We start from the raw sequence: 57,671 nt of genomic DNA on the forward strand, positions 1-57,671 counted from the left end.
CTGTAAATGCATTTTCTAGCATAATCGTTCTAGCATGGTAACTATCCATTTTGGACGCAACTTTCAGAAAAGCCATATTAAATCTGTTTGAGCCAGGTAGCATTTTCATTGCAAACTGGCGGATTGCATCTTGTGAAAATTCTCCTTTGGCAAAGCGTTGAACAAAGGGATGTAGAGACAAATCCTGTGCTGTTGTGAGTTCTAATAAAACTTGCTGTAATTGGTTGGATATCTTAGCATCTAAAGAAAGAATTGCAGTCATTATTCTAGGGGATAAGTGGATTTTTATCGATCTTAATTGTCTAATTTAGCGTGAATATTTGGACAATTACTCACGCAGCTTGCATTGCAAAAAACGCATACCTTTTGTAACTATAAAATTTTGTTTTTGGTTAACTGAACTGTATACACAGTTGTTTTAACTAATTTGTTACCCTCTTTTGTGAAAAAATCAGTACAAGTTCGTACTTTATCCTAATAAATATCTTAGTCTTTATATTTTTTTATACGCAGATAAAAAAGAATCATTAACTCAATCTTTACTTTTTCCTGCATTTTCTAAAGTTGGTATAAAATGATTATCAAGCGTTTTTATTTGTCATCTGTCAATAGGAATAAAAAAATCCTTTTGAACAAGAATGCAGAATGGGACGTGCAAGATTCACGCCCCACAAGAGTTATTTTGAATTTGGTTATGTAATTTAGATAACTTTCAGCTTATTCATTGCTATTTTTGAATTTACGTTGCAATTGTTTTAGCGATTGATACATATCTGGCAGGCGGCCATAAACAGCAGATACCTTGAGATATAGTTTGTAAGGAAGGGCTGGGGTTCCGCAGACAATTTCTCCTGGTGCAACATCGTTGTGAATTCCAGTTTGAGCAGATGTCATCGACCCATCTCCCATCTTCACTTGATTGACTATTCCTGTTTGTCCAGCTAGAATAACGCGATTTCCCAGTTTAACACCTCCGGCCATGCCAACCTGACCTGCGATCGCACAACCAGAACCGATTTGGCAACCATGACCTATTTGCACTAAGCTATCAATTACTGTATTGCGACCTACCCGTGTTTCTCCGACTGCTGGGCGGTCAATGCCAGTGTTACAGCCAACTTCCACGCCATCTTCTAAGACTGTATAGCCTGATTGTTCCATTTTGAACCAACCAGTCCGGATGGGAACAAAACCAAAGCCTTCTGCACCAATGACAGCACCACTGTGAATGACGCAATCTGCACCGATGCGGGTGCGTTCGTGGATGGTACAGTTAGCGTGTAAGGTGGTGCGATCGCCTATTTTGGCATCTGGATAAATCACTACATTGGGATGAATGATTGCACCATCACCAATTTCTACCCCTTGTTGAATCACAGCATGGGGGCCAATATAAACATCACTACCAACTTTTGCGGTGGAGTGAATCACAGCAGTGGGATGAATTTCTGGCGTAGGACGATATGGTTGATAAAAAAGGGCGATCGCTTTGGCAAACAATAATCGCGGATCTGAGGTTGCTAGCCAGGCAATACCTCTTTCTTGTGCAAGCGCCTGTAATTTTTCGTCCTGGGGCAAAATTAAAGCACTAGCATTAGTAGTGCCGACAAAAGATTTAAATTTTGCACTTTCTACGTAACCGATCGTACCGTTGGTAGCTTCATCAATCGCTGCTACCCCTGTAATTTCTGGGTCTTGGTCTGGGTTGCTAGTCAGGCTATGATTGGTGGCTGCGTCACCAAATTGACGGAGGATTTCGCTGAATTTCATTGTTGGGTGTGTTCAAAATTGATCTACAATCGCAAGATAATTTTCCCTCTTTATGCTCCAATACAATAATTTTGTAGACGCGTAGCGGTGAGGCAATCGGACTGTTCCTAGTTTCGCTTCAGGTTGGATTACTTCACTGACATTCTTCTGTTGATGGCTCTCGTGAGCTTACTTTCACTGAATCTTGTCTCAATAGCGTCTTGAGGCGTTGATTATCTTCGGTAGCGATCGTTTCACCATAGTGATGAAGTTGAAAAAGCTGGCAATACCGGTTTTGTTTAGCGCAAATCAAGCAGCCATAGGCATGATTACCGTTAGTACCGCATAGCCGATGTCCCATCACCGGGCCGAGAGAAATATTTTGCTCGCTAGCAACAGTGCTGAGAATTGAGCGCAGTTTTGACTCAAACTCCAATGACAAGTATTGCTTACGTCCTGGTTGTGTGCGATCCCATTCTGGAACGATTAATTCCTGTTTTAACAGACTCGCTTCAATCTCTTCAGACATCACAAGCCCAGATAAAATAACGTGACGGGAAACATGGGGCAATAGTGTACGTGCTAATTGCCACATTAAGGCTTCATCAAACCACTCTTCAACTAGTGGACGCAGATACCAACAACAGGGAATGCCAAGGTTTACTAAATCTTGCAGCAACTGTACCCGACTCTGAATTGAGGCTTGTTCATAGCCTGGTTTCAAGGGAGGTAGACTAACAAAGACAGTGACTCGAAGTGAATGAGGTCGCTCTAGAGTTTTTTTGAGGCGTTCTAGAAAAGATTGACCAGGATGGACTTTGGTAGTTATGTAGACGATGTTGGCAGCTTTGCGGTCAATCAGTGCATCCAGAATTGATAGTACGCGTTCTCGATGGGCTGGAATAAAAGGGTCAGAGTAATCGCATAATGAAATTGGAAAGCCCTTTTGTCCCTCCTGGGTAGCAAAAATGTGGTCTAGCAAAAGATCGAGTAGGTCAACTGGAGCTGAGACATCCTGAAAGTTTTGTGGATAATGATGCCAGTCACGGTCTTGATGACAGACACAATAGGCACATTCAATCGGGCAACGATTCTGGACATTTGGCAGAAATGGATTGAGACTGAAGTATTTTACAGCACGCTCCTCATCAGGAATACCAAGCACTGGAAAGCCATACAGCATATACTGGCTTCCCTGCAACGTAATTTCAGACGCAGTATTTTTATCAGTACCCATATATTTTTATGAAAAAATAATACACCCAGAAAAATTTGTCTTCTCTAGAGTGGCTGGTGTGAATATAGAGTGGCAAGGTGGGAAATGCTGGAGGATTAATAAGAATTTTGATAAGTAAATATAATTAAGTAGCGATCGCTTGTTCTTAAAGAACTAGTAAATGGGTTCGGGTTAACACGGAGAGGCTCTTGGTAATAAGTTTTAAGATTAGGGATACACTACAATATGTATACAAGTGCTAAAACCTAACTTGATGAGTCTTTTATTGCTGGTTTTAGCCCTCTTTTTGCTCTAATACAGTAATTTTGAATCGTAGCTTTCTTTTTGCCACTTTGTACTAGTCAGATAATTAGTAATTAAAATAGACATTATTTATCTTCTAGGAAGTTCTACTTTTGAAATGATTAATAATATACAAGAATTAAAAGAGCGTTTATTTACTAGTGGAATAGTAAAAAATGAACAAGACCTACAAGGATGTAGCTTAGAGGAAATTGCATACATTGAGAGTAAATATGGAGTTTTACCAAAAACTTACAGGGAAATCTTAGGCTTACTTGGGCATAGTGCCGGAAAGCTTGTTAGAGGATCGGAATTTGAGTTTTACTTCGACCAACTTATCAAAATGAATGAATGGCAGCAAGAGATTATCCTTGAGTCCATTGCTGAGGGAGAAGAATGTACACCTTTACCAGAAAAAGCTTTCTGTATCTGTGCTTTACATGGAGATCCGTGGTTTATTATTGCCAATGGACAAGATGACTGTTGTGTTTATTTTCTAGATGAAAGTGGCACAATTAAAGAGTCCAGTAAATCTGTAATGGATTGGATAGAGGGATTTATAGAACAAGTTGAATATTTGATAAAAAGGGGACTAAGATAAAATTTACAAGTTATCTTTTTGAGAATAAGCTTCAACAATAAACCTTATAGTAGTCTGCTACATTAATTTAAATTAAATAAGTTGTTAGTAAGCACTTTAGTCCTTATTTTCCAAGCACTAAAGTGCTTACTACGAACTCTCTTAAACTGTCATAATCTCTGTGGCGGTACTAATCGCTAGTCGCCATTGCTATCCCTGCTAAATAACCGGTTGTCCAAGCACTTTGGAAGTTAAACCCACCGGTAACGCCATCAATATCTAAGATTTCTCCGGCAAAATAAAGACCAGGAACTAACCGACTTTCCATCGTCTTGAAGTTGACTTCTTTGAGCTTGACACCGCCACAGGTAACAAATTCTTCTTTGAAGGCTCCTTTACCATTGATTAAGTATTGTCCCTGAGTAAGTTCTTGCACCAGTTGATTTAAGGTTTTACTAGATATTTCTGCCCAACGATCTTCTGTGGTAATGCCAACACGAGCAATGATATATTGCCAGAGACGATGAGGTAAATCGACTCCGCGATGCAATGCGATCGCTTTCTTTCCCCATTCATCTTTAACTGCTAAAACTTTTTCTCGCACTTGTTCTTGGTGCAAATTAGGCAGCCAATTAATCAATAATGTGGCTTGATAGCGGCTTTCGTGCAGAACTCTCGCACCCCAAGCAGAAAGCTTCAAAACAGCGGGGCCACTCAAACCCCAGTGGGTAATTAGCAATGGCCCGGTTTGTTGTAATTGGGATTTTCCGCCCGCAGATAACCGCAATTGAACGGGGTTAACGCTAACTCCAGCCAATTCCCGCAACTTTTGATCGATAACGTTGAAGGTAAATAACGAGGGTACTGGCGGTTCAATTTGATGACCTAACTCTCGGACAATTTTATAACCCGCAAGGCTGCTACCGGTCGCTAAAAGTAGGCGATCGCATTTAATTGTCTCTCCCGACTTCAGAAGAATATCAAAACCCCCATCTGCTGCGGTTCTCACTGAAGTTACATGCGTACCGATGCGGAGTTTTACCCCAGATTTCGCCACCGCTTTTACTAGACATTCCACAATGGTTTCTGAAGTATTGGTGACAGGAAACATCCGGCCATCAGCTTCCGTTTTGAGATAGACTCCACCAGCAGCAAACCAAGCTACTGTATCTTGAGGCCCAAACCGAGTCAAAGCACCCCGCAAAGCTTTTGCACCTCTGGGGTAATTTTGGACTAACTCCTCCGGTTCAAAGCAAGCGTGAGTGACGTTGCAGCGTCCGCCACCAGAAATTAGCACTTTCGCTAGGGGTTGGCGACTGGCTTCGAGTAAAGTAACTTGGGCAGCAGGATTAGCTTTAGCACAAGCGATCGCGCCAAAAAATCCTGCTGCCCCACCCCCAATAACTACAATTTGTAACGGTAACAATTTCAAAAATGTCTCTTTTACAGCACCTACTTTCTAGGCTAGCTGTTATTTTCACTCTTCATCAGGTTCAAAGTCGGCTTTTGTTGCGCCACAAGTTGGACATGACCAATCTTCTGGGATATCTTCAAAGGCTGTTCCCGGTGCTATGTCGCTATCTGGATCGCCTTCTGCTGGGTCATATATATAGCCACAAACAGTACATTTATACTTTGCCATGTCCCTTTCCCCTCGTAACTTGTTGGCATTGCTTCCCTATTAAATACTTTTGGCAGTGATTCAAAATAGGCAAGCTACAATTCTTAAACGAGACTACGGTATGAAAATCAAACCCTTTGGCTAGGGAAAAGGTTAAAGGGGAAAGGGAAAAGGGAACCCCATAACTAAAGTCAGGGGCAAGATAACCGGACGCTGTATTTCGAGATACGTAGTATGAGAAATACATCTTTAACTTTGCTCCATGTTTGAAAATAGGGGCTTGTATCCTTTTCCCCTTCCCCTTTAACCTTTTCCCTACCCGAAGGGTTTGACCAATGACTAATGACAAATGACTAAAAACGCCACCATGTCCTTTGAGCGTAACTAATAATTCCGATCGCGATCGCCCCAAATAGCAGCAGCCAAATAATTCCACCTGGGATAAAAGTGAGAATACCAATACCTCTCAGTACCCAAACGGCAACGCTAATGCCGAGAAGTGTACCAAAAATCTGGATTAATCTACGATTTAAAGAAGATTGATTCACCTAATTTTCCTCTCAACTCAACAGACATTACACTTGATATTGATAATTAAAATATGAAGTTACGATGAAGTTATAGTTTCATCAGAAATAACACGTAAAAACCGAGAGATACTATCCAAATTTTAAGGTAAGGCACTTGATGTTAAATCGTGTTTGTGCCATTCTAGCTGTTAACAACGCAGTTTTTCATCTACAAGTATTACTTTCACAAAACTCACTGGAGTATTAATTATGTTAATTGTGATAAGAAACACAGTTTTTACAGTAAAGTAACTGAAATGATGAGCAAAAAATTATCCTTTCCGGAAAAGATAAGTATTAAACTGGAACTAATTTAATAATGGGTTGGATCTAAATCAAGTTTTATGGCTTGTAGTTTCAACTCTATTTAGGTGGATGAGTTGAGGAGTAACTTAATCATTATGTCTGCGTCTTATATATCAGATTCAATTATTGCAGGTTCAGATATGGCTTGGAGTCAAGACAAGCAAAAGTTGCTGGTACAGGGTGAAATTCTGCTAGAAACGCGATCGCACAAGCTATCGGGTGGCGCGGTGACAGCCTGGATGTATTTGCCGATGGTGCGATCGCACGTTTGGCAGCAATTAACTGATTATCCCCGCTGGGTACAATATTTTCCCGATATCACCAAGAGTGAGGTAGTACATAAAGGTGAAGTCAAACGTCTGTATCAAGCAGCACAAAAAGCCTTCTTATTTTTTACGGCTCAAGTGGAAATTTACCTCAATGTTGTAGAAGTGCTAGGGCAGCAAATCCAATTTCGCATGGTAAATGGGACTTTTGAGGACTTTAACGCCAATTTAGAACTACAAGATTGTGGTAATGGCACAATACTTGCTTATACTGTGCAAGCGACACCTCTAATTCCGATTCCATCTATTTTTATTCAACAAGCGATGAATTTAGAGTTGCCTGCAAATATGCGTAAAATGCGACAAGTTATGTGTAAGACTCAATAAAAAATTCAGACGTTGCTGATTGGATTTTCACTTTACCTATATATAGATAATTCAAAAACCCGCTCTCTGTAAGAAAACGGGTTTTTGTTTGTGATTTATCAGGTAGAATTATCCGATAAAAACTTCAACTGGTAAACGGCTAAACGACAACCTTTCATTTTGCACATCTACAAAGATGGTGTTACCGTCGTTGAATTCGCCGCGCAAGATGGATTTGGCAATTTGCGTTTCTAACTCTCGCTGAATCGCCCGCTTCAGTGGACGCGCCCCATAAACTGGGTCATATCCTACTTCTGCTAAAAAGTCAAGGGCAGCATCCGAAAGTTTGAGAGATATTTTGCGATCGCCCAATCTTTGCCGCAATCTTTCCACTTGCAACAGCACGATTTGCCGCAATTCCTTCTTATCTAAACCGTGGAAGATGATAATTTCATCAATCCGGTTTAGGAATTCTGGACGGAAGCTATTTCGCATTGCTTCCATGACTCGACGGCGCATTTCGTCGTAGTGGGTGTTATCCCCAGCGATATCAAGAATGTACTGCGAACCGATGTTGCTAGTCATGATGATAATGGCGTTCTTGAAGTCCACCTTATGACCTTGGGCATCAGTGACGCGACCATCATCGAGAATTTGCAGGAAGATATTGAAGACATCGGGGTGCGCTTTCTCGATTTCGTCGAAGAGAATCACTGAGTAAGGACGGCGGCGAATCGCTTCTGTAAGTTGTCCGCCTTCTTCGTAACCCACGTATCCTGGAGGCGCACCGATTAAACGAGAGACGGCGTGTTTCTCCATATACTCCGACATATCGATTCGCACCAGCGCATCTTCGCTATCGAACATATACGCCGCCAGTGCTTTCGCCAACTCGGTTTTACCTACACCCGTAGGCCCAAGGAAAATAAAGCTAGCAATGGGACGATTGGGATCGGCCAGTCCAGCACGCGATCGCTGAATTGCATCGGCTACTGCTGTGACTGCTTCTTCTTGTCCAACTACCCGACGATGCAGTTCATCTTCTAAATGCAACAGTTTTTCTTTCTCCGATTCCACCAACTTACTGATCGGAATTCCTGTCCATTTAGAAATAATTTCGGCAATATCAGCTTCTGTGACTTCTTCTCGTAATAGTGATTTACCACTTCTTTGAGTGCTTGCCAATTCAGCTTCTACTGCTTCTAATTGACGATGCAAACTAGTTAGATTGCCGTATTTCAATTCCGCAGCGCGGTTAAGGTCATAGTCGCGTTCTGCTTGCTGAATCTCTAAGTTGACCCGTTCAATCTCTTTTTTAACAGACTGAATTTTGTCAATGATATCTTTTTCAGACTGCCATTGAGTATTCAGAGTTTTTTGTTCTTCTTTGAGATCGGCAATTTCTTTTTCCAGTTTTCCTAGACGTTCGCGAGAAGCGGCATCGCTTTCTTTCTGTAGCGAAAGCTTCTCCATTTCCAATTGCAGAATCTTGCGATCGATTTCGTCGAGTTCTTCTGGTTTGGAGGTAATCTCCATTTTTAATCTCGCGGCGGCTTCATCTACCAAGTCAATTGCCTTATCTGGTAAGAAGCGATCGCTAATATATCGACTCGACAATACGGCGGCTGCAACTAAAGCACTATCAGAAATCTTCACCCCGTGGTGGTTTTCATAACGTTCTCTCAACCCGCGCAAAATCGAAATACTATCTTCAACACTAGGCTGATCGACATAAACTTGCTGGAAGCGTCTTTCTAATGCGGCATCTTTTTCGATATATTTGCGGTATTCATCCAGGGTTGTTGCCCCAATACAGCGCAATTCGCCCCGCGCCAACATCGGTTTTAATAAGTTACCCGCATCCATCGCGCCTTGAGTTGCACCAGCGCCGACAACGGTGTGAATTTCATCAATAAATAAAACAATATTGCCGCCAGATTCAGTAACTTCTTTTAATACTGCTTTCAGACGTTCTTCAAATTCACCCCGGAATTTTGCCCCTGCAATCAAAGCACCCATATCTAAAGCGATTAGCTTGCGGTCTTTGAGGGATTGAGGTACATCACCTGCGATAATGCGCTGTGCTAATCCTTCAGCGATCGCAGTTTTACCAACACCTGGTTCACCAATTAGCACAGGATTATTCTTGGTGCGGCGAGAAAGAATTTGCACAGTGCGACGAATCTCATCATCTCGCCCAATTACTGGATCGAGTTGACCTTTACGCGCGGCTTCGGTGAGGTCACGCCCGTATTTTTCCAGTGCTTCATATTTGCCTTCTGGATTTTGGTCGGTCACTTTTTGGCTCCCACGAACTTGTTTAATAGTATTTTTGAGTTTGCCTTCGTCTAAACCAAACTCTTGGAATAAAGCTTTGCCAAAGCGGTCATCTTTAGCGTAAGCCAGCAATAAGTGTTCAATTGAAATATATTCATCTTGAAACTCTTTGCGATATCCGTCTGCTCGATCTAGAAGTGTATCTAAGCTGCGTCCTAAGTATACTGAGGTACTATTACCTGATACTTTCGGCTGACGTTGAAAAAATTGTTCGGTGCGATCGCCCAGTTTTTGGAGGTTAACACCCGCTTTTGTGAGAATACCTGTTGCCAGACCATCTTGTTCTAGCAGCGCTTTCATCAGGTGTTCGCTTTCAATTTGCTGTTGTTGATATTGTTTCACAATATCCGGGGTATGGGCGATCGCTTCCCAGGCTTTTTCTGTAAATTGGTTAGGATTAGTAGGTTGCATAGGCTTTTTCAGGAACAAACCATATTAGACATAGTAAAAGCGCAAAGCACTGCCGACCTTAGACCACGGCGGTTTTCCGTAGGTTAGACTCCAAGGAAAGGAAAATTTTTGTTCTCATATCGTTATTGTAAGAAGATGAGCGCGATCGCCTAGATCGGTGTTCACGTCTTGTAAAAGTGGTATTTTCCCGTAGTTCCTATTTCTTATTTGTTATTTTCACTCATTAGACTTCTTGCAATCGGGGTAAAGGGGTAAAGAAACTCAAAATCCTTTCCCTTTAACATGCACCCTTTTCCTTAATATCATGTGCGGATAAATAGTTATGATTCCGACAGTCATTGCACCTTACCCCCTCCCCACTCTTCGGGCTAAGGATTTATTCAAAACATGAGTCCCTTTCCCCTTTCCCCTTTAACCGAACCGTATTGGGTCTGGTTACAAGTCTCAAAAACCTCCTGGTATTACTACGTTGAGTCGCGGACTTGAGCAGTTTGAATCCACTTTTTTTGGCTGGAAACTCGTTCTGGGAATACTTGTGTGTACACCGTAGGCTCCTCTGCCCCCCTGCTCCTCTGCCCCCCTGCTCCTCTGCCCCCCTGCTCCTCTGCCCCCCTGCTCCTCTGCCCCCCTGCTCCTCTGCCCCCCTGCCCCTCGTACCCAATGCTCAATGCCCTTTCATTTCACTGCAATAACTCTAGCTACAGAGATTTCTGGTTGTTCAGTGGAAACTTGTCCGGGTGTAGATGAGCCTTTCAACCACAGCAGCACTGCGGGAGTTACACCCAGCAATAAGCCTAGCAACACGGGTACAAAGAATCCAGCTGTTAAACTCATGACTGTAGCGAAAGCAAAGTTACTTAAATAAACTGCTAAAGGTATATTAAGTTGCGTTGGCAAAGCCCACCGCAGGTATCGATCCCAGTTAATTGGATTATTTCTCCACAAGAGTGCAGTCACAGTCATAAATACCGAGCTAGTACCCAGCCACCCCGCAAAGTTTTGGTAAGGCATTCCAAAGAAGGGGCCTGGTTGTTGCCAATACCAAAAGGGCAGGGAAGTTTGACTCATTGCGGGATCGAGAACAAAATCCCAGGAGGTTAGTAATAAAGCACCCAAAGCGATCGCACTTATATGACGCCACAAGTTGGGTTTTTTGTCCACTTCTAAACCTGCACGTGCTAGTAGGTAAGAAACAAATCCCAAATAAAACCACGACAAGGGAATTGTAAATGGGACTAAACCTGCAATCTTATAACCTAAACCGCTTAGGTAACTATAATGGCCGAATGGAAAACCAGTGCTGGTTCCTAGTAATTCACTTCCTAGAGAAATAAATACAGATGGCAACAGAAATGCCAAAGCGCGACCTAAACCCAAAGTCCGCATGGCATACAAGAAAACACCTACAGCGCCTAAAATCATATAAACTACACCGCCTCCTGCCATACTCCATTGCATGGCAGTTTGTCCAACCTCGGATAAGTTCAAAATTACTTGGGCATTAGGTACAACCAGTAGTATCCCTACCAATCCAAATACCATTGACACGATATGACCAATGAGGCTTACGCGTTCAGCAATAACAAGTTGTCTCATGATAATTCCTTAACAAGATATGACACGCGGCTACTCGGCTGCTAAAAGTTCCAAATCTTTAAGAAGATATTTAGAAAGTCATTAAATACAATCGAGCCTCAGTTGAGATTCGCAGGAGGCATTACCACTTTTTTGGCTAACCCCAGTGTCTTCAGTGTTTGAATTGCCCACCACGTTACATCTACCTGCCACCACTGCCAGCCAGCCTTTGCCACATTCGGGTAAGCATGGTGATTGTTGTGCCAGCCTTCCCCAAAGGTTAGGAGTGCTGCCCACCAGAGATTACGAGATCCATCTTTAGTCTCAAATGTTCGATTCCCAATCAAATGCGTCGCTGAGTTAATTAACCAAGTTGTGTGCCAGAGGAAAACTATTCTGACAAATGTCCCATAAACTACAAACGACCAGCCACCTAGTAAATACAGTAGAACTGCTAACGGCAGTTGCAGCAGTAAGAAATAGCGATCGAGCCACGAGTAAAACGCATCGCGTGCCAAGTCGGGAGCATATTTACGATAAGTGTCCGTAGCAAAAAATTCAGGGCGGGGGTAGAGAATCCAAAGAATATGGCTCCACCAGAAACCACGACGGGCCGAATAAGGATCTTTGTCTACATCTTCGGTAAAAGCATGGTGCAAACGATGTCCCGCTACCCAAAAGATCGGGCCGCCTTGCATGGCTAATGCGCCTAAAAACGTAAAGGCATACTCCAACGCTTTCGGGACTTGAAGACTGCGGTGTGTCAGTAAGCGATGATAGCCTAAACAAATACCGATACTACCAAATAACCAATAAAGTGCGATCGCCACACCCAGCGCTGACCAGGAAAAATACCAAGGAGCAAGCAGGGCTAGAACATGAATGGTAGCAAAAAAGGCTACATTTCTCTTACTCAATATGAGTGTTTTTCTACCTATTGAAGTAGAGCTAAATGATTGAACTGTCACAAATCTTCCTTAAAAATACTTGGGTGTTTGTATTTATATGAACCCTGTACTAAATATTGCCTTTGATTAATTCGTAGTTAATTAATGAAAGACAATACCTTACAATGCCAATGCATAAAAATGCATTGTTAATGCGTCAACTTTTACGTAAAACTCTACTAAGTCAGCTAACGGATGAGAGGAATACTAGGTTGTAGCCTTGTTAAAAGCCTGATTATGTCGTCCGCAAATCTGACTCGGTGAGGAGTATCATCGTTTCTGCACCAACTCTGCCAAAGTCAGGCTCTAGCCCTAATGCCATCTCAATGAGATAAGTCCATGTGCCAGATTCAGGTGTGTAGCTGCGTACAATCCCTTCTCCACCAATAAAGCTTACCCATTGAGTATTGCGAAACTTAGGCAGCTTCATGAAGGTTGCAGTCATGCGTAAAACTCCTCAATTCATAGTTGATATAGTTGATATCTTTTGTTTTAATACAATAAATCAAATATGTTTTGTATCTTTTTAAGTAAAGATGTTAAACAGTCTCTATAACTTTTGAATGTTTTAGATGCAAATTAAACAATTTATACGTAATTCAAACGTTTATTCAAACATAATATATAGCAGTCCTAAATAATATCATGTCCGCCAAATTACGAGTCGTGATGCGTAAACCCGCCTGCCTTTAGGCGGCGGATATAAGCGAATAGGATGAATTTATTCATCCGTGATGTGGATCATTAATATACTCTAAAATTTTCTGAGTACTAACTTTTCCTGTAGTATCAAACATATATGAATGCGTCCACAGACTAGGAAGCTTCATTAGTTCTGGGAATTCTTGCCGTAAATATCTTGATGACCGACCCTTAAACGCTTTCACTACTTGAGATATTGAGTGATGCGGATCATACTCAACTAATAAATAAACATGATCTGGTGCAATTTCCAGTGCTTTGATAACCCATTTATTGTCATTGGCAACAGATTGAAATATTTGAATACATCGGAGTTTAAGAGGTTCACTGTTGGCGAAAATTCTCCTACGACGGCATGGTATCCAGACCAAATGAACGGTTGCTAACCCGATTGCATGGTTGTAATGATTGTATACAGTTTTCATGTAGATGAGTATTGATTATCTACGTCATAGATGGTATCATGACTACATGAAAACCTTGAAGTTCAAGCTATACAGTCACAAGCGCAATAGATACCTCAAGCGGTCAATCAATGCTGCTGGAGTTATTTATAATCATTGCATTGCCCTGCACAAGCGGTATTACCGTCGTTGGGGCAAACACTTGAACTGTGCCAAGCTTCAAGCCCATATTGCCAAGTTACGTAAGCGCAAAGAGTTCTGGCAGTCGGTTGGCTCTCAGGCAGTGCAAGATATTTGTCAACGCATTGAGAAAGCCTATCAGTTGTTTTTTAAACACAACAAAAATGGCTGTTGTCCACCAAACTTCAAGAAAGTTAAAAAGTATAAATCATTCACGTTAAAACAAGCAGGTTATAAATTTTTAGGTGGTAATCGGGTCAAGATAGGGAGCCGCGTTTATCAGTACTGGAACTCTAGAGAAATTGAGGCGAAAATCAAAACCTTGACTATTAAGCGTACCCCGTTAGGTGAGCTATTCATGGTTATTGTTGTTGATAGCAGTGATGAGCCAGAAATCAAATTCACGACTGGTAAAATAGCGGGGTTTGATTTTGGGCTAAAAACATTCCTCACCTGCTCTGATGGTACTAATATTGAGTCTCCCCAGTTTTTCAAGCAATCTCTCAATGCAATAAAGAAAGCTTGCTCGAATCATTCTAGGAAACTAAAAGGCTCGTCCAATAGGGAACGAGCAAGGAAAAATTTAGCACGGAACCATGAAGACATAGCTAATCGCAGAACTGATTGGTTCTGGAAGTTAGCACACGAGTTAACCAACAAGTTTGATGTGCTGTGCTTTGAAACGCTCAACCTCAAAGGCATGAAGCTACTGTGGGGAAGAAAAGTTAGTGATTTAGCACTTAGAGACTTCTTGGATATCTTGGAATGGGTGGCAAAGAAGAAGGGTAAACAAGTAGTCTATATTGACCAGTGGTATCCATCTAGCAAGACTTGCTCCTCTTGTGGCCATATCTTAGAAAGTTTGGACTTATCGGTTAGAGAATGGCGCTGTCCATCATGTCAATCTGTAAATGGGCGTGATGACAATGCAGCGCGAAATATTCAAGCAGTTGGGGCATCGACTGTTGAGTTAGGTGATGTAAGTCGGGCCATGCCTGCAATTGCTGTTTGACCTCAGAATCCCCCGTTTTATAAACGGGGGAGTATGTCAAGAATTATCTGTGATTCGTCCAGTCAAATTTGCAATCATCAATACTAATTCAGTAAGCTCAATCGGTTTAGCTAGATGCATTTGGAAACCAGCATCAATTGCCCTTTGCCGCTCTTGCTCGGTAACGTAAGCACTGATTGCTGCTGCTGGAATTTGTCCCCCAGCTTCAGCCTCAAGCTCTCTAATCTGACGAATCAGGGAGTAACCATCCTGCTCTGGCATCCCAATATCTGCTAGAAGCAGATCGTATCTGCCAGGAGATTCAGTTAGAGCGGCGATCGCTTCCCTTGCCGATGTCACAACTACTACTTCCGCCCCGAAATTTTCTAACATCGACTTGATTAAGTCGCGGCTATCCGCTTGATCGTCTACAGCCAAGATGCATAACCCTTCAATGGTAAAGGGTGGATTTTTACCATTTAATGTATGCTCAGTATGCTGAGTCTCTGACAAAACGATCGGCTCTAAATAAGTTGGCGGTGTAATTTCTGGCGGCATTGAGCGCAGAGGCAGCCTGATGATAATTGTGGTTCCTCGTCCCTGGCCTGGACTTTGCGCTTGAACTGTTCCACCGTGAAGTTCTACAATATGACGGACGATTGACAAGCCCAATCCAAGCCCCTGACTTGTTTTACTGCTGCTGGAATCTCCTTGACGAAAGCGCTCAAAAATATATGGCAGCAAGTCTGCTGAGATGCCAATTCCGGTATCGCTGACTCGAATTTCAGCCTGACTATATACAGCTTCGAGCATAACTCCCACTCGCCCATCGGCTGGCGTGAACTTAATCGCGTTAGAAAGTAAATTCCACAGAACTTGCTGTAAACGGTCAAAATCTCCGACAACTGTCGCCGAGTTCAACTGTGAAACAATTTGAATACCTTTCGCCTCTGCGGAAAATTCGATAGACTCAATCGCGGCATCCACTACTGAAACTAGATCGATTAGACGAGTGTTTAAATGAAGCTTTCCGCTCGTAATCCGTGAGATATCCAGCATATCATCGATTAACTGAGCCTGCACATTAGCACTCCGCTCTACCACTTCCCAGGCACGAGCGATCGCTGAAGAATCTAAATCGCCGGTGCGGATAAGTTGCACCCAGCCGAGTATAGTATTGAGCGGGTTACGAAGTTCATGGGAGAGGTTCGACAAGAATTCATTTTTAGCTTGGTTGGCATTTTCCGCTTCTTGACGGGCTGACTGCTCCTGTGCTAAAAGTTGCGATCGCTCTAACTCAAACTGCTTGCGATCGCTAATATCTTCAATCGCCAGCAAAATATTTTGAGCCTCTCCCTGTTGAACAATTTTCCAACCATTTAGCAGCATGGTTTTCTGCCCAATCTGCTCAAAACGATGCTCTACCTCTAAGTTTTGAATACTGGTATCGTTGGCAAAAATGTCTTCTAGGAGTTCTTGTAGTCCAGGTAAGTTCCACTGACCATTCCCTAGTTCAAAAATCAGAGATTGCGTTGTCTCTGATGGTGAAACCTGAAATGTTTCATAAAAGGAGTGATTGGCTTTGCTCACTCGGAAATTAGAATCAAGCACGATTAACGGTACTTGTACCGTCTCCACAATTGCTTCAGCATAATTCCGGGCTTGTTCTAAGGTTGTAGCAGTGCGTTTAAGAACATCAATATCTATTAACACCAGCACTACACCGTCAATCTGGTTTTCTGTGGTGCGATAAGGACGGATGCGGAGATTATACCAATGTCCCCCCAAAGTTTGGACTTCTAATTCTTTGATGCTGAGTGTGTCAAGTACCTCTAAAATTAGAGGTTCTAAGTCAGGAATATTCAGATTGGCTCTGATATCGCTCAAAGGTCGTCCAGCATCGGCGGGAATTAAATTGAAAAGCCGTTGCGCCATTGGCGTAAAACGTCGAACCCGTAAGTCCGAAGTCAATATCAAAATGGGAATATTGATACTGGCAAGTAAATTCGTCAGATCGTTGTTAACTTGCTGTAATTCTAGATTTCGAGAGCGAAGTTCTTCATTAGTTGTGTTGAGTTCTTCGTTGGTTGCCTGAATCTCTTCTTTAGCAGTTTCTAGCTCCTCATTGGTGCTTTGCAACTCTTCATTACTGGAGAGGATTTCTTCATTGGCAACTTTCAGGTCTTGATTGATGTGTTCTTGCTCTTGGATCACCGCTTGCAGATATTCTTGAGTCGCGGCCTTCTCTTGATTGGCGTTTGCGAGTTTAAGTCTTAGCCGAACAATCTCTTGCTCTAAGTCTGACTGCTCTTGGCTCTCAGGATTTACCGTGCTGAGATTGTTAACCGTGGGTGGGGCTTCTTCAAATAAAATCAAAAAGTAGAATTCTTCCTCGGTCGCAGGCTTGAATGGAATCACCTCAATATTGATGATTTTTGAAAGATTGCCCTCTTCAATTCGTAACCCTTCCTTTCTAACTATAATTTTTTGCCGTTGTGACTGATAAATTGTCGCGCGTAGCTCTACGAGCAAGCCTTGGCGCACCATTTTAAATAAATTGAGACTCGGTTTTCCAGGTGAAACTTTGAGGTAGAGATCGATTTCTCCCCGAAATTGCAGCACCTCCATTTTGTTGTTGATTACTACACCCACTGGGGCATAGCGATTCAAGATCAGTTGGTCAGTTTTTCTGTCTAAATCAAACTCATCGGATCGATTCTCATTGATCGGCTTTTCCTCCACTTTTGCGATCGAATAATTACTGGTAACGAACGACAGAATTGGACGATTTGCAATTAGCTTCTTGGCATAGATTTTATTATTTCTGTCAATCAGAGTAAACAACTCTGAATATTTACCAGTGCTTTCTGAAGTTCCTAGCAGCAAAAAGCCAGTCGGGTTGAGACTGTAATGGAAGATGGGCAATATCCGTTTTTGCAACGTTTCGTCCAAGTAAATCAGTACATTCCGGCAGCTAATTAAATCTAAGTTAGAAAAAGGGGGGTCGCTACCCAAGTCTTGTCGGGCAAACACACACAGTTCGCGGACGGCTTTACTAATTTGATACCCACCGCCTTCAAGGGCATTAAAGAATCTGCGACGGCGCTCTGGTGAGACTTCGATCATTTGATTCTCTACATAAATGCCCGATCTTGCTTTGTCAATCGCTATCTCGCTGATATCTGTGGCAAAAATCTGGATCGGCGGCAGGGTGACTTTATCCGACAAAAACTCCAGCAAAGAGATGGCGATCGAATAGACTTCTTCGCCCGTGGAACACCCAGCTACCCAAATTCGAATCGGCAATGCTGATTTGTTTTGGATGATAGTGGGAAAAACTCGCTCTTTCAAGAGTTGAAATGCTTCGGGGTCGCGGAAAAAATAGGTGACGTGGATTAGAATTTCTTCATAGAGCGCTTTGACTTCACTCGGATTTTCTTGCAAAAACTGGGCATAATCCTGCAAGCGTTCTAGTTTATACAACAGCATTCGGCGCTGGATTCGGCGATCGAGGGTGTTAGGCTTGTAGTGGCTAAAATCAACGCCAGTTGCCGCTCGCAACAACACAAATATAGTCGCCAGGGCATCCCCTTGTTCTGGCAATTTCTCAATTGCGATCGCTGGCAATGAGTCAGAAATAAAAGGATTGCGACTGAGGTTTATCAGTTCCTCGGCGATTTTTTGAGGCGGCAGCACAAAATCAACATTCCCTGTGGCAACAGCAGTATTGGGCATACTATCGAATTTTGCCGTGTCTTCACACTGAGCAAAAGTCACGCCTCCGGCTGCCTTGATTGCCTTTAACCCCAGCGAACCGTCTCCATCGGCTCCAGATAAAATTACTGCGATCGCTTTGCGCCCTCGATCTGCTGCCAATGATGTAAAGAACGCATCAGCAGGCATATATTTCCCCTGAACTTTCTCTCGCGGCGTGAGTTGCAACATTCCACCAGACAACATCATCTTAGTGTTAGGCGGAATAACGTAGACCTTGTTAGGTTCTATAGTCACGCCATCTTGCACTTCAGTGACGGGCATTTTAGTTGTTCTTGCCAGAATCTCGCTCAACAGACTCTTGTGGTTAGGGTCTAAGTGTTGAATCAATACAAATGCCATCCCTGTATCGGTAAGCAAATATTTGAGCAACTGCGTAAACGCCTCTAATCCACCCGCAGAGGCGGCAATGCCAACGACGGGAAATAAAGCATCTGCAATCTCTTGCTGTTCTACGTCGAACGCATCATTAGCGGTAGATTCAGATACAGGTTGCTCAAAGGGTCGATCGGATGTCATAGGATGAAGTTTAGCACTGCAATGATTTGGCAGATTAGGTTTATATTTTAGGTCAGTTTACTTACTCCCCTTGTATTTAATAATAGTTTAAATACAAATTAAATAAACAATTTAAGTTTCCTAAATCCAAATCAGTGCCAAAAAATAAGAAGCTATAATAAATGCAATACCAATAATTCCGCTACTCAAAATCAAAACTAATTGAGTTAAAATATACATTTGATAATCTCTGAAATTAATTCTATCGTTTATCAAATTTATTAGGAGCGTTTTCAAAACAATTATCTCCACCAAGAAATGACCTATATCATTACTTTTCAAAAGTTAGACTACTATATCTAAGACATTAATTAAAGCTCGTCAGTCTGAAGATGAGGATTATTAGCAATTGCTAAAATGCCAAGCACCGCAACAAAATCATCAATAACTACGGGTTTAGCAAAGCATAGACTGAACCCAGCTAAAAGTGCGTTTTGATACATATCTTCTGTTACAGTGCCTGTGAGAGCGATCGCTGGTACTACTTTGCCTCGCTCTCCCGTAAGTGTTCTCACTTGGTGAATCAGAGCATAGCTATCCTCCTTTGGCCAGGAAATACCATTCAAGAGGATATCAGGTTGCCATTGCTCAAATATTTCCAGAGCTTGCTCTCCTAAAAATGCCGTTTGCACCTTCACACCATAGGATTGCAACATCGGCGTCAACGAATTGCAGAAATTGACATCATTATCTACAAGCAGTACTCGTAGCCCTTCTAGGGATGAAGGATGAGTAGGAAATCTATTGTTTATATGCATTATAGTTTCAAAATTGAGATTTTATTAAGCTTTGAAATGTTCTTAGAGGATGTCTGAAAACTTTTATTTGACTTACTAAGTTTAATTTTTATTAACAGTTTTTACTATAACATCCTACTGTCGAAGCTCGTGTTTAAATAAATGTTTGAATAGCGTATAAGTTGTATGATTTGTATACAATTACCAATAAATATTCTGATAAAAAAATTTAAATCATTCCAATGGTGAGTAACTAATGATATCAATAGTATGTCTAACGGAGTAGAATTTTTCTATCGTTCAGTAGAAGTCAACGCAAAATTTCAATTACTGTACGTATATGCTGTGCCTGAAGGTGATAAAGAGGCTATAAAGCAGACTGGATAAAAGATATAGCACATAAACCCCGATCAAAACAGGGTAGTTTACCAGGCTTTAAATGTATGAACTCATGAATTAAATCAGCCTAAAACTTAATCGCACCTACTCATAATTAGCCATTGCATTCCAATCTAAAAGGCACTATATCAGAGGTATAATCACTTTAATTATTTTAGACTTGCAAAAATATGTTTTTGCATTCTTATATCATGTCCACTTGATTACTTATTAAATCCGAAGAACCCACCCCGCTAAAGCTACGCTTTATCTCCCCTCCCGAAGGCCTACGGTGTACACACAAGTCAAATTACCCCTCTTAATCCCCCCTTTATAAGGAAAAGTTGGGGGGATCTTCCAGGATTATCATAACAATGCTTTATTAGGCATTAACTCGCTCTCAAAACGGCTGTAAACAATTTGGGTTGGATACCAACAAGAAAACCAGTACAAATCTTGCATAACTTTGCAAGAATTACTCTCATCTGCTAACTCAAAGTGAACCAGAGCTAAATTATTTAATCCAACTACTTCTCGTCCCTCTTGGAACCAACGAGATTTCCAAAACATCAGGGGTTGCAACCATTTCCATTTAGCATTTTCGGCTCGTTTCCAAGGAGCTATCAAGGATAATATATCTGCTGTGTAGTCAGAAGTCTGAGCGCTGTTTCGAGGTATCCACTCCAGCACACAATGCCAGTCAGAGTCATTTAGCATCTGACGGTTATGGTGTAATTGTTTCTCGGAAATTTCTACCATATTGGGTGGATTAATCCAGCCTATCCAATGTCGCACCTTTTCTGGTAGCAGCCAATCTTTCAATCGTGTATGAATCAGCCGCGTCAATATCTCTTCATTCTTCAATGCACTAGCGGTTAACTGTACCAAGACGGATTGTAATTTGGAATGGGTGCGTGCATAAGATAAGTGAGCAACAGAACTGTAGTGAATATCCCCAGATAGAATCACGACTTGTTGACGTTCTTCAAACAAAGTAGTTAGGAATTTCGCCAGTGCTTCAACATTAATGTTCCAGGCATCTCCAACATCTGTTGAAAAAACTTTCTCCTGGTTTAAGTGCCAATGATGAATCCAATCAATCACTTGTAATCCAAATACATTTGTAGGCGCAATCACAAATGTAGTTTTAATCTGAGTTTGTTCATCTATTTCTTGTAAAGGTAAAACTAGTTGTTGCTCAAAAGCTTTGGGACACAATAACATCGGCGGCGCAATTGGTTTTTGATCGGCTGGATAACCTCGCCATGTACGTGTATCCAGCACAATTACTTCATGGCAATCGCTTCTGACTATGTAGTGCCAAGTCAGTGCTTCAGGATCTCGATCCAGAATGAATACTGCACCGTCTCGGACTAAAATAGGTAAGTCTGTGTGGGGATCGTTAGCTGGCATACCTACATAACGAGCGATCGCTTCATCAGCCTTTGCATCCGTTCCTTGAGAAGCTGACCAAGCTTGTGCAGCCGCCAACAGCTTTTCACCTGGTTTTCCTTCTGTAAATTGCCCTGGTGTATTGCCCCAACCTTGAAATACTGTATAGGCTAACAAGGCATTTTGGACTATTCTTCGCCCTAATGGCCGCCCCAATACTCGCAAACACCAAGCTTGGTTCAAATTCCAGTCATCACTAACATCATGGTCATCAAAGATGCTGTGCATAGGAATATTGGCAAGGGCGCGGCGCACTTTCCAAAGGGTATAGATGAATTGTCGCAAATGCTTGACTGCGCGATTCCAGTCTTTGATAGCATGGCGATCGCGTGTTACTTGCTCTCCTTTGGGAAATGCAGTCGGCCAGCACACTGGCGACCAAGCGAGTAAATAAGTAGCATAATATTCACCCAGACTGAAAAGATGACTGTTGACTTTCTCAGCATTATTATGTAATCCGGCGGTCAAGCCAGCTTGATTTGTCGCCACATCAGCCCGTTCTCCAGGGGGTAGCTGCTGGGGAGTGCAGTACACTCCATTCACCGGAAGTTTTTCTTCCCAACCCAAGAGGACATCACCAAGAGTAGTAGCAACCCACAACGACGGATCTGCTACATCGTCGCCGTAAATTTGATCTCCAGTAAGAAATAGCTGATGAGGGCGGCGTTGGGGTTGATTTGCTGACGCCTGAATCATACTATCCAGAATTGGCAGTGCATCAAACCCATGACCATGAGGTTTACGGCAGGAAGCATGGACAATTTGCAAATCTTGAAGACGGTTTGGCGGTAGAGCAAAGGTTGGTTTTTGATGATCGAAGTAGCTGATGCTGACTGGAGGAGAGGAGTTTGAATATAATGCTTGTTGCATTTGCAGGGTTTGGTCAGCAACAGTAAACTGGAGGTCGTATGCATAGATGTGACCTCCAGTTAGGCGATGTCCAATTGTAGACCGAGCCGTGATGGCAACTACATGAAGATACTTACCCAGAGCAAAGGTAGAGCGTTCTCCTTCCAATAAGCAATTTCCTATTATTCCACCATCATTTGTTGTGTTATAAACCTTAAGTTCTACCTGACAAGACTGTTTTAGTGCCACCCATACTGTCACAGACTCTGGCTCAGTATGTTTGAGGATTGGGCCTCCTAAAATCAGTGGTAGTTCTTGTAAAAACTCGTCCCCAACTTGATACTTCATTGCAAACAGTTGACATGATGGTGTTTTAGATGTGTTACTTTGCTCCTAAATTAGTAGCCCCAACTCATCTAATCACCAATCATGCATCAATTCTTATCTGTTTAACATCAGTTTATAGCGCAAATAGATTGCAGCCTAAAAGTTCAGGGACGAGCGAAACGCGCATCCCATAAAAGTGATTATTTTAGTTAATTAATTCCGCGCGATACCTTCTTCCCGCGCGGCACGTTGCACAGCCGCAGCAACAGCAGTGACAACGCGCTCATCAAAGACTGAAGGAATAATATGTTCCCGATCCAAGTCTGAAGGCTTGACTAAAGAAGCGATCGCACTTGCGGCTTCTAAGTACATTTTGATGGTAATTGTCTGCGCTCGACAATCTAAAGCACCACGGAATACCCCAGGAAAAGCGAGGACGTTATTGATTTGATTTGGGTAGTCGCTGCGACCGGTCGCAATGACAGCAACATCTTTACTGATTAATTCTGGCTGAATCTCTGGAATCGGATTTGCCATTGCAAAGATAATTGGATCTTTCGCCATCGATTGCACCATTTCTGGTGTCAAAACTCCTGGTGCGCTGACTCCAATAAACACATCTGCCCCTTGCATTGCACCCGCTAATGTACCCTGACCTTTCACAGCAAATTCGAGTTTTTCCTCTGTCAAATCGGTGCGATTGGTAGAGATAATCCCTTTAGAGTCGCACATCCAGATTTGTTCTGCCCCAGCTTTACGCAGTAACCGAGCGATCGCCACTCCCGCCGCCCCAGCACCGTTAATCACAATCTTGATTTCTGCTAAGGATTTATGTACCAGTTTCAGCGAATTAAACAACGCTGCCAAGGTGACAATTGCTGTACCGTGCTGGTCATCGTGAAAAACGGGAATATCTAACTCTTGGCGTAATCTCTTTTCGATTTCAAAGCAGCGAGGTGCAGCGATATCCTCTAAGTTCACACCCCCGAATACTGGAGCAATATTCTTAACTGCCTGGATAATTTCTTCTGTATCTTGGGTGGCGAGACAAATGGGAAAAGCATCCAGCCCCGCGAATTCCTTGAATAGCATTGCTTTGCCTTCCATGACTGGTAAGGCTGCTGCTGGGCCGAGATTTCCCAAACCCAAAACGGCACTACCATCGGTAACAATGGCAACGGTGTTTTGTTTGATGGTTAAGTTGTAAACTTCCTCTGGGTCTTGAGCGATCGCTGTACAAATTCGACCGACTCCGGGCGTGTAAGCCATTGCTAAATCGGAAACACTCTTCAGGGGAATTCTACTGGTAATGCTGATTTTGCCACCGCGATGCAAATTAAAGGTGCGATCGTAAACACTGAGTAACTTGATGTCTGGCAACACCTTGATTGCTTGCACAATGGTTTCAGCGTGTTCAGTACTGGCAGCATCCACGGTAATATCACGGGTGGATTCTTTGCGGGTTTGCTCGATTAAATCGATTTGACCGAGATTACCACCACAGGTTGCGATCGCGTGTGTTACCGACGCCAACATCCCTACACGATTGGGAATCTGCAAGCGCAGTGTCAAACTAAAACTAGAATTCGGAGTTAGGTCTGCCATGTTGATTTTGGATTTTAAGTTTTAGATTTTATATTGAATTGAGACAAAAACTAAAATCTAAGATTTGTAGTCTGAGGAAACACAATGTATGTATCCAGAGATAACCTTCAGTAGTTAGTTTACTCACTGCTTACAGTTTTGATAATTATTTTTATTTATACCAATGCATTTACTAATATAAATGAGTAACAATTTAGTAATTGTACCCAAATACACCAGATATTTTTTTTATATTTAATCTGTGTAAATATTTGTATAACTATAGCTTGATGCATGAAAAAAGCGCCCTCTAGACAGAGAGCGCAGTTGAATTTTAACTTACAATTAGCCGTGAATTACAGGTGCCGCAGCTACACCCGTCGTAGACATCGTTGCTACAGGTACTGCCTCACCCACCGCTAAATCCAAGGGGAAGTTGTGAGCATTGCGCTCGTGCATCACTTCTATACCCAAATTGGCCCGGTTGAGTACATCAGCCCATGTATTAACTACATGACCTTTGGAGTCAAGAATTGATTGGTTAAAGTTGAACCCGTTGAGGTTGAACGCCATTGTACTGATACCCAATGCCGTCAACCAGATACCAACTACAGGCCAAGCAGCCAAGAAAAAGTGCAAAGAACGCGAGTTGTTAAAGCTGGCATATTGCCAGATTAACCGCCCAAAGTAACCGTGAGCCGCTACAATGCTATATGTTTCTTGTTCTTGTCCAAACCTGTAACCATAGTTTATAGATTCAGCTTCTGTTGTCTCTCTGACTAGAGAGGAAGACACCAAAGAACCGTGCATTGCTGCGAAAAAAGCACCACCGAACACCGCAGCTACACCTAATTCATGGAATGGGTGCATGAGAATGTTATGCTCGGCTTGGAATACCAACATGAAATTAAAAGTGCCGCTAATGCCCAGAGGCATCCCATCAGAAAAGCTACCTTGACCAATTGGATAAATTAAGAAAACCGAAGTCGCAGCAGCTACAGGCGCAGAGTAAGCAACGCAAATCCAAGGACGCATACCCAAACGATAGCTTAACTCCCATTGCCGACCAAGCCAGCAAAAGATACCAATCAAGAAGTGCAAGACAATGAGCTGATAAGGGCCGCCGTTGTAGAGCCATTCATCCATTGAAGCAGCTTCCCAAATTGGGTAGAAGTGCAAACCAATTGCATTAGATGTAGGTACAACAGCACCAGTAATGATGTTATTGCCGTATAATAAAGAACCAGAAACTGGCTCCCGAATGCCGTCAATATCAACGGGTGGTGCGGCAATAAAGGCAATAATGAAACAGATAGTAGCGGTTAATAGGGTAGGAATCATTAAAACGCCGAACCAGCCGATATAAAGCCGATTGTCGGTGCTAGTAATCCATTGACAGAAACGATCCCACAGGTTGCCGCTTTCGCTTCTTCCTAGAGTTGTGGACATAACTGTGTTATTTATAAATCGGTGACAACAAACTTTCCCAATTTTGAAGAATTGAGAATTAAGCTGTTTTCAAAGACTTTTGCCAAATACCCTCTCCCTAATAGCCGGGACTCTGTGGAATTACCTCACACCAAAAATGCTGTTAACTAATTTCCCAAGGGAGACTGTCTGAAAAAGGGAAAACTTTCCCGGCTCCTAATATCACGTTTTACATCAATAATTTGTATTTTTCAAGACATTATTTTTAAGTTTTGCTAAGTTAAATTCTGAACAAACTCAGCGTGTTCTTTTGAATTTAAACCTTGTTGCAGTACTGCTAAAACTGTCGTCATGTCACCTGTAATTAGTGAGGTGACAGCTAACCACAAACCTGGAAATACCCTACTTTTAATCACCCCATCTGTATCTGCGACAAGTGGCAAATATTCACCATGCTTGCTTAAAAAGTCATTGCTCACTCTTTAACGTGGTTTGAATTAGTCTGATATCATTAGTTTTTTCGTCCAGAAGGGTGAGGTATGTGTCAAAAACTAAAAATCTTTCTTATTTAACCCATTATTTATTAAACCATCCGTTTTAAGTTAATTACAACAAAAAAGCGCCCCCTTTCTGGAGGGCACTTTTTATTTAGCTAAATATTCAGAATTAATCTGGATGCCAACTCAAACCGGATCTTGGTCATGATCTGAGAATAAACATGAATGTAGTAATGTAAATTCTTATTTAACTTCGACAACTACATTTGCATTATTCCCACTAATATCACCGTATGATGCGGAGAATGGATTCGATGCATTTGCATCGAAACTGTTACTTCCAATATATGGATTATCCCAGGCAATGTGAAGAATACTTCCTAGCGCATTCTGGTAATCGACAAATCCCTGAGCGCCCGTTGCAAATCCATCTGATTCATTTTCAAAAGTAACAGGAGTATAACTAAGATGTCCAAACACATCAAAACTAGCAGCAGGAATGTTTTCCGGTGGAACAGATCCTCCATTGTTCGACCACTCACCATGATCCAGTCCTAAACCTATTCGATGCCAGGGCAGACCTGTTAAATTGTCAATAGTTATAGTAAAAGAACGTGCAGCCATAAAATAACCTCAACTTTGAGATTTAAGCTGTTTTCAAAGGCTTTTGCCAAATACTTTCTCCCTAATAGCCGGGACTCTCTGGAATTACCTCACACCAAAAATACTGTTAACTCACTTCCCCAGGGAGACTGTGTAAAAAAAGAGAAAACTTTCCCGGCTCCTAATATCACGTTTTACATTAATAATTTGTATTTTTCAATACATTATTTTTAAGTTTTGCTAAGTTAAATGCTCAACAAATGTGAATTAAACCCTTGTTGTAGGACTGCTAAAATTAATATAGTCATCGCTATAAAACAAAATCGACTTATTATTTTAAGGTAATTACAACTAAAAAACGCCCCCCATTTCTGGAGGGCGCTTTTTATTTAGCTAATACTGAAAGTATTAACCGTTGATAGCAGGAGCAGTCAAAGCGACAGGAGTAATTTCACCAGCAGCTAAGTCTAGGGGGAAGTTGTGAGCGTTACGCTCGTGCATTACTTCCATACCTAAGTTAGCGCGGTTGATTACGTCTGCCCAGGTGCTGATGACGCGACCTTGGGAGTCAATGATTGATTGGTTGAAGTTGAAACCGTTCAGGTTGAATGCCATCGTGCTGATACCCAAAGCGGTGAACCAGATACCGACGACAGGCCAAGCTGCTAGGAAGAAGTGCAGTGAACGGCTGTTGTTGAATGAAGCGTATTGGAAGATTAAACGACCGAAGTAGCCGTGGGCTGCAACGATGTTGTAGGTTTCTTCTTCTTGACCGAATTTGTAACCGTAGTTTTGTGATTCGGTTTCGGTGGTTTCACGCACCAAGGAAGAAGTTACTAGAGAACCGTGCATTGCAGAGAACAAACTTCCGCCGAATACACCAGCCACACCTAACATGTGGAAGGGGTGCATCAAGATATTGTGTTCTGCTTGGAACACAATCATGAAGTTGAAGGTTCCAGAGATACCCAAAGGCATACCATCAGAGAAAGAACCTTGACCAATTGGGTAGATCAAGAATACTGCGGTAGCGGAAGCCAGAGGTGCGCTGTAAGCTACGCAGATCCAAGGACGCATACCTAAGCGGTAAGAAAGTTCCCACTGACGACCAAGGTAGGCAGCGCAACCGAGCAAGAAGTGTAAAATCACTAGCTGGTAAGGACCGCCGTTGTACAACCACTCATCTAAGGAAGCTGCTTCCCAGATTGGGTAGAAGTGCAAGCCGATAGCGTTTGAAGAAGGAACAACTGCACCAGAGATGATGTTGTTTCCGTAAATCAAAGAACCTGCAACAGGTTCGCGAATGCCGTCGATGTCCACGGGAGGAGCAGCGATGAAAGCAATTACGAAGCAAGTTGTAGCAGCTAGTAGGGTTGGGATCATGAGGACACCAAACCAACCGATGTAAATGCGGTTATCAGTGCTGGTGATCCACTCGCAAAAGCGATCCCATACGTTAGCGCCGGAGCGCCGTTGTAAGGTTGTGGTCATTGTTTTATAAGTGCTATGGGTTGTTAAATATGGAACAAGCGATTTTATTTTCGCCTGTTGAAATACAGTCTACATGAATTTACTTTGACACGATCTTTCACTTAATATTCTGTAACGTAATTCTTTAACAAGCTCATCGAACTGTAAAGTTTTCCTTCTATAAATAATCAAGGTAAAAGTAATGGATTGAGGCTTTTTCAGCTATTTCAACAATAAACTAGCTATCAGTTTCAATGAAGCGATCGCCTAGTTATTTACCTTTACACTTCTTTACAATTAGCCGATGAAAAACATTTTAAGTCTTGTTGATTTGTAACAAAATATTAAGTTGTATATGTCTGATGGTTCAGTTAAAAATCAAAGTAGATGTAGGGCAAACTGCCTTCAGGAGCTAATAACCAAACAGCGTAAAAACATAGGGGGACGAAGACAAGCTTAAGAGGCCAGTTAAACTCCAACTTCAGCATTCGATTGAATGCATAGATTACAGCCATAAGCGCAGCTAAACCTAGAAGTACGCAAGCAAGTTGGGATTGGCTCATATTTAAGGCTTCCACATAGACCTTTTCAGCAAACTGGGCGTCAGCCGGATAACCCCAAAGATGCCGAATTACCAAAGAAGAGTCTTGGAGATTAGGTAGACGAAACCAAATCCAAGAGGTAAAAACCATCAGTTGAGTTAAAAACCAAGCGACAAAGATACCTAGAGGATTTTGCCAGAATTGTTCTAAAGTTTCAAAGCGATCGCTTATAGAATCTGTAAGTCGATGAACCACTAAAGCTAATCCGTGGATTATACCCCAAACGACATAACCCAAAGCAGCACCGTGCCAGATACCAGCAATTAGCATCACAATAAATAAATTCCAGCAGGTACGGACTAAACCGCGACGGGAACCACCCAACGGAAAGTACACATAGTTACGTAACCAATCTCCCAGAGTCATGTGCCAGCGCCGCCAAAATTCGGAAATATTGGTGCTGAAATAAGGAAAGTCGAAATTTTCAGGTAGAACTAAGCCGAAAAGCATAGCACTACCACGGGCAATATCTACGTAACCGTTGAAATCTAGATACAACTGCAAGCCATAGGCGAATGTAGCTAACCAGAGATCCGTACTACCGGCTCGTTGCAAATTACCAAAACATAAATCGACGAAAATTCCCAAGTGGTCTGCAAAAATACCTTTTTTGACTGCACCCCTAGCAATCAACCACAGGGCTTCAGCTACTCTATTAGTACTAGGTAATTCTAGTGTATTAAATTGATTTGCTAAGTTGTGATAGCGCGTAATCGGCCCTGAAATCAGTTTTGCAAAAAATAATTTGTACGTAGCAAATTTGAGAAAATTGTCAGTAGCAGGGGCACCGCGATAGACATCTATTAAATAGGCAATACATTCAAAGGTGAAAAATGAAATTCCCAAAGGTGCAATTAACTTAAAAGAGCTATCTGGTGAGTTTGTTTGGACATGAAAAACAAACTTGAATAAAGGGGTAAAATACTTAAAAGCTAATAGCAGTAAAACATTTAGAATTATACCCACCCACAAAACCTTGAGACGGCGACGATTCCAATCAACTTGAGCAAATTGCCACTCTTCATTAGAAATTTGCCAGTCAAGAGAATGTTTTCCTGGTGATGTGTTGTTACCAATTTCCAGCCCTATACGGAAATTGATAAATGTCAATGCTAATAGTAATGGTATGTATTGGATGTGCAAAGATGAATAGAAAACCAGACTGGCAATTAGCAGCGTCCACAATCGCAATTTATGTTGTGCTAAAGACCAGTAAATTCCTAACACACTCAACAGGAACAGCCCATAGAAAATTGATATAAAGTTCATTTTTTAGTCATTAGTCATTATCGATTATTCTCCCCATTCCGCCCTCCTTACTTTCTACTTCACTGGCCAAGGAATCATCGGATCGTTAGCTAGCTTTTTCGAGACTTCGTATGCACCAAATCGATTGAGGTGGCTAGGATCGGAAAAGAAATCATTTACTTTTGGCCACTGTTGACTCAAATCACGATAAATAAAATTGGGATTAGTAGCCAAACGCAACATATATTGCTGAAATTGTTGCTCATATTGTTTACGCACTGGATCTAAATAATCTGCCGTCAGAGGCATATTGACAAACACTAAGGAGATTTTCTGAGACTGGGTAAACTGAAGCACTTCTTGAAAAGCAGTATCTTGCTGTCCTTCTACTTGGAAAGATTTATAGTCGTTGTCATAATTGCCGGGAACTCTAGAATGTTTTTGATAGTATCTCGCGGGATTAAAGCGAATCGACAAGGGTAGAAAGCCATCAAAGTCAACGGCTTGCTGGGAAATACTTTCATCTGAAGTACCGTCTGTCAACTGTTTTTGTGATGCAACTGTCTGATTCTTACCAAATAAGAGCAGTTGTTTTTGCAGTAAGCTTTTAATTTGGTCGCGGTTTTGATAGCTAGTAGAAACAGAGGCTAGAGCCTGATTTAACGACTGATTGACGGCTTCGTAAGTACTAATCTCCTGTTTTTCTTCGTTTGTCTTTTGTTCTTCCGAATTTACTGTATTCTCTGGTAAATCATTGATATTTGCAGTGGTTGCTGTTTTTTGGAATGCTTGCTTATAACCAACGGATGCCGCAAGCGATTTAAAGGTAATATCCTCGCGTCCACCGTTGAAAGCACGCGCCCCATCTGCCCAGATAATTATTTTGGGTAGTTCTGATGGTTCTAGTACGTGACGAATCACAAAGTCTACAACTTGTGCCGTAGCACCGTTAATTCCAAAGTTAAACACGTCGAGATTTGGATAGCCTTGAGTTGCTAAAGCTTTAGAAAGTGCTGCGGGATCTACTCCTCTGAGGGCGCGGGAGGAGCCAATAATCAACACATCTGGGGGAGTACCAGTTCTGGCTAAACGCTGTTTATAGAGTGCTAGTTGCTCATCTAACTGCCTGACATTAAAACTTGGCATCTGCGATCGCGCTGCTAAAAGAATAGCTGTTGCGGTTGCTTTTTCCTTCAGTGGTGCGGCTGCCAAATTATTTTTTGGGGTATCATCACTTTGGGTAAATTCCGAAGCATTAAATACAGAACTCTGATTTGGAGGAGATTTTGTCTTGGAAGTGCTGCTAAAAAATGTCGTTTTCTGACTCTGATTTTTTCCAGATGTCAAAGATGCCTTTTGCTCGGAAGATGAAGATGGGAGGGTGGCACTAGCTACTTTTGGCGAACTGGGCGTATTAAGTGTAATAATTCGACCCAATACCCAATCAGTTTGGAGGGTGAGCAATAATCCCAGTGTTCCCCAAACCAGAGCAATTTTAATTCCTTGAACATCATGGTTACGTTCTGCTGACTCGTTGCTTTCGGTAAATATCTGGCTTTTCAACAAGAATTTTCTCGCAGTTGAACTCGCCGTTGCTATCCAATCTCGCGCTACTTCGGTTACAAAATTTTGAACTTCTTCTGTCGTTAAGTCTGGGCGCAAAATTGGTTCACTAGTCTCAGATGTTACTAAATCGTCAATGTATATAGAAGTAGCAGCAAATTCTGGGGTTGCTTCTGGTACTAAACGTTGGCGATGTTCAAGATCGACGCCATAATGCCAAAAAGGTTCTTTATTCCCAGCACGGCGACCGTATATACGTACTCCCATGATACCGGAAATTTTTAACTGACGGATAAACTGCGTAATTTTACTTGTTACTTGTTGTCGCTGTGGACAAACAGGTGCATCACACATAATGTGCAATAAACCATTTTTGTTCAGTAGAAGTACGCGAATTCCCCCTGTTAATAGTCGCCAATCCAAATCAGGATTGAGTAAGCGCTCTAGTAAAAATACGATTGCTGGCTCATCGCCAGTATTTGCTAAATCAAGCGGTGATATGGCAAAGGCGGGATGCTTGGCTGCGGGTAAAGCTAGCCAATCAACCCAAGTGGGTTCCTTGTCGCCTGCTTTTTGTCCGTATATGGTGGCGGCGAGAATGCCTTGAGGAGCGATCGCTTCTAGCTGGGGTAAAATCGCTTCTAAGCACACTACCTTTTCTGGGATCGGGGCAGTTCCTAAGGGATCGAAAGCTGGGATACAAAATATATGTAGCGTTGATTCTTTTAGAGAAACTTGGACGCCAACTTTTAATCCTGATAGTACTTCAGCTAATAATCGAGCGATCGCTTGGACATCCCCCCAACGCGCCCACTCTTTCAGCATCACCTCTGGTGGTGTCAAATCCACCCGCAGCAGCCAATCAGGGGCAGTTTCGCCACTCACCTGAGAAACAATTACGGCATCTTGGTAGCCGGAAAGCTTGAGATAACGCAACTTTTGTGCTATTGGTTCGGCAAGCAACGATGCATCAGGGCTATAGCTTGACTGGCAAAATATCCACAGGCGATTTTCTTCTGGCTGAGAATTCTTAGGCTTATATAGCTTAATTTTTACCTGTACCGATACACCTAGCGTACTCAGAGTTTCGCTCAGATATCGAGCGATCGCTTCTGGATTGCCTTGGCGTGCCAAACTTTCGTTAGAGACAATTAGCGCCCCACCCGGTTGTTTTGATTTTTCCGAGTCTGCTAGCAGCGCTTGTTGCACCTGATCGAGATGCTTATCTATTTGATTCAAGTGAACTCGATGGCACCACGAGGGACGCTGTTCCCCTTTTCTGCGACCATAGACAAATACTTGATATATTGAGGTTTGTTCGCTGCTTGTGAGAATATCTAAGTTTGTTTGCTGTAATGCTTGCAGCAAATCAGACAAAGTACGCCAACGCTGCGGACATTCTGTACCTTCACAAAGAATATGAAGGTCATTTCCCCGCAACCGGACTTTCACTCCGAAAGTGTTGATCCCTGTTGCTTGGCTTACCCATTGCACTAAGGATTGCTGGCGATCTGGTACTACTGTTTTCATGCTCAGTTAACTTTACAGGAAGCGATGGTTGGGGGATAGTGCCTGCACTTGTAAACTAGAACCATAGGTCTATCACACTCTGACGTTTTTTTTTAACAATTTTGTTACCTTCGTAGCTCACAAAATCGGACAAGATAGTCTTGTATAGGTTGCAAGTCTGACTAATGTTGAGTTTTGCGTTTATTTTACTAATAGGGAGTCAAAAATCAGAAGTTAGGAGTTAAGAGAGACGAGATTAATCGCGTCTGTACAGGAACCAGGAGTCAGAATAATTCTATATGACTGGTTGATGACTTGTCCTTTAAAGGCGGCCTTGTGTCCCACTGCGCTAATGCCCCTGATGGGCGAAACAAACAATAAGCTTATCTCATTTCAACTCCATCTCTTTATTGTTGGAGTCATCCTAACTCCTAACCCTGAACTCCTTTTTACTCATAATTCCCATAACCAAAAATTAGCAATGCCTCCTACCAACCAACAGTCTTCACCTAAACCCGCATCCAATCTGGATTTGTTTCCCATTCCTCAATCACTCCTTTTACAAATAGGTACAGCGTCTATATTACTGCTGCTGATTACTGGAAAAACCACAGTAAGAGCACTAGAAGCCATAGGAGAAGCTAGTGAAGAATTATTTCGAGGCGATCGCCTACCCAATCTAGATTTCCCAGATGAACGCGAAATCAATCAAGATGAGAAGATATACACCAAATAATTATTTGCTCAGGAACAACCCAGCGAGCATTAAGTGCAAAACCTAGAACCGTAAACAGTAATTAGCTTTACAAGAATAGAGAATATGGGTTCCCTTTTATACTCTTCGTCTCAAACTGCTGATATATACCCGGTGTCGGAATTATTTTTGCGTCATCGTCTCCAGGTAGTGGAAGAATTGTGGGAGTCAGTTCTCCGGCAAGAATGCGGTCAAAATATGGTAGACTTGTTGCGTGAGTTGCGCGACCTATGTTCGCCAGAAGGACAAGCAACTAATGACCAAGCATCCTCAGCCGTCAACTTAATTGAACAACTAAATATCAACGAAGCAATTCGCGCGGCTCGTGCTTTCGCTCTGTATTTTCAGTTGATTAACATCATAGAGCAAGAATACGAACAACGGCAGCAATTGAGCCGTTATGAAGCAGAAACAGAGGCTACGGAGCCGGAAATACCGTCTAATGTTAACTATTCCTCCAATCAAAGAGAAGATGATGCGCCTGTTAGCAAGGGAATAGCAGCAGCCTTCCTCAAAAAGAATTATCTCGAAAAGGCGCAAGTCAAACCAAAAGGTACTTTTGCTGCCTTGTTTCCCTATTTATTCAAACTGAATGTACCACCCCAGCAAATTCAACGTCTAATTGCACATCTGGATGTGCGGTTAGTTTTTACAGCGCATCCGACGGAAATTGTTCGTCATACCATCCGAGATAAGCAGCGACAGGTGGTACAACTTTTGCAAAAACTGGATACCTTGGAAAACCATTCTGGGACTACACCAGGAGCATATCCTTGGGAAGCAGTAGATGTCCGCGAACAATTGCTCGAAGAGATTCGCCTGTGGTGGCGTACAGACGAACTTCACCAGTTCAAACCCACAGTGCTAGATGAAGTAGATTATGCCCTGCACTACTTCCAAGAAGTTTTATTTGATGGCATTCCCCAACTGTATAAACGTTTCAAACACACTCTATCCAATACCTTTCCTTGGCTAGAACCACCGAGTAAAAACTTTTGCTCTTTTGGCTCTTGGGTAGGCTCAGACAGAGATGGAAACCCATCAGTAACACCCGAAATTACCTGGAAAACGGCTTGCTATCAGCGCAAAATGGTGCTGGGGAGATATATTCAATCAGTGAAAAATCTGATTGAATTGTTGAGTGTGTCGATGCACTGGAGTGACGTTTTACCAGACTTACTAGAATCTCTAGAATTGGATCAGTCCCAGTTGAGTGAAGTCTACGACGCACTGGCGCTGCGTTATCGACAAGAACCTTATCGGCTGAAATTGGCTTACGTGCTGAAACGGCTGGAAAATACTCGCGATCGCAATCTGGCTTTGTACAATCGGGAAACGCCCACAAATCAAGATAGCCCCCTGTATCGTTCAGGAGCCGATTTTTTAGCAGAACTGCGAATGATTCAGCGCAACTTGACAGAAACAGGTTTAAGTTGTCGAGAATTAGAAAATCTCATCTGTCAGGTAGAAATTTTTGGTTTTAACTTAACACAGTTAGATATCCGCCAAGAATCATCTCGCCATGCCGATGCGCTCAATGAGATCCTCGAATATCTGCAAATATTACCTCAACCTTACAACGAACTCTCCGAGGAGCAAAGAGTTGCTTGGCTCACAGGCGAACTGCAAACCCGCAGGCCACTAATTCCAGCAGAATTGCCATTTTCGGAAAGAACCAACGATGTAATTGAAACTTTTCGCGTCGTGCGATCGCTGCAACAAGAATTTGGTCTCAATATCTGCCAAACTTACATTATCAGCATGTGCCGCGACGTGAGCGACGTGCTAGAAGTACTACTGTTAGCCAAAGAAGCCAGACTTTTTGACCCCGCCATTGCCGTCGGAACCATTCAAGTAGTCCCCCTATTTGAGACAGTAGAAGATTTACAACGCTCTAGAAGCGTTATGCGGAAACTGTTTGAACTACCGTTATATCGCGCTTTATTAGGCGGCGGCTACGAACAAACAAAAGCAGAAGGTGCAAATGAAAATTTATCCTCCCCTACTCCTGTGCTCCCCTGCTTCCCTGCTTCCTCCCCCCTCCCCACGAACTTACAAGAAGTAATGCTGGGGTATTCTGACAGCAACAAAGACTCTGGTTTTTTAAGCAGCAACTGGGAAATTCATAAAGCTCAAAAATCACTGCAACAAATAGCAGAAAACTACGATCTAAATTTGCGGATTTTTCACGGACGCGGCGGTTCTGTGGGACGGGGAGGCGGCCCCGCTTACGAGGCTATTTTGGCTCAACCTGGTCATAGTATTAATGGGCGAATCAAGATTACCGAACAAGGAGAAGTTTTAGCTTCCAAATATTCCTTGGTGGACTTGGCTTTGTACCACATGGAAACCATCACCACTGCTGTGATTCAAGCCAGCCTGCTGCGGACAGGGTTTGATGATATTGAACCCTGGAATGAGATTATGGAAGAATTAGCAGTGCGATCGCGTCAACATTATCGAGCTTTAATCTACGAACAGCCTGATTTTGTTGATTTCTTCCACGAAGTAACCCCCATTGAAGAAATTAGCCAACTGCAAATTAGTTCCCGTCCCGCACGCCGTCCATCTGGTAAAAAAGATTTAAGCAGTCTGCGAGCTATTCCTTGGGTATTTAGCTGGACGCAAACTCGCTTTTTACTTCCTTCGTGGTATGGCGTTGGCACAGCTTTACAAGAATTCCTGAACGCAGAACCAGAAGAACACTTGAAATTACTGCGCTACTTTTACGTTAAATGGCCCTTCTTCAAGATGGTGATTTCTAAGGCCGAGATGACCTTGGCAAAAGTAGATATGCAAATGGCACACCACTACGTTCAAGAACTCTCAAAACCAGAAGATCGACTTCGTTTTGCCAAGGTTTTTGACCAAATTGCTAGCGAGTTCTATCTGACAAGGGATTTGGTGTTAAAAATCACCGATCACAATCGACTGTTAGATGGCGATCCGGTATTGCAACGATCTGTGCAGTTACGCAATGGCACAATTGTCCCCTTAGGATTTATCCAAGTTTCACTACTCAAGCGTCTACGGCAGTCCCAAAATACTACTGCTACTTCTGGAGTCATTCATTCTCGTTACAGCAAAGGCGAGTTACTGCGAGGAGCATTGTTAACTATTAATGGTATTGCTGCTGGGATGAGAAATACAGGTTGATTGGGAATGGGGCATTGGGCATTGGGCATTGGGCATGGGGCATAATGACCAATGACCAATGACAAATGACAAATGACAAAAAACAGAATTTTAATTTGCACTTTCTTGGCGCTGTCATCAGGTTTTTTTGGCGCTTACACTAGTGGGCAAATTACCATGATGCTCCATAGTCAAAAGTGTCAAAACCAACCTTGGGGTTTAAAGGAGATGTGCAACGCTTGGATAACACCAGGAGCAATATGGCAAGGCAGCACAACAGGGCTATGGACAGGCACTATCTTAGGGGCGTTTGTTGGTGGTGTGGTGACGCGACAAGCTCGTAATTAATCTAACGTGAGTTCCATAAACCTCTCCCTGCCTTGAACTAAAGTTCAAGTCTGTCCTTCTCCGACTCGGAGAGGGACGATTTTGCTTAGTAAAACATCTTAGAGGTCTTTTATTGATATCTTTCTGGTTTCATTCGCTCCCAGGCAAAATTCATTTTTACCCAAGCATCCCGCCAGTAACTTTTGAAACTATGCCCTCCTGCTCTGAGTGCGCGATGATGAGCCATCCAGACTAGAATCACTGGTACATAGTAAAGAAGTTGCTGTATAAGATAAATGAGCTTCCGTAACCATGCAGGGCGGTTTTTCTGTATAATTGCCAAACGCTCGTATTGAAAACGAATATGCTTTACTTCATCTCTCAATATTTGTTGACACAACTGTTTTAGAACTGCGGAATTTGTTGCGTTTTGAATTGCTTTATAATAAACCAACGCTAGAGTCTCAACCATAATGACGGGAGTTGTCCAAATCTCCATTGTTGGGATTGCATAGCGTATTTTCCGAAACAACGTGTCACCCCAGTTATGCTGTAACCGAGGAATTTGGGCAAGGTCAAGAAACCGTCCTAAGTCCCCTCCATGACGTTGTTCTTCCTTTATGAATAGTTCAATTACGTCAACATATCTGGGATCTTTGATGTACTGTGCATAGTTTTTAGCAGCAGCCAGTAAGTGCAATCCATCTGATGTCTCACCCAACTGCCAAGCTGCTAAAGAATCTCCTATTGCATTTCGTTCATCCTCTGTGATTTCTGCACCTCGCTTCCAAGGTATCTCCAATTGAAACTCAGCGTTGGCTTTGTAATAAGTGTACCACTTATCAGATGTTGTGATTGAAGGCAAAGTAGGTAACAGCTTATGAGGATTCATCAAAACTCCAAATGTGTATAACATTATGTTGTTTTAATGATTCCCAAAACTTTGTTTCGACTAACAATACTATTTTTTCAACTGATATGTTGGCAAGACTGGTAAAATCTACCCATAGCCAAGAAGAGTAAATCACCATGCCTACCGAAACTAACCCAGGGAATCAAACTACTACAGGAGCTGATGCGATTGATGAAGCGATCGCACAGGGAATTGATTTTGATGGTTCTCCCATTCCCCCTGCCAAGCTAGAACTTTATGGTAAAGTTATGGCCCTAGAAGCCAATAGACAGCGCAGTGGTGTATCTAATACGATGCGATCGCGCATTGTACGAATTGGCGCAAAACACATTCCCCAAGCAGAACTCGACCAATTACTTGTAGATGCTGGTTTCGCACCCCTAAAAGAAAAAGAAATTGCCTTTTTTTATAGTGGTAAATAATTGTTAATTTTGTACAACAGTTTTCATTTATTTGAACCAAATATGTTCTATGGGTACAGCAATGCTGTGCCCTCAATTCTTTACCTCAAACATAGCAAATTGCCATCGATATTTTGGCTTCTTCAATAAATTCCTGATGAGTTGAAAAGTGTATCTTCAGCAAGATATTGTCAACTATCTCTTGTGTTTGAATTGGCAGATGGCTATATGTATTTAAGTAATAGCTGAAAGACTTGGAAAACTCATGTCAGAAACTACGTCAAATTCAGAAATGCAATACCGAGTTATCGGCAGTACAGGAGAGAAAGTTTCCGCCATCGGATTGGGTGGTTGGCACATCGCCTTGAAGCATGTTGATGAGGAACTAGGTATCCGAATTGTTAGAACCGCGATCGATCGCGGCATCACTTTTATGGATAACAGTTGGGATTACAATGGTGGACTCAGCGAGATTCGCATGGGAAAAGCGCTCTTGCATGGCTATCGAGACAAAGTGTTCCTGATGACGAAAATCGATGGTCGCTCTAAAAAAGTAGCAGCAAAACAGCTAGACGAATCACTGCAACGCCTGCAAGTTGATTGCATCGATCTGGTTCAGCACCACGAAATCCTACGGCACGAAGACCCGCATCGAGTTTTTCAGGAAGAAGGGGCGAATGCTGCCTTGATTGAGGCACGGAAAGCTGGCAAACTTCGATATATAGGTTTTACTGGGCATAAAGACCCCTATGTTCATCTGCACATGCTGGAAGTTGCAGCCACTAACGGGTTTAAATTTGATACAGTGCAGATGCCTCTCAATGTAATGGATGCCCACTACCGAAGCTTTGAAAAGCTGGTTGTGCCAGAGCTAGTTAAACAAAACATCGGCGTTCTGGGAATGAAAAGCTTGGCAAACGGTATTCTTTTACGGTCAAATACTGTAACGCCAATTGAATGTTTACACTATGCTTTGAATCTGCCCACATCGGTTGTGATTACCGGAATTGACAGCATGGAGATTCTAGAGCAAGCTTTTGAAGCAGTGCGGACATTCCAGCCAATGAATAACGCGGAAGTGCGATCGCTCTTAGCAAAAACGGCAGAAGCGGCATCACGCGGGGAGTTTGAGCCGTTTAAAACCTCATCAATTTTCGACAGCACTGCCCAAAATCCAGATTGGCTGGGAGAAGAACCACAGCGCATCCAGCAATTGATGTCAGCATAATGCTTTCTTAGTGTTGTCTGTGGAAGAAGTTCACACCTCAACTATGCTACCATCCAGTTTAATTTAATTGAACAAGTAAAAAAACGAGTCTGACTTGATGGTAGTTAAAGAAATACTTGCAGATGATGAATTAATTAAAGATACGCGTTGTCTATTTGCTGTATCAAGCAAATAAACTATTCTCCTAGCGATTGTTTTGAATACCAATCTATCTGAATTCTCAAAACTTGATTAATGAATTTAAAATTATAAAAACTATGGAGCGATCGCTGGCTCTGTAAAACAGCCTCATAAGCAACCAGTAACATATATTTTTTATACAAGTATTAGCAAACCTATTATGTAAAGATAGTATAATTTTGTAGTTAAATTATTATTTTGAATAACATATAGTCTGAAACTAATGACAGCAAGAAAAGCTGATTCAGGATGCTTTATATATTTTGTTGGGCAAGCGATGTCTACGACGGGCTGCGCCTACGCAGCTTGGTCAAAAGTCGCACTAAATATCCAAGAGCGGGGTATTTACTCTCAAACCTTTACTCCATAACACTTTAGCGTATGATTATTATTGTCATAAATGCTGCTACTTTCTTCTTATTTAAGTTCAAGTAGTAATATTTAATACATTACTTCATCAATCATCAGCCATCCTATGCCTATCCATCAGCACAATTAATCACGGGATCGCTTGCTGTATTGTTCACGATTTGTTACAAAAGTACAAAGAACTTCTAGAGACCCAAAACCACATGTTCGGCGGACTTACTGGTTTACAAAATCCTAAAGGCACAGATTGGGGAGAGCGGATGCTCAACACAGTCGCCAGCCAAACGATTCGCCACCTGTTTACCCAAAGCGAGTCAGTAGAAGTCTTTGTGCGCTGCTACCCCTCCAGCAAGCTCTTGCAAGGCAGCATTGATAGCTTCAAAATGAGCGGACGTGGCTTGGTGATTCGGAAAGATTTCGCGGTTGAGGAGATGTCGTTTGAAACTGATGCGGTGGCTATTGACTTTGGCTCGGTTTTAAGTGGCAAACTTAGCCTTAAGCAACCTACTCAAGCGATCGCTCAAGTAATCTTATCAGAAGCAGGTATAAACCAGGCCTTTAATGCGGAACTGGTGAAAAAGCGGTTGCTTAACCTCACCGTACCATCACTGACAGAATTATCTGGCGGTGAACCAGTCTCCTTTACAGATGTTCAGATACAGCTATTGCCAGAAAATCGCTTACAGCTTCTAGCAAAAGCAGATTTAAATAATGGCGAACTCGTACCCCTGAGCATGATTTTAACTGTAGGTATTGAAAGACGGCGGCGAGTTTCTTTCAAAGATCCGAAAATTCAACTTGACCAAGTGCCAGAAGCACAACGGGAAATCTCGCAAACCTTGAGCGTAGCGCTGGTAGAAATTTTAGATAATATGGTCGATTTGGATCGTTTTGACCTTGATGGAGTGAAAATGCGCCTCAACCGATTAGAAACTGAAGGTCAAAAAATTATTTTCAGTGGATATGCTGAAATTGAACGTATTCCAAATAGTCCTTAATCCAAAATTATAGGGAAAAAATTAAAGTAGAGTGAAGCTTTAAACAAATTAAATACCGCCTAGATGATTCTAGGCGGTAGTTTAAATCTTTAGGTTTTGAAGAAAGTTAGGAGTTATTAATTACTCCTAACTTTTAACTTTCTATCTTCCTACGCCTACATATTGGAATCCAGCGCGTATCATTGCTTCGGGGTCGAGGAAGTTACGACCATCGATGATAACGGGGTGGGCCATCAGTTTCGCCATCTTCACATAGTCCAGAGTGCTGAACTGCTGCCATTCGGTTACAAGTACTAAAGCATCACAGCCATCAGCGAGTCTTTCGGCATCAGTTTCGACTAACACCCCAGAAAGACCATGACGCATACCTGTTTGGGAAATAATGGGGTCGTAGGCTTTGACTTTGGCTCCCAGTCGGTTTAGCTGCTCAATTAGGATTAGTGCTGGGGCGTCTCGCAAGTCGTCGGTATCGGGCTTGAAGGTTAGTCCGAGTAGTCCGACTGTTTTGCCTTTGAGAATTTTCAGAACTTGTTGGAGTTTTTCCAAAGCAATCAACCGCTGACGTTCGTTGACACTGACAGCAGATTTCAGTAGCTGGGCTTCATAACCATAGTCATCAGCAGTGTGAATCAGAGCTGAGACATCTTTGGGAAAACAAGAACCACCCCAGCCAATACCAGCTTGTAAAAACTTGTTACCAATGCGGGAGTCTAAACCGATACCTCTGGCTACTTGGGTAACATCAGCACCGACGCGATCGCAAATATTAGCAACTTCGTTAATAAAACTAATCTTAGTAGCTAAAAACGCATTAGCGGCGTATTTGATCATCTCCGCTGAACTCAAGTCTGTTGCTAAAATTGGCACAGGGGGTAAAGATTGATCGTCAGCGTACTTGCGTTCTACAATTGGGGCATACAGTTGTTGCATTAAGGCTACTGCTCTTTGGCTATTGCCTCCTAGTACAATGCGATCGGGGTTAAAGGTGTCGTGAACTGCCGAACCTTCGCGCAAAAACTCTGGATTGCTGACTACATCAAACTCGGCTACAAATTCAGGTAATTTCTCATCACTTGGGACTCCACCTGCGGGTATCAGTGTTTTCTGCCGTTCTGCAACACCATCTAGAACAAGCATCCGCACCCAATCACCTGAGCCAATGGGTACTGTAGATTTATTCACTATGACTTTATAGCCACCGTTGAGATTTTCCCCAATCCCACGGGCTACAGCTTCGACGTAACGAGTATCACTTTCACCAGTGGGCAAAGGTGGCGTTCCCACAGCAATAAATAGAATTTCTCCGTGGGAAACTCCAGCTGCAAGATCGCTGGTAAAATGAATCTTCTCTGTTTGAATAGCAGACTGCATAATTTCTGAGAGTCCCGGCTCAAAAATTGGAGACTGCCCAGACTTCATTAACTTAACTTTTTCTTCGTTGTTGTCTACGCAAATTACATCATGCCCAATATGAGCCAAGCAAGCGCCTGTAACTAAACCAACGTAACCAGTACCAATCACGCAAACACGCATTTATTTAACTCCTCACTTAATTTGGGCTTAATCTTCAAAAAGAAGTTCTCAATTTTACACTTACACATTTGGGAAAACTCAGCAACTAAATATACTAGTTACCGATGGGGTTAGCCTGCATGAAAATTTAGAGCGACATTAGACGCCACTCAGGTGGTTGAATTATTAACATCGCTTTGAATGCGATCGCGAAAATCTTCTATTGTTAGTTTTAAACCTTCTTGCAGAGGAATAGTAGGTTCCCAATTTAACCAAGTTTTTGCCTTTGTGATATCCGGTTGGCGACGGCGGGGATCGTCCGAAGGTAGTGCCTCGAATTTAATCTGCGCGTCTGGATTGATCATATTTTGCACAGTTTGTGCCAATTGTAAAATCGTGTATTCACCAGGATTACCCAGGTTCATTGGGCCGATGTAGTCGCTATTCATTAGGCGGATGAATCCTTCTACCAAATCGGAAACGTAGCAGAAACTACGAGTTTGCGAACCATCACCGTACACGGTTAAAGGATTACCCTGCAAGGCTTGAACTATAAAGTTGCTCACCACCCGACCATCATTTTCTAACATTCTTGGCCCGTAGGTGTTGAATATCCGCACAACTCGAATATCAACTTTATTTTGCCTATAGTAATCAAATGCTAGAGTCTCAGCAATTCTTTTACCTTCGTCATAGCATGAACGTATTCCAATGGGATTGACGCTACCTCTATACTCTTCAGTTTGGGGATGAACTTCTGGATCTCCATATACTTCACTAGTAGAAGCTAAGAAAAACCTTGCTTTTACGCGTTTAGCTAGCCCCAACATATTCAGTGTTCCCATCACGTTAGTTTTAACGGTTTTAACTGGGTTGTACTGGTAATGTACTGGTGAAGCAGGACAAGCTAAATGATAAATTTGATCCACTTCTAACCGAATTGGTTCGGTAATATCGTGACGGATCAATTCAAAGTACGGATGGCCTAACCATTTCAAAATGTTGCGTTTATGACCAGTGTAAAAATTATCCAAGCATATTATTTCATGCCCAGCAGCCATTAGTCGGTCGATGAGATGGGAACCAATAAACCCAGCACCGCCCGTCACCAAAATTCTCATAGTTTCCCAGTTACTTACAAATATTTTCAGTAGCTATTGCGCTTACTTTTAGATTACCCACCTTGGGTACAAAAATACAAAACAAAAAAAAGAACAAGGCTCAATCAAAAATTGTTGTTGAACTTACTTATTTTTTCACAGTTGTAGTTTTGTTATATTTTTACCTGTTTTCTTAAGAATTCAATTAGCAAAATAACAAAAATTGTTTAAAAATTGTTTGTTGTTCAGCCGATCTTTATCAAATCTTCAAAAATATAAAGTATTTTTACGGTTATTGAGTTTTTAATTGGATACCAAAAATTAATCGAAATCGGGTTGATACTCGCGCTACAAAATATATGCAAATAATACAGATGTAAATCCCTACAGCCGATTCATTTATTACCAATATTTTCGGAAATTTGATGCCTCCGGCGGACTACGCTAACGCAGCCCAAGTCCACTTACTTGAACTGTATTCTGCCTTACATCATACAGCAGATGTAATGCTGCTAACCGTAGTAGACATAATTAAATTTGGGCTTTGAGTGCGTTGCGGTTCTCCAAGCATAATAATTGAACAGGTGAGTTGTCTGGCTAACTGGGTTGTGACATCGCTAATGGCTAACCCTCCAGGACTAGTACGATTACGTATAAAAGGTAAAACTACTAAATCATATAATCTTGCTGCCTGTAAAATCGCTTGGGCAACATTTTCGTGAGCGATGATTTGAATTTCTGGGGCATTGGCTAAAGCCAATTTAGATACTAGTAGGGAGAGATGCGATCGCCTCCAAGCGATTTTACTAGAACTAGTGCGGCGATCGCACACATTTAGCACAGTAATGTGGCTCTGATTTGCCTCTGCGAGCATCTGGGCAAATTGTACAGGTTGTAATGTCGGCGCTGTTAAATTTTCTATTGGTACTAAGATCCGCTGAATTTTTTTCGGTGATTCTACTAGACGTGTCACTGCTACTGGACAATGAGATGCCCAAAGCACGCCATCAATCACATTTCCAAATAAACGCGCTCGTAACCCAGTTCGTTTACCCCAACCCATAACAATTAAATTAGCCTTTTGTTCGCGAGCCGCTCTGCTAATTCCTTGAGCAAAGGCATCATCGATTCGCAGCACTGGTTCTGCGGCTACGCCCAAGGTTCGACTTTGTGTCGTGGCTTTATTCAATAACCACTCACTCCGTTGTAGAGACGCTTCTAACTGGGGCGCATCCATCTGAGCAGCAGCAGTAGCGATCGCCAGGGGTATAATTTTGCCATGAGACTGACGTGCTAATAATGCCGCCATTTCAATCAAATACTGCTGGGTCTGAGGATTATATATAGGCACTACTATAGTAAAAGCATTGTCTGTTTCTGATGCGTTCTCCTCCGCTAGAGGTGGTGCTGGATCTTCATCTGGTAAGGAATTTAAACCAACAGCTACTCGACTGGTGATCGACGGCCCCAAGGTTGATGTGACGAGCATTAAAACAATCACACTGTGTAATACTTCTAGTGGCAGCAACCCAGCTTGATACCCTACTAACGTTGCTGCTAAGGTTGTACCAACCTGGGGAAGTGACAGCGACCACATCGTTAGCATTTCTTGCCACTTATAGCGGTAAACCAGTTTTGTCAACAAAGCTGCGATCAATTTACTGATAATCAAACCAACTACGATCGACAGCGTTAACTTGAGCGTGTTCAGATTGTTCGCAAAGACAGGTAGATCGATCAGTAAGCCAAGGTCAACAAAGAAAATGGGAATGAACAGCACACTGCCAATGAATACCACCTTTTCTTTGACTGGGCCTTCACCCACAGCTTCATTCACCGCCAAACCCGCTAAAAAAGCACCAACAATTTTTTCTACCCCAATCACTTGAGCGCCTACAGCTGCCAGAAACACAGAAAGCAACACAAACAAAAACTTGTTTCCTTCATCGTCTCCAGACCGTTTGAAAAATTCTTTGCCTGCCCAATCAAAGCCTGTCACAACGGCCACAGAGTAAATAATTAACCAACCCGACAAAGTGAGTAGTTTTGCAAAGCTGAAAGCTCCAGCATGAGAGACAGCTACACAAATTGCTAATATCAGTACTGCTCCAATGTTTGTAAAAATCGTAGCTCCAATAGTGACAGTAACAGCTTCGTTGTTTACCACTCCCAAACGGCTGATTATGGGGTATGCCAAAAGGGTATAGGAAGCGAATAAAGAGCCAATTAAGATTGAAGTATTCCAGCCATAGCCTAAAATCAACCCTACTAATGTTCCCATGAGTAGGGGTACGCTGAAAGTCAAGCTAGCAAACCCAAAAGCACGACTTTTTTCCCGGCGAAACTGTTCTAAATCAATTTCTAGCCCAGCGACAAACAGCAAATAAATTAACCCAATGTCTGATAGTAGGTTAATCATTGGTGAGTCAGACTGAAAAAGATTCCAACCTGAGGGCCCAAGTACTAGCCCTGAGAAAACCAAACCCACTAATCCTGGTAATCTTAGCCGCTCAAACATGATGGGTATAACTAAGATGACCACCAGCAAAATAGCAAAGGGAACAATTGGTTCTTTGCCAAGAACTTGGGAAGTTGGTTCTAGAACAAGAACTTGTGATATTAGTTCCATATATTAGGAATTGAAGGGGCTATGGTAAAACAGCGATTACCTTGGGGGCGATCGCCCGATCAATATGAATAAATAGAAAAGCCACCTGAGGAAAAATCAAAAATCTTCTTAATTTACACTAACTAGGCAATTATTTAAGAATTAACTACCTACGGGTGGATTTGACTCAAAATGAACCGTAAGCGATCGTAGTCATCTTTCAGTAGCACACTTAAGCTACGTCCAGCTTTAATTAGCCATTGTCGGTCAGCTTTGCGTAACTGGTATACATCTCGAATGGCAGCTGCGGTTAAAGACTCGATTGGCGCACCATTTATACACAGCAGTGTCCGTAAAAAATCTAGTTCTTCAGTAAATTTAATGATAGCTTCTGGTTCACATTGATAAACAGCTTGATGAATTTGCGGGGGACGTGGTGGAAGATACTGATATACTCTTTGGTTATAACTTTGATTTTGCGAAGATAGTTCAAATCCAACGATCGCAGCCCGGAATTCTGTGCGGAGCATAGCAAATATTTGGGGTTGTTCCTCCCGTAAGTCTTGCAAGGACAACCCCAAAGCTCTCGCCCTGTGTACGGAATCTATGGGCATAGTTGTGGCATAATAGACTACAGCATAAATTTGATTGCCAGATTCTTCATCTACAGAACAGACCCAACTACCAAAGGGTGGCATTGAGGGAAAGCTTAAATCTTCTGGTTCCAAACACTGAGCTAAAAATTCCGTACTAGTAGTTTCAATCACCTCCGCAATGTGGTTCGGATGGCGATCGCCAGTGGCAAACTGTGGTAAAGGGAGGCGCATAGTGATTTAGTCATTAGTCATTCGTCATTAGTCATTAGTTTTTGCCAAATGACAAAGAACAAATGACTAATGACTAATCTTATTTGGCTTTTTTACGTCCGGCGGTGGTTTCTACGACTTCCAATTCCCTCAGGCGAAAGGTAATTAATTTATCCCAGTTACCACCTTCAAATAATACAGCTACTTTCCCGTCACTCACCCGTTGCACGAGTCCTTCGTAGCGATAATAGGTATCTGCGGGATTCTTGACGCGAACAGTTGCTCCAGGCAGAATCATTTTTTTAGCCTCGCTTGTTTCCTTTTAATAGCTTAATACTTGTTAATAGTCATTTGTCATTAGTCATTAGCAAAGGACAAATGACTAATGACGAATCAATAATACTTCTGTCTTTGTCGAAAATTTGCTACCGATTCTACTATTCCCAAGGAAATGAAGTTGGTAAGCATCGCAGAACGCCCATAACTCATCCAAGGTAGGGGAATTCCTGCCACAGGTGCTAAACCTACAGTCATGCCAACGTTCACAATCACCTGAAAGACAATCATGGACAAAACGCCAATAGCCAACAAGGAACCAAAGTTATCTTTGGCGGTTTGGGCAATATGCAGTAGACGAAAGCTAATTAAGCAGAAGACAAACAGCACTAACAAACAACCGACAAAACCAAATTCTTCCCCCACTGCGGAGAAAATAAAGTCTGTATGCTGTTCTGGTACAAAATTCAGTTGCGTCATTGGCCCCTTGAACAGACCCCATCCCCATATTTCACCAGCACCAATAGCAATGCGAGATTGGATTAAGTGATATCCAGCACCTAGTGGATCGTGATCTGGATTCATAAATACAGCCAGCCGGTCTTTTTGATACTCTTTCAAAACATGGTTCCAGGCGAATACTCCTAATTCGCCACCCAGTATATTGAGAGTCCACGCACCGATAGCACCTAAACCAAATCGACGCCAAGGAAGAGTTTGCCAGCCCACAATAGCCATTGCAACTGACCAAATTAACCCTAAAGGGCCAAAAGATAGTTCTTTGAATAAAACTATCGGCTCTGTTAAAGGCCAAGATATACTAAATAAAATGGCGGCAACCACTGGAGAAATCATCAGAATTAACCAGCCGGGATTAGCATTTGCCCAGTAAAGCATTCCTAAGACGATCGCACCAAATACCAGCGATGTTGCTAAATCTGGCTGTAAAAATACTAGTCCCCAAGGTATCGCGGTGATTGCCAAAACGCGGAAAACACCTTCGAGACTAGAAGCAGTCCGCCTGTGTAGCAACGCTGCTAAGGTAATAATCATGCCGACTTTGGCAAATTCTGAGGGTTGCACGTTAAAGCCGGCAATACTAATCCACCGCTGCGCCCCTTTGGCGCTAGTACCAGCAATCATCACGGCAATTAAACTGAAGTTCGTCAGAGTGTATGTTACCCAGTGCCACTGCATCAAGAGTTCGTACCGGATGCGAGATAAAAATAGGGCTATAAGCACGCCGATACCCCCTACCATCCAGTGCCACCACCAGTCAGTTACTGGCTGCTTCAGTTCAGTACTGAGAATCATCAGTCCGCCAAAAATACTGACAGCAATCGGCAAACAAAAAAGTAGCCAATCTACATGCTGCCAGGGCTTAACCCAAGACTTCCAGCGAATTTTGGGGAGCGATCGTTTTAACAACATTGTGCCAGTTTAGACTTTAGCTTTAATTGTTGGGAATTGGGAATTGGGAATTAGTCAATATTCAATAGTTATTCTTCCCCAACTTCTCTAATCCCTAACACCCAATTTCTAGTATTCCCAAGCTATAGCCCAGGAAGTAGATAGAAATCAAAATTTATAATTATGTCAGGGCAGCAACTGATACTTTACCAGCAATGGTAAGAGCGATCGCTGTTAATGCTTTTGCTGAAGCTGAATCTGGGTCGCCAACGACTATCGGCACACCGCTGTCACCACCAACTCGCGTGGAAATCTCTAGCGGTACGCACCCCAACAGCGGCACTCCCAGTTCAGCAGCTGTTTTAGAGCCACCACCGGAACCAAAGATGTCATATTGCTTATCTGGTCGATCCGGAGGGATAAAATAGCTCATATTTTCCACGATCCCCAATACTGGAACATTCATCTGCTGGAACATCCGCAATCCCTTGCGAGAATCTAACAGAGCTACGTTTTGCGGTGTGGTGACAATTACTGCCCCTGCCATCGGCACTGCTTGCGTTAAAGTTAACTGAGCATCTCCGGTTCCCGGTGGCATATCTACAATCAGATAGTCCAGTTCACCCCATTCAACTTGATAGAGAAACTGGCGAATTACACCATTGAGCATAGGCCCCCGCCAAATTACTGGTTGATCTCGGTCAATCAAAAAGCCCATTGAAACTAATTTGACGCCGTGATTAAAAGCAGGTTCCAGGATGTCGCCTGTTTCACTAGAACGCACAGTAATTTGAGCATCAGACAAACCCAGCATGGTGGGGTCATTGGGCCCGTAAATATCAGCATCTAGCAAGCCGACTTTCGCCCCAGTTTGGGCTAGAGCCACTGCAACATTCACTGCCACCGTACTTTTACCAACGCCACCTTTACCGCTGGAAACAGCAATAATATTTTTGACTCCAGAAATGCCAGTGCGATCGGGTAAACTTTTTTGCTGCGGTGTTTCTGCCGTCACTTCTATGCTGACATCTGTAACGCCTGGGAGTTTTTTGACAGCTTTCTGACAGTCTTCGACAATAAATTCACGTAAAGGACAGGCAGGGGTGGTTAACACTAAAGTGAAACTAACCTTACCACCATCAATTTTTACGTTGCGAATCATATTCAGTTCTACCAGACTTTTGCGGAGTTCTGGGTCTTCCACTGGTCGCAAAACTTCTAAGACAGAGCGAGAATCGAGGACATCGTACATAAAAATTCAAAATTCAAAAAGAATAAATACACTTGGGGGGAATATCTTAGCTATTAACTGGATGCCTTCTTAAAGTAAGGTCAGCTAAGTTTTATCGCTGTTACTGCCGTGATAAAACTTAGCAAATAGCATTATTACCTAATAGAATCTTAACTTTCTTTGGTCATTGGGCATTGAAAAGAGTCAGAGGGGCACGCTACTACTATTGCTGAGGGGAAAACTCTTCTCCCCTGCTCCCTTGCTCCCTTGCTCCCCTGCTCTCCTGCTCCTTCCCCAATCCCTAGTACCTAAAAATCAAAACAACTGTCATTAAGAGATTTTTTCTGACCAGATACCGCTGGTAATGCCGTCTTTTCTACTGCCTCGACTAAAGAACGGGCAACGCGGTCTGCATAAGGACGGGATAAAGACCAAATTAGGGGCGATAACCAACCCCGTAGGGTTACAGAATAAGACAAACAAGTACCACAAACTGTTGACTCTACTTGGTAAGTTACCCGTTCCTCTATTCCAGGAATCGCCATCACTCGGATACTCAGCATCTCTCTGGGATTGACGCGTTCTACAAAAATTCTGATAGGAATCGGCGAAAAGCGTGTTACAGCTTGAAAAATTAATCCTGGTTTGGGTACTAATCCGTGGGGAACATTAGTACTCTTAAGTTGTGGATGCCAAGAAACATCTGTTAAGTCAACCACTTTTTGCCACAGTTCATCTACAGAAGCAGAACTAATCTCTCGATACGTCCACACCAGAGAAGCGCAAAACCGACGACGTTTGCGGTGGATGAATTTGGATAACCAACCTTGCATTTTCCTAATCCTCCTCCCTAGATACTTTCTGGTAACTCTGGTATGGTGTACAACTATGCTCAACTGCTAAATTAAAACTTTCTCAAAAATGCCCTAAACATAGTAAGCCTCGATTCGATACAAACCCTAACAGCCAACATCAGCAATATGGCAAAAAATTTCTGAGTAGGCCAGTCAAATCGTTGATACTTCAAGCTTAAGACTAAAATTTAGTCTTTATACCAGAATATTCCAATTAAGAATTTCAAAAAAAACTAATTCAATATACAAGCCTATACGCATTTGAGGGAAAATAACTCTAGTGATGCCCATCAATCGGATAAATGCTTAACCCAGGAAGAAAAAAGCGGGTTTGGCAAATAAAGCTAGATTGTTGGCGCGTGTTTCCCCCAAATTTTAAAATGAAAAATTTGTGGCTTTCTGGAAATTGTAATTTAGGTTCGGGAATCTATGTTGACCAACTCGCAAATACCAACTGTAGAAGCAGAATCATCCAAGTCTTTGCCAGCAGATAATGCTCAGACTAGGGTCAGTCAGTTTATGAAACAACTGCAAGACGAAATTACCGAATCATTGGCAAAACTGGATGGTGTGGCTAAGTTTAATGAAGATAGTTGGGAACGCCCAGAAGGAGGAGGAGGGCGATCGCGCGTACTGCGAGATGGTGCAATATTTGAACAAGCAGGTGTAAATTTTTCTGAAGTTTGGGGTTCCCATTTGCCAGCCTCAATTTTAGCTCAACGCCCGGAGGCAGCAGGGCATGGCTTTTATGCCACAGGCACGTCAATGGTATTACATCCTCACAATCCTTATGTGCCGACAGTTCATCTCAATTATCGCTACTTTGAAGCGGGGCCTGTGTGGTGGTTTGGTGGCGGTCTTGACTTGACACCTTATTATCCCTTTGCTGAAGATGCGGCACATTTACACAAAACATTAAAGCAAGCTTGCGACCAACACCACCCAGAGTATTACCCGGTGTTTAAGCGGTGGTGTGATGAATATTTCTATCTCAAGCATCGTGATGAGACACGGGGTGTGGGTGGTCTATTTTTTGATTACCAAGATGGCCAAGGTGCTTTATATCGCGGGCCAAATCCCAATGGAGAAGCGGCTATTTATAGCAATCAGGTGGGAACACCAGCAACCCGCAATTGGGAAGATTTGTTTGCCTTTGTACAAGATTGTGGCAGAGCATTTTTACCAGCTTACGTACCAATTGTAGAACGGCGACATGGGATAGAGTATGGCGATCGCCAACGGAATTTTCAACTCTATCGCCGGGGACGTTATGTAGAATTTAACTTGGTTTATGACCGAGGCACTATTTTTGGTCTACAAACCAACGGACGCACCGAATCAATCCTCATGTCCCTACCTCCCCTAGTGCGCTGGGAATACGGCTATCAACCCGAACCCAATTCCCCTGAAGCCGAGTTGTATGAAACCTTCCTCAAACCTCAAGATTGGATCAATTGGACACCCAAATAGTTTTGAGTGCTGAGTGCTGAGTGCTGAGTGCTGTTAGCTAAGGTTTAGCCCGTGCTGAGTGCTGAGTGAGAAGTTATGATAATTATCCCGATCTTCCCCGACTCCCTTATCTCACTCATCTCTCCCACTCCCCACTATTTTGGTGAGTTATAACTACTAAAGTTAAGCACTTAGCTGAAAAAGGTGACAAATTTAGCTATAGCTTGTTAATCTCAAGTGACAGCATTAGAAAATTCTGTCACTAGTTAATCTTAAAAGGAATGCCACGGGGAGGGCTTTAGTGATTCATATAGACCAAAAAACTTATACAACCCAAGACGGAAACACTGTTATCGTCTTGACACCATCAGGCCGTCTGGATATAACCACAGCTTGGCAATTTCGCCTGAAGTTACAAGAGTGTATTTCCAAACTCAGTCGCCATGTAGTTGTAAATCTGGCTCAGGTAAATTTTATTGATAGTTCTGGTCTTACATCTTTGGTAGCTGGAATGCGTGATGCTGATAAAGTCAAAGGCAGTTTCCGCATCTGCAATGTACATCCAGAAGCCAAACTCGTGTTTGAAGTGACGATGATGGATACTGTTTTTGAAATCTTTGAAACAGAGGAGGAAGCTTTAGAAGGTGTGCCTCGTAGCATTGCCAGCTAAAAAAAGTTAGAAGTTAAGAGTAAAGAGTTAATTCTATAACTCAAAAGCTCATAACTTTATCTTATTGAATACTGATTTCGCTTAGTGTAGCGATAAGGCCCGATAATCGCTCCCCAGGTTGCTTTTCCAGTTACGGGATCAATTCCTTTGTCGTAGCTGTGAAATTCTGTCGCTGTAGCTGCAAAACCTAAAGAAACATGGATGCTATTGCCAAGATAAGTAAAGCTACAACGAGTCTCTGGTAGTGGGGTAGCGGTAAACTTATAGCGATCGCCTGCTAGTTTCTCGTGAGTAACTGTTAGGATACAACCTGGTAGTAAATCTAATTGCTCGGATGTCAGTGTGTTTAGTAGAGCAGGGTTATCACCTGCGCCTTTTAATGCACCTGGATCTTGAGGCATATAATATTGTACTTCCACGGTTGCGTCAGAGTCGCTGCTTTGACGCAACCGGATAATTCGCTGGCGGTAAGGTTTATCTAGGGTAATAACGTTAGCCTGTTCGGCAAACAAGGTAATGCTATCTTCTGTAAACAGATTAACTGGTCTTTGCCACAGACGGAGGTGGACATACCAAACTGGTTCTGCTATGGCTTGTTCCCGATTGTCAAATTCACCAGCTAGGTACTCACCTAAAGCAATTAACTGTGGCGAGAAGTTCATAAGTACAATAAATAAATCATTAAGGATAATAATTTTTAGCTAGTCTTTTAGGAGAAAGGGTCTTATTTCCTGTAGTAACCAGCTTATAAAATACTTTTGATGTGTATATATTGTAAATGAAACCGTCACCCGCTAAAAGCTAAACTTGGCAAAGTAGCCTTTAAGCGAGAAAATAAAGATACGTCGCCCTTAACATTTCTTTTTTCTTTGTGAATAACGTCCGTACAGTCTCTGATACAAAGCGAACTTTCTACAATCTTCACACCCGTCCGATCAACACTATTTATCGTCGAGTAGTAGAAGAATTGATGGTGGAAATGCATCTGCTGTCAGTAAATATCGATTTTAGCTACAATCCAATTTATGCCTTGGGTGTCGTCACTACTTTTGATCGCTTCATGGAAGGCTATCAACCAGAACGGGATCGAGAATCCATTTTTAACGCCTTATGTCAGGCTATAGAAACAGATCCACAACGCTATCGACAGGATGCCCAGAGATTGCAAGCTGTAGCTAAAGGTTTGCCAGTTAAAGATTTAATTGGGTGGCTGGGCCAAACTACTTACTTAGATCGAGATGTTGACTTGCAAGCAACCCTACAAGCGATCGCCAATAATCCTAACTTTAAATACAACCGTTTGTTCGCAATTGGTGTATTTTCGTTATTAGAACAGTCAGATCCCGAATTAGTCAAAGACGAAAAGCAACTCACTGAGGCGCTGAAAGCGATCGCTGCTGGCTTGCACCTCTCCGATGACAAACTTAACAAGGATTTGGAATTATACCGTTCTAACCTAGACAAAATGGCGCAAGCGCTAGTGGTGATGGCAGATATCCTCTCAGCCGATCGCAAAAAACGCGAGCAACGTAAACAACAATCAACTACCCCAGCTGCTCCCCCAAGTTCCAACGAATAGTTAGAATTTGGCAGTGATGAGTTAGGAGTTATGAGTGAGGAGTTGTCAATAACTCCTCACTCCTAACTCCTAACTCTTAGACGCCCAATATTTTGTATATTAAGCTGTTAATTATAGTCAGCGTAAATGCCCCAATAACAGCACTCCAAATCCCGTAACGCAAGCGAAAGCCCTCTACTAGCCAAGCAGCAATACTAAAACAAACCACGGCAATCATAAATGTGAAAATGCCGGATAATAAGTCCAATGTGAGTAGATTTGGTACTGCAAAAATGAGACTTAAAATTGGTCTGACTATTGCCGTTACGATACCAAGTACTGCGGCAGAAAGAAACGCTTTACCAGGAGTATCAATTTCAACTCCTAAAGGCAACTTACTAATTATCAACAAGCTGATAGCTGTTACTACCCAAACAATTAAAAGCGTCACGATATTCATGCCACAACCCCTGATACTAATTAGTAATTTGTAATTCGTAATTAGGACACACTGAAAGACGCTTGATATAAGCGCTTTTCAATCTGTTAACCTATTTGGACATCCTTCCCCAATTTGGTATGAAATGTGGATGGTAATTGGTGATAAATTGCTCAGTCTATAGGTGGAAAAATCTTTAAAGCTCAACCAATTATTTGTAAATTAGCAGTTTTTTTTTATCTAGCCAAGATTTATTCTAGATATCTTTAGGTTTGGGAAAAGGCTTGAAGAGGGAATGGGGAGTGAGGAGTGGGGGACAAGGAGATAAAAAGAATAACCTATGCCCAATCCCCCATCTCCAATTCCCCTTCCCTTATCTCATCTTTTAAGAGGAGGTTGGGTTTGTTTGGGTGCTACAGGCGCTTGAGGCGCTGGTGAGTTAGGAACTACGGGAGAAATGCCAGGATTGATAGGACTGATACCTTGCCCAGTTGGAGGCTGAGTGATGCTAGGAAAGGGTACAGAATTAGGTGCTAAGGGGAATTTTGGGGTAATATTCCCTTCGGGATTGATTCCTGGTACTGCACCAGTTCCAGGATTGATTGGGAAAGAGGGGACAGTAGACTGGTTAGGCGAGTTTATGGATGGTTGAGATGGGCCAGGAATAATTCCTAAAGAAACGCGATCGCCCCCTACTTGTCTTAGCAAGTCCAATGTCTCAATTACATCATTGTAAGTTGCAGTACGCGAAGCATTCAGCACGACAACGGCATTAGGGTTTGCTTGGAGATACTGTTTTAAACTCTGTCTCAAATCTTCCTGTTTTACAGGCTGTTTTTCTATGTAAGTATTGCCCACAGCATCGATGGTAACAATCACACTTCCACTCTGTGACGTTATTCCAGAGACTGTACTGGGGCTGGCTTTAGGCAAATCAACATTTATTGCCTGTTGCCGTGTAAATTGTAAAGCCGCTAATAAAAAAAATGTCAAGATACAAAAAACGACATCAATTAAAGGGATGATTTGAATTTGGACTTCTTCAATTGGAGTATGTAGATTAACTTTCATGTCTCACTCTCAAGCCTGGTTCAGGGGTTTAATTATTGACTATTAATTAGGTGTATTTGGGGGTTCAGGAGGTTCAGAAACTCTAGTCTTTCCTGGCTTGCGGGGTGGAGTGAAATTTTCTGGCACAATTGCTGATGTTCTATTGCTAAAGTCAGGAGGAGACTGGCGATAGAGTAATTCCATCTCATTCCCTGCCTTCCGAAAAACTTTAACTTGGTTGACTACAAAACTTTGAAATAGGCGGTAAAATACCAAACTAATGATGGCAACTATTAGCCCACTTGCCGTACTAATTAAGGATTCACCAATACCAGTAGTCACTCCAGCAGTAGATTCAGTTCCCAAATCGCCAATCCGAATTGAGCGCAGAGAGTGGATTAAACCCAAAACTGTACCCAACAATCCTAGCAACGGCGCTAGAGCAATCACGGCTTCTAAAAGTTTTTCGCCCCGCCGCATCCCGGCCAATTCGTCTTCTGCCGTAGCCTCAAGTGCTAGTCGAAAAGTTTCCGCATCACTTTTCGCAAAACGTAGAGGGGCGTAGAGAAAGCGCCCGACAGGTTGATGGCTTGCTTGTCTTGCGATGTCGGCAGCTACTTCCCAATTATCCTGAGCAGCATCTAGAATGCGATCGACTATTTGCTTTTCCTGAGTCAAAATTCGCAACCAGAACCACAAACGCTCGAAAATGACACTCAAAGCCAAAATCGAGAGAATTAGCAAAGGCCACATCGCTGGCCCGCCCTTATAAAACAAATCTAAAATATCCACTGTTTAACTTTCCTCCCTCCACGACTAAAGCAAATGTGTTAAGGCATTTTAATTCTAGAGATTAATGCAAAATGAGGGACTTCCAAAATATAAATTTCTCGAAAACCTAAAAAAACAGTGCAAGGATGATGTATTTGACTGAGACTGCTGTACTAACTTGTTGCTGGGTAAGCAATTGAATCATAGACCGATAATTTTTGGCATACTTTTGCTAGACTTCCTTGTAATACCAATTTGAAAAAAGAATGCAATACATAGATAAGACCCTACCCAACCTTCTCCAAGGCTTCGGGGAGGGTGCATGTCAGTGAGGGTGGGGTGTTTGGTCGCAAACGTTTTTTGAATTGATATAACCTGAATCACCACAGGATATTGTCACGTACAGGAGAACAAATTTTGGCAGCAGTCCGAGTCCGCCAGCATGTTAATCCACTTGGTAAAAAGTATCAAACACCAGCAAGTCCTCTTGACTGGGAAGAAATTTATGCAAAGCCAAATCAACCACTACA

At 42.4% G+C, this 57,671-nt stretch carries 48 protein-coding genes (2 of these 48 cut by a window edge); 14 read left to right on the plus strand and 34 right to left on the minus strand.

Annotated features, from left to right (window positions below; genetic code table 11):
• The 3 genes from V7K45_RS13110 to V7K45_RS13120 form a co-directional block, all read right to left on the minus strand.
• Positions 1-262, minus strand: partial view of an iron-containing redox enzyme family protein gene (locus V7K45_RS13110; RefSeq protein WP_335003975.1) — the beginning only. Its footprint begins 470 nt before the window's first position; the window shows 262 of its 732 coding nt (coding positions 1-262); it begins with the start codon at positions 260-262; its stop codon lies beyond the left edge, outside the window.
• 455 nt (positions 263-717) lie between these two features.
• A complete protein-coding gene (gene lpxD, locus V7K45_RS13115) occupies positions 718-1,770 on the minus strand; it encodes a UDP-3-O-(3-hydroxymyristoyl)glucosamine N-acyltransferase (protein WP_335003977.1) in 1,053 nt (350 codons plus the stop codon).
• A 133-nt stretch (positions 1,771-1,903) separates the two neighbouring features.
• Entirely contained in the window at positions 1,904-2,986 is a 1,083-nt protein-coding gene (locus V7K45_RS13120; protein WP_335003979.1) for a hypothetical protein, read from the minus strand.
• 400 nt (positions 2,987-3,386) lie between these two features.
• On the opposite strand from V7K45_RS13120, the gene V7K45_RS13125 reads away from it, so the two are divergent.
• Entirely contained in the window at positions 3,387-3,869 is a 483-nt protein-coding gene (locus V7K45_RS13125) for an SMI1/KNR4 family protein (protein ID WP_335003981.1), read from the plus strand.
• A gap of 169 nt (positions 3,870-4,038) precedes the next feature.
• On the opposite strand, the gene V7K45_RS13130 is transcribed toward V7K45_RS13125, so the two are convergent.
• The 3 genes from V7K45_RS13130 to V7K45_RS13140 all read right to left on the minus strand — a co-directional run bounded on the left by V7K45_RS13130 (position 4,039) and on the right by V7K45_RS13140 (position 6,017).
• On the minus strand, positions 4,039-5,274 hold the full coding sequence (locus V7K45_RS13130; protein ID WP_335004100.1) for an NAD(P)/FAD-dependent oxidoreductase: 1,236 nt from the start codon (positions 5,272-5,274) through the stop codon (positions 4,039-4,041).
• Positions 5,275-5,325: 51 nt separating this feature from the next.
• Positions 5,326-5,490, minus strand: a complete 165-nt coding sequence (gene rd, locus V7K45_RS13135; RefSeq protein ID WP_094349178.1) for a rubredoxin — start codon at positions 5,488-5,490, stop codon at positions 5,326-5,328.
• Positions 5,491-5,822: 332 nt separating this feature from the next.
• The gene (locus V7K45_RS13140) at positions 5,823-6,017 is read right to left on the minus strand and encodes a hypothetical protein (RefSeq protein WP_335003983.1); all 195 of its coding nucleotides are present in this window, start codon (positions 6,015-6,017) and stop codon (positions 5,823-5,825) included.
• Positions 6,018-6,439: 422 nt separating this feature from the next.
• Between V7K45_RS13140 and V7K45_RS13145 the strand changes: the two genes are divergently transcribed.
• Positions 6,440-6,997 (plus strand): SRPBCC family protein, encoded by a 558-nt coding sequence (locus tag V7K45_RS13145; protein ID WP_335003985.1) that lies wholly within the window; start codon positions 6,440-6,442, stop codon positions 6,995-6,997.
• A gap of 108 nt (positions 6,998-7,105) precedes the next feature.
• On the opposite strand, the gene clpB is transcribed toward V7K45_RS13145, so the two are convergent.
• The 5 genes from clpB to tnpA all read right to left on the minus strand — a co-directional run bounded on the left by clpB (position 7,106) and on the right by tnpA (position 13,373).
• A complete protein-coding gene (gene clpB, locus V7K45_RS13150; RefSeq protein WP_335003987.1) occupies positions 7,106-9,724 on the minus strand; it encodes an ATP-dependent chaperone ClpB in 2,619 nt (872 codons plus the stop codon).
• A 675-nt stretch (positions 9,725-10,399) separates the two neighbouring features.
• Positions 10,400-11,320: a gamma-carotene 1'-hydroxylase CruF gene (gene cruF, locus V7K45_RS13155; RefSeq protein WP_335003989.1), complete on the minus strand. Its 921-nt coding sequence runs from the start codon at positions 11,318-11,320 to the stop codon at positions 10,400-10,402.
• Between the two features lie 98 nt (positions 11,321-11,418).
• Positions 11,419-12,267, minus strand: coding sequence for an acyl-CoA desaturase (locus tag V7K45_RS13160; RefSeq protein ID WP_335003991.1), 849 nt, complete (start codon positions 12,265-12,267; stop codon positions 11,419-11,421).
• 214 nt (positions 12,268-12,481) lie between these two features.
• Complete coding sequence (locus V7K45_RS13165; protein ID WP_335003993.1) at positions 12,482-12,691, minus strand: hypothetical protein; 210 nt, start codon at positions 12,689-12,691, stop codon at positions 12,482-12,484.
• Positions 12,692-12,971: 280 nt separating this feature from the next.
• Complete coding sequence (gene tnpA, locus V7K45_RS13170) at positions 12,972-13,373, minus strand: IS200/IS605 family transposase (RefSeq protein ID WP_335003996.1); 402 nt, start codon at positions 13,371-13,373, stop codon at positions 12,972-12,974.
• Positions 13,374-13,419: 46 nt separating this feature from the next.
• Here tnpA and V7K45_RS13175 point away from each other — a divergent pair, with 46 nt between their 5' ends.
• Entirely contained in the window at positions 13,420-14,544 is a 1,125-nt protein-coding gene (locus tag V7K45_RS13175) for an RNA-guided endonuclease InsQ/TnpB family protein (RefSeq protein ID WP_335004102.1), read from the plus strand.
• A gap of 36 nt (positions 14,545-14,580) precedes the next feature.
• Here V7K45_RS13175 and V7K45_RS13180 read toward each other — a convergent pair whose 3' ends face one another.
• From V7K45_RS13180 to V7K45_RS13225, 10 genes are all read right to left on the minus strand, one after another.
• A complete protein-coding gene (locus tag V7K45_RS13180; RefSeq protein ID WP_335003998.1) occupies positions 14,581-18,816 on the minus strand; it encodes a chemotaxis protein CheB in 4,236 nt (1,411 codons plus the stop codon).
• 350 nt (positions 18,817-19,166) lie between these two features.
• Positions 19,167-19,613 (minus strand): response regulator, encoded by a 447-nt coding sequence (locus V7K45_RS13185; RefSeq protein ID WP_335004000.1) that lies wholly within the window; start codon positions 19,611-19,613, stop codon positions 19,167-19,169.
• A 723-nt stretch (positions 19,614-20,336) separates the two neighbouring features.
• The gene (locus tag V7K45_RS13190; RefSeq protein WP_335004002.1) at positions 20,337-22,619 is read right to left on the minus strand and encodes a PhoD-like phosphatase; all 2,283 of its coding nucleotides are present in this window, start codon (positions 22,617-22,619) and stop codon (positions 20,337-20,339) included.
• Between the two features lie 192 nt (positions 22,620-22,811).
• Complete coding sequence (locus V7K45_RS13195; RefSeq protein ID WP_335004004.1) at positions 22,812-24,203, minus strand: malic enzyme-like NAD(P)-binding protein; 1,392 nt, start codon at positions 24,201-24,203, stop codon at positions 22,812-22,814.
• Positions 24,204-24,527: 324 nt separating this feature from the next.
• A complete protein-coding gene (gene psbA, locus V7K45_RS13200; RefSeq protein WP_335004006.1) occupies positions 24,528-25,631 on the minus strand; it encodes a photosystem II q(b) protein in 1,104 nt (367 codons plus the stop codon).
• A gap of 254 nt (positions 25,632-25,885) precedes the next feature.
• Entirely contained in the window at positions 25,886-26,089 is a 204-nt protein-coding gene (locus tag V7K45_RS13205; protein ID WP_442941992.1) for a hypothetical protein, read from the minus strand.
• A 261-nt stretch (positions 26,090-26,350) separates the two neighbouring features.
• Positions 26,351-26,731, minus strand: a complete 381-nt coding sequence (locus V7K45_RS13210; RefSeq protein WP_335004008.1) for an aegerolysin family protein — start codon at positions 26,729-26,731, stop codon at positions 26,351-26,353.
• A gap of 387 nt (positions 26,732-27,118) precedes the next feature.
• Positions 27,119-28,201: a photosystem II q(b) protein gene (gene psbA / locus V7K45_RS13215; protein WP_335004010.1), complete on the minus strand. Its 1,083-nt coding sequence runs from the start codon at positions 28,199-28,201 to the stop codon at positions 27,119-27,121.
• Between the two features lie 350 nt (positions 28,202-28,551).
• Entirely contained in the window at positions 28,552-30,051 is a 1,500-nt protein-coding gene (locus V7K45_RS13220; RefSeq protein WP_335004012.1) for an MBOAT family O-acyltransferase, read from the minus strand.
• A gap of 54 nt (positions 30,052-30,105) precedes the next feature.
• Positions 30,106-33,123, minus strand: a complete 3,018-nt coding sequence (locus V7K45_RS13225) for a DUF1574 family protein (RefSeq protein WP_335004014.1) — start codon at positions 33,121-33,123, stop codon at positions 30,106-30,108.
• A gap of 460 nt (positions 33,124-33,583) precedes the next feature.
• Between V7K45_RS13225 and V7K45_RS13230 the strand changes: the two genes are divergently transcribed.
• The 3 genes from V7K45_RS13230 to V7K45_RS13240 all read left to right on the plus strand — a co-directional run bounded on the left by V7K45_RS13230 (position 33,584) and on the right by V7K45_RS13240 (position 37,339).
• Entirely contained in the window at positions 33,584-33,838 is a 255-nt protein-coding gene (locus V7K45_RS13230; RefSeq protein WP_322713171.1) for a hypothetical protein, read from the plus strand.
• 84 nt (positions 33,839-33,922) lie between these two features.
• A complete protein-coding gene (locus V7K45_RS13235) occupies positions 33,923-37,012 on the plus strand; it encodes a phosphoenolpyruvate carboxylase (protein ID WP_335004020.1) in 3,090 nt (1,029 codons plus the stop codon).
• A gap of 72 nt (positions 37,013-37,084) precedes the next feature.
• Entirely contained in the window at positions 37,085-37,339 is a 255-nt protein-coding gene (locus V7K45_RS13240; RefSeq protein ID WP_335004022.1) for a hypothetical protein, read from the plus strand.
• Positions 37,340-37,448: 109 nt separating this feature from the next.
• Here V7K45_RS13240 and V7K45_RS13245 read toward each other — a convergent pair whose 3' ends face one another.
• Complete coding sequence (locus V7K45_RS13245) at positions 37,449-38,234, minus strand: ferritin-like domain-containing protein (RefSeq protein WP_335004024.1); 786 nt, start codon at positions 38,232-38,234, stop codon at positions 37,449-37,451.
• Positions 38,235-38,347: 113 nt separating this feature from the next.
• Here V7K45_RS13245 and V7K45_RS13250 point away from each other — a divergent pair, with 113 nt between their 5' ends.
• From V7K45_RS13250 to V7K45_RS13265, 4 genes are all read left to right on the plus strand, one after another.
• On the plus strand, positions 38,348-38,653 hold the full coding sequence (locus V7K45_RS13250) for a small RNA NsiR4-regulated ssr1528 family protein (RefSeq protein WP_109007959.1): 306 nt from the start codon (positions 38,348-38,350) through the stop codon (positions 38,651-38,653).
• A gap of 244 nt (positions 38,654-38,897) precedes the next feature.
• A complete protein-coding gene (locus V7K45_RS13255) occupies positions 38,898-39,860 on the plus strand; it encodes an aldo/keto reductase (RefSeq protein WP_335004027.1) in 963 nt (320 codons plus the stop codon).
• Positions 39,861-40,263: 403 nt separating this feature from the next.
• Complete coding sequence (locus V7K45_RS13260; protein ID WP_335004029.1) at positions 40,264-40,410, plus strand: hypothetical protein; 147 nt, start codon at positions 40,264-40,266, stop codon at positions 40,408-40,410.
• Positions 40,411-40,612: 202 nt separating this feature from the next.
• Positions 40,613-41,407, plus strand: a complete 795-nt coding sequence (locus tag V7K45_RS13265) for an LmeA family phospholipid-binding protein (RefSeq protein WP_335004031.1) — start codon at positions 40,613-40,615, stop codon at positions 41,405-41,407.
• A gap of 141 nt (positions 41,408-41,548) precedes the next feature.
• On the opposite strand, the gene V7K45_RS13270 is transcribed toward V7K45_RS13265, so the two are convergent.
• The 8 genes from V7K45_RS13270 to V7K45_RS13305 form a co-directional block, all read right to left on the minus strand.
• On the minus strand, positions 41,549-42,940 hold the full coding sequence (locus tag V7K45_RS13270) for a UDP-glucose dehydrogenase family protein (protein WP_335004033.1): 1,392 nt from the start codon (positions 42,938-42,940) through the stop codon (positions 41,549-41,551).
• 149 nt (positions 42,941-43,089) lie between these two features.
• Positions 43,090-44,040, minus strand: coding sequence for a UDP-glucuronic acid decarboxylase family protein (locus tag V7K45_RS13275; RefSeq protein WP_099099803.1), 951 nt, complete (start codon positions 44,038-44,040; stop codon positions 43,090-43,092).
• 469 nt (positions 44,041-44,509) lie between these two features.
• Positions 44,510-46,648 carry a cation:proton antiporter domain-containing protein gene (locus V7K45_RS13280; protein ID WP_335004035.1) on the minus strand — a complete coding sequence of 713 codons (2,139 nt, stop codon included), beginning with the start codon at positions 46,646-46,648 and terminating at the stop codon, positions 44,510-44,512.
• A 149-nt stretch (positions 46,649-46,797) separates the two neighbouring features.
• Complete coding sequence (locus V7K45_RS13285; RefSeq protein ID WP_335004037.1) at positions 46,798-47,454, minus strand: HAS-barrel domain-containing protein; 657 nt, start codon at positions 47,452-47,454, stop codon at positions 46,798-46,800.
• 79 nt (positions 47,455-47,533) lie between these two features.
• Positions 47,534-47,731, minus strand: a complete 198-nt coding sequence (locus tag V7K45_RS13290) for an NAD(P)H dehydrogenase subunit NdhS (protein ID WP_335004038.1) — start codon at positions 47,729-47,731, stop codon at positions 47,534-47,536.
• Positions 47,732-47,826: 95 nt separating this feature from the next.
• Positions 47,827-49,140: a rod shape-determining protein RodA gene (gene rodA, locus V7K45_RS13295; protein WP_335004040.1), complete on the minus strand. Its 1,314-nt coding sequence runs from the start codon at positions 49,138-49,140 to the stop codon at positions 47,827-47,829.
• 160 nt (positions 49,141-49,300) lie between these two features.
• Positions 49,301-50,371 (minus strand): Mrp/NBP35 family ATP-binding protein, encoded by a 1,071-nt coding sequence (locus tag V7K45_RS13300; RefSeq protein WP_335004042.1) that lies wholly within the window; start codon positions 50,369-50,371, stop codon positions 49,301-49,303.
• Between the two features lie 287 nt (positions 50,372-50,658).
• The gene (locus V7K45_RS13305) at positions 50,659-51,183 is read right to left on the minus strand and encodes a polyketide cyclase / dehydrase and lipid transport (protein ID WP_069070960.1); all 525 of its coding nucleotides are present in this window, start codon (positions 51,181-51,183) and stop codon (positions 50,659-50,661) included.
• A 450-nt stretch (positions 51,184-51,633) separates the two neighbouring features.
• Here V7K45_RS13305 and hemF point away from each other — a divergent pair, with 450 nt between their 5' ends.
• Positions 51,634-52,674, plus strand: a complete 1,041-nt coding sequence (gene hemF, locus V7K45_RS13310; RefSeq protein WP_335004045.1) for an oxygen-dependent coproporphyrinogen oxidase — start codon at positions 51,634-51,636, stop codon at positions 52,672-52,674.
• 280 nt (positions 52,675-52,954) lie between these two features.
• The gene (locus V7K45_RS13315) at positions 52,955-53,323 is read left to right on the plus strand and encodes an STAS domain-containing protein (protein WP_094351701.1); all 369 of its coding nucleotides are present in this window, start codon (positions 52,955-52,957) and stop codon (positions 53,321-53,323) included.
• A 56-nt stretch (positions 53,324-53,379) separates the two neighbouring features.
• On the opposite strand, the gene V7K45_RS13320 is transcribed toward V7K45_RS13315, so the two are convergent.
• Positions 53,380-53,985 (minus strand): chromophore lyase CpcT/CpeT, encoded by a 606-nt coding sequence (locus V7K45_RS13320; RefSeq protein ID WP_335004047.1) that lies wholly within the window; start codon positions 53,983-53,985, stop codon positions 53,380-53,382.
• 209 nt (positions 53,986-54,194) lie between these two features.
• Between V7K45_RS13320 and psb29 the strand changes: the two genes are divergently transcribed.
• Positions 54,195-54,902, plus strand: coding sequence for a photosystem II biogenesis protein Psp29 (gene psb29 / locus V7K45_RS13325; RefSeq protein ID WP_335004049.1), 708 nt, complete (start codon positions 54,195-54,197; stop codon positions 54,900-54,902).
• Positions 54,903-54,978: 76 nt separating this feature from the next.
• Here the strand turns inward: psb29 and V7K45_RS13330 are convergent, their stop codons facing one another.
• The 3 genes from V7K45_RS13330 to V7K45_RS13340 all read right to left on the minus strand — a co-directional run bounded on the left by V7K45_RS13330 (position 54,979) and on the right by V7K45_RS13340 (position 57,162).
• Positions 54,979-55,341, minus strand: a complete 363-nt coding sequence (locus tag V7K45_RS13330; RefSeq protein ID WP_289798955.1) for a phage holin family protein — start codon at positions 55,339-55,341, stop codon at positions 54,979-54,981.
• 357 nt (positions 55,342-55,698) lie between these two features.
• Entirely contained in the window at positions 55,699-56,391 is a 693-nt protein-coding gene (locus V7K45_RS13335) for an ExbD/TolR family protein (RefSeq protein ID WP_335004052.1), read from the minus strand.
• Between the two features lie 42 nt (positions 56,392-56,433).
• The gene (locus V7K45_RS13340) at positions 56,434-57,162 is read right to left on the minus strand and encodes a MotA/TolQ/ExbB proton channel family protein (protein ID WP_335004054.1); all 729 of its coding nucleotides are present in this window, start codon (positions 57,160-57,162) and stop codon (positions 56,434-56,436) included.
• A gap of 396 nt (positions 57,163-57,558) precedes the next feature.
• Between V7K45_RS13340 and trmB the strand changes: the two genes are divergently transcribed.
• Positions 57,559-57,671 carry the 5' portion of a tRNA (guanosine(46)-N7)-methyltransferase TrmB gene (gene trmB, locus V7K45_RS13345; protein WP_335004056.1) on the plus strand. The gene runs 535 nt beyond the window's last position, so only the first 113 of its 648 coding nucleotides appear in the window; the start codon lies at positions 57,559-57,561; its stop codon lies beyond the right edge, outside the window.

This window comes from Nostoc sp. (assembly GCF_036917375.1).
Lineage (GTDB): Bacteria > Cyanobacteriota > Cyanobacteriia > Cyanobacteriales > Nostocaceae > Nostoc.

Bases quoted from the DNA above. Each gene is read 5' to 3' on its own strand.
- V7K45_RS13245 (WP_335004024.1), bottom strand. From the start codon at position 38,234: ATGTTATACACATTTGGAGTTTTGATGAATCCTCATAAGCTGTTACCT.
- V7K45_RS13175 (WP_335004102.1), top strand. From the start codon at position 13,420: ATGAAAACCTTGAAGTTCAAGCTATACAGTCACAAGCGCAATAGATAC.
- V7K45_RS13230 (WP_322713171.1), top strand. From the start codon at position 33,584: ATGCCTCCTACCAACCAACAGTCTTCACCTAAACCCGCATCCAATCTG.
- hemF (WP_335004045.1), top strand. From the start codon at position 51,634: ATGTTGACCAACTCGCAAATACCAACTGTAGAAGCAGAATCATCCAAG.
- V7K45_RS13210 (WP_335004008.1), bottom strand. From the start codon at position 26,731: ATGGCTGCACGTTCTTTTACTATAACTATTGACAATTTAACAGGTCTG.
- V7K45_RS13180 (WP_335003998.1), bottom strand. From the start codon at position 18,816: ATGACATCCGATCGACCCTTTGAGCAACCTGTATCTGAATCTACCGCT.
- V7K45_RS13125 (WP_335003981.1), top strand. From the start codon at position 3,387: ATGATTAATAATATACAAGAATTAAAAGAGCGTTTATTTACTAGTGGA.
- rodA (WP_335004040.1), bottom strand. From the start codon at position 49,140: ATGTTGTTAAAACGATCGCTCCCCAAAATTCGCTGGAAGTCTTGGGTT.
- psbA (WP_335004006.1), bottom strand. From the start codon at position 25,631: ATGTCCACAACTCTAGGAAGAAGCGAAAGCGGCAACCTGTGGGATCGT.
- V7K45_RS13265 (WP_335004031.1), top strand. From the start codon at position 40,613: ATGTTCGGCGGACTTACTGGTTTACAAAATCCTAAAGGCACAGATTGG.
- V7K45_RS13120 (WP_335003979.1), bottom strand. From the start codon at position 2,986: ATGGGTACTGATAAAAATACTGCGTCTGAAATTACGTTGCAGGGAAGC.
- V7K45_RS13280 (WP_335004035.1), bottom strand. From the start codon at position 46,648: ATGGAACTAATATCACAAGTTCTTGTTCTAGAACCAACTTCCCAAGTT.
- V7K45_RS13250 (WP_109007959.1), top strand. From the start codon at position 38,348: ATGCCTACCGAAACTAACCCAGGGAATCAAACTACTACAGGAGCTGAT.
- lpxD (WP_335003977.1), bottom strand. From the start codon at position 1,770: ATGAAATTCAGCGAAATCCTCCGTCAATTTGGTGACGCAGCCACCAAT.
- V7K45_RS13165 (WP_335003993.1), bottom strand. From the start codon at position 12,691: ATGACTGCAACCTTCATGAAGCTGCCTAAGTTTCGCAATACTCAATGG.
- V7K45_RS13185 (WP_335004000.1), bottom strand. From the start codon at position 19,613: ATGCATATAAACAATAGATTTCCTACTCATCCTTCATCCCTAGAAGGG.
- V7K45_RS13235 (WP_335004020.1), top strand. From the start codon at position 33,923: ATGGGTTCCCTTTTATACTCTTCGTCTCAAACTGCTGATATATACCCG.
- V7K45_RS13225 (WP_335004014.1), bottom strand. From the start codon at position 33,123: ATGAAAACAGTAGTACCAGATCGCCAGCAATCCTTAGTGCAATGGGTA.
- V7K45_RS13270 (WP_335004033.1), bottom strand. From the start codon at position 42,940: ATGCGTGTTTGCGTGATTGGTACTGGTTACGTTGGTTTAGTTACAGGC.
- V7K45_RS13190 (WP_335004002.1), bottom strand. From the start codon at position 22,619: ATGAAGTATCAAGTTGGGGACGAGTTTTTACAAGAACTACCACTGATT.
- psbA (WP_335004010.1), bottom strand. From the start codon at position 28,201: ATGACCACAACCTTACAACGGCGCTCCGGCGCTAACGTATGGGATCGC.
- tnpA (WP_335003996.1), bottom strand. From the start codon at position 13,373: ATGAAAACTGTATACAATCATTACAACCATGCAATCGGGTTAGCAACC.
- V7K45_RS13300 (WP_335004042.1), bottom strand. From the start codon at position 50,371: ATGTACGATGTCCTCGATTCTCGCTCTGTCTTAGAAGTTTTGCGACCA.
- V7K45_RS13220 (WP_335004012.1), bottom strand. From the start codon at position 30,051: ATGAACTTTATATCAATTTTCTATGGGCTGTTCCTGTTGAGTGTGTTA.
- V7K45_RS13275 (WP_099099803.1), bottom strand. From the start codon at position 44,040: ATGAGAATTTTGGTGACGGGCGGTGCTGGGTTTATTGGTTCCCATCTC.
- V7K45_RS13335 (WP_335004052.1), bottom strand. From the start codon at position 56,391: ATGAAAGTTAATCTACATACTCCAATTGAAGAAGTCCAAATTCAAATC.
- cruF (WP_335003989.1), bottom strand. From the start codon at position 11,320: ATGAGACAACTTGTTATTGCTGAACGCGTAAGCCTCATTGGTCATATC.
- V7K45_RS13305 (WP_069070960.1), bottom strand. From the start codon at position 51,183: ATGCAAGGTTGGTTATCCAAATTCATCCACCGCAAACGTCGTCGGTTT.
- V7K45_RS13320 (WP_335004047.1), bottom strand. From the start codon at position 53,985: ATGAACTTCTCGCCACAGTTAATTGCTTTAGGTGAGTACCTAGCTGGT.
- V7K45_RS13240 (WP_335004022.1), top strand. From the start codon at position 37,085: ATGACAAAAAACAGAATTTTAATTTGCACTTTCTTGGCGCTGTCATCA.
- V7K45_RS13195 (WP_335004004.1), bottom strand. From the start codon at position 24,203: ATGGCAGACCTAACTCCGAATTCTAGTTTTAGTTTGACACTGCGCTTG.
- V7K45_RS13290 (WP_335004038.1), bottom strand. From the start codon at position 47,731: ATGATTCTGCCTGGAGCAACTGTTCGCGTCAAGAATCCCGCAGATACC.
- V7K45_RS13330 (WP_289798955.1), bottom strand. From the start codon at position 55,341: ATGAATATCGTGACGCTTTTAATTGTTTGGGTAGTAACAGCTATCAGC.
- V7K45_RS13255 (WP_335004027.1), top strand. From the start codon at position 38,898: ATGTCAGAAACTACGTCAAATTCAGAAATGCAATACCGAGTTATCGGC.
- V7K45_RS13285 (WP_335004037.1), bottom strand. From the start codon at position 47,454: ATGCGCCTCCCTTTACCACAGTTTGCCACTGGCGATCGCCATCCGAAC.
- clpB (WP_335003987.1), bottom strand. From the start codon at position 9,724: ATGCAACCTACTAATCCTAACCAATTTACAGAAAAAGCCTGGGAAGCG.
- V7K45_RS13145 (WP_335003985.1), top strand. From the start codon at position 6,440: ATGTCTGCGTCTTATATATCAGATTCAATTATTGCAGGTTCAGATATG.
- V7K45_RS13260 (WP_335004029.1), top strand. From the start codon at position 40,264: ATGACAGCAAGAAAAGCTGATTCAGGATGCTTTATATATTTTGTTGGG.
- rd (WP_094349178.1), bottom strand. From the start codon at position 5,490: ATGGCAAAGTATAAATGTACTGTTTGTGGCTATATATATGACCCAGCA.